Annotated in this window: 55 protein-coding genes, 1 tRNA gene and 1 pseudogene; 27 read left to right on the top strand and 30 right to left on the bottom strand. The window is 62.6% G+C overall.

Annotation, left to right across the window (positions count from 1 at the left end; translation table 11 throughout):
- The 4 genes from ACT3UQ_RS00005 to ACT3UQ_RS00020 form a co-directional block, all read right to left on the bottom strand.
- A partial coding sequence (locus ACT3UQ_RS00005) for an iron chaperone (RefSeq protein ID WP_444636291.1) occupies positions 1–370 on the bottom strand: 370 nt, incomplete at its 3' end.
- Between the two features lie 9 nt (positions 371–379).
- Positions 380–787, bottom strand: coding sequence for a VOC family protein (locus tag ACT3UQ_RS00010; protein ID WP_105553656.1), 408 nt, complete (start codon positions 785–787; stop codon positions 380–382).
- 47 nt (positions 788–834) lie between these two features.
- Entirely contained in the window at positions 835–1,224 is a 390-nt protein-coding gene (locus ACT3UQ_RS00015; RefSeq protein WP_105553655.1) for a helix-turn-helix domain-containing protein, read from the bottom strand.
- The gene (locus ACT3UQ_RS00020; RefSeq protein ID WP_181150533.1) at positions 1,225–2,424 is read right to left on the bottom strand and encodes an MFS transporter; all 1,200 of its coding nucleotides are present in this window, start codon (positions 2,422–2,424) and stop codon (positions 1,225–1,227) included.
- Between the two features lie 115 nt (positions 2,425–2,539).
- On the opposite strand from ACT3UQ_RS00020, the gene ACT3UQ_RS00025 reads away from it, so the two are divergent.
- Positions 2,540–3,046 (top strand): amino-acid N-acetyltransferase, encoded by a 507-nt coding sequence (locus ACT3UQ_RS00025; RefSeq protein ID WP_444636293.1) that lies wholly within the window; start codon positions 2,540–2,542, stop codon positions 3,044–3,046.
- Here ACT3UQ_RS00025 and ACT3UQ_RS00030 read toward each other — a convergent pair.
- Positions 3,043–3,843, bottom strand: a complete 801-nt coding sequence (locus ACT3UQ_RS00030) for a DUF1206 domain-containing protein (RefSeq protein WP_444636294.1) — start codon at positions 3,841–3,843, stop codon at positions 3,043–3,045. The genes ACT3UQ_RS00025 and ACT3UQ_RS00030 overlap by 4 nt on opposite strands.
- 53 nt (positions 3,844–3,896) lie before the next feature.
- The gene (locus tag ACT3UQ_RS00035; protein WP_105553652.1) at positions 3,897–4,805 is read right to left on the bottom strand and encodes an A/G-specific adenine glycosylase; all 909 of its coding nucleotides are present in this window, start codon (positions 4,803–4,805) and stop codon (positions 3,897–3,899) included.
- Between the two features lie 86 nt (positions 4,806–4,891).
- Between ACT3UQ_RS00035 and ACT3UQ_RS00040 the strand changes: the two genes are divergently transcribed.
- Positions 4,892–5,494 carry a hypothetical protein gene (locus ACT3UQ_RS00040; protein WP_444636295.1) on the top strand — a complete coding sequence of 201 codons (603 nt, stop codon included), beginning with the start codon at positions 4,892–4,894 and terminating at the stop codon, positions 5,492–5,494.
- On the opposite strand, the gene disA is transcribed toward ACT3UQ_RS00040, so the two are convergent.
- From disA to ACT3UQ_RS00055, 3 genes are read right to left on the bottom strand one after another with little or no spacing between them, the layout of a single operon-like run.
- Complete coding sequence (disA, locus tag ACT3UQ_RS00045; RefSeq protein ID WP_105553650.1) at positions 5,491–6,564, bottom strand: DNA integrity scanning diadenylate cyclase DisA; 1,074 nt, start codon at positions 6,562–6,564, stop codon at positions 5,491–5,493. The genes ACT3UQ_RS00040 and disA overlap by 4 nt on opposite strands.
- Before the next feature lie 33 nt (positions 6,565–6,597).
- Positions 6,598–7,992, bottom strand: a complete 1,395-nt coding sequence (radA, locus tag ACT3UQ_RS00050; protein ID WP_096285969.1) for a DNA repair protein RadA — start codon at positions 7,990–7,992, stop codon at positions 6,598–6,600.
- A gap of 30 nt (positions 7,993–8,022) precedes the next feature.
- Positions 8,023–9,153 carry an FUSC family protein gene (locus tag ACT3UQ_RS00055; protein ID WP_096285967.1) on the bottom strand — a complete coding sequence of 377 codons (1,131 nt, stop codon included), beginning with the start codon at positions 9,151–9,153 and terminating at the stop codon, positions 8,023–8,025.
- 216 nt (positions 9,154–9,369) lie between these two features.
- On the opposite strand from ACT3UQ_RS00055, the gene pstS reads away from it, so the two are divergent.
- The 8 genes from pstS to ACT3UQ_RS00095 all read left to right on the top strand — a co-directional run bounded on the left by pstS (position 9,370) and on the right by ACT3UQ_RS00095 (position 17,621).
- Complete coding sequence (gene pstS / locus ACT3UQ_RS00060) at positions 9,370–10,485, top strand: phosphate ABC transporter substrate-binding protein PstS (RefSeq protein ID WP_096285965.1); 1,116 nt, start codon at positions 9,370–9,372, stop codon at positions 10,483–10,485.
- A gap of 105 nt (positions 10,486–10,590) precedes the next feature.
- On the top strand, positions 10,591–11,526 hold the full coding sequence (pstC, locus tag ACT3UQ_RS00065; RefSeq protein ID WP_096285963.1) for a phosphate ABC transporter permease subunit PstC: 936 nt from the start codon (positions 10,591–10,593) through the stop codon (positions 11,524–11,526).
- Positions 11,526–12,659, top strand: coding sequence for a phosphate ABC transporter permease PstA (gene pstA, locus ACT3UQ_RS00070; protein ID WP_374954792.1), 1,134 nt, complete (start codon positions 11,526–11,528; stop codon positions 12,657–12,659). The genes pstC and pstA overlap by 1 nt, the downstream gene beginning before the upstream one ends.
- A 48-nt stretch (positions 12,660–12,707) precedes the next feature.
- Positions 12,708–13,487, top strand: coding sequence for a phosphate ABC transporter ATP-binding protein PstB (pstB, locus tag ACT3UQ_RS00075; RefSeq protein ID WP_096285961.1), 780 nt, complete (start codon positions 12,708–12,710; stop codon positions 13,485–13,487).
- Between the two features lie 211 nt (positions 13,488–13,698).
- On the top strand, positions 13,699–14,163 hold the full coding sequence (locus tag ACT3UQ_RS00080; RefSeq protein ID WP_444636296.1) for a hypothetical protein: 465 nt from the start codon (positions 13,699–13,701) through the stop codon (positions 14,161–14,163).
- Complete coding sequence (locus ACT3UQ_RS00085; protein ID WP_444636297.1) at positions 14,163–14,360, top strand: helix-turn-helix transcriptional regulator; 198 nt, start codon at positions 14,163–14,165, stop codon at positions 14,358–14,360. The genes ACT3UQ_RS00080 and ACT3UQ_RS00085 overlap by 1 nt, the downstream gene beginning before the upstream one ends.
- A gap of 88 nt (positions 14,361–14,448) precedes the next feature.
- A complete protein-coding gene (fdhD, locus tag ACT3UQ_RS00090) occupies positions 14,449–15,282 on the top strand; it encodes a formate dehydrogenase accessory sulfurtransferase FdhD (protein ID WP_444636298.1) in 834 nt (277 codons plus the stop codon).
- A 17-nt stretch (positions 15,283–15,299) separates the two neighbouring features.
- Complete coding sequence (locus ACT3UQ_RS00095; RefSeq protein WP_105553646.1) at positions 15,300–17,621, top strand: FdhF/YdeP family oxidoreductase; 2,322 nt, start codon at positions 15,300–15,302, stop codon at positions 17,619–17,621.
- Here ACT3UQ_RS00095 and ACT3UQ_RS00100 read toward each other — a convergent pair.
- The 4 genes from ACT3UQ_RS00100 to ACT3UQ_RS00115 all read right to left on the bottom strand — a co-directional run bounded on the left by ACT3UQ_RS00100 (position 17,618) and on the right by ACT3UQ_RS00115 (position 21,437).
- Positions 17,618–18,637 carry an inorganic phosphate transporter gene (locus ACT3UQ_RS00100; RefSeq protein ID WP_105553645.1) on the bottom strand — a complete coding sequence of 340 codons (1,020 nt, stop codon included), beginning with the start codon at positions 18,635–18,637 and terminating at the stop codon, positions 17,618–17,620. The two genes, ACT3UQ_RS00095 and ACT3UQ_RS00100, sit on opposite strands and share 4 nt — an antisense overlap.
- Positions 18,638–18,644: 7 nt before the next feature.
- Positions 18,645–19,259 carry a hypothetical protein gene (locus tag ACT3UQ_RS00105; RefSeq protein ID WP_105553644.1) on the bottom strand — a complete coding sequence of 205 codons (615 nt, stop codon included), beginning with the start codon at positions 19,257–19,259 and terminating at the stop codon, positions 18,645–18,647.
- A 242-nt stretch (positions 19,260–19,501) separates the two neighbouring features.
- Positions 19,502–20,710: an MFS transporter gene (locus tag ACT3UQ_RS00110; RefSeq protein ID WP_258133586.1), complete on the bottom strand. Its 1,209-nt coding sequence runs from the start codon at positions 20,708–20,710 to the stop codon at positions 19,502–19,504.
- 61 nt (positions 20,711–20,771) lie between these two features.
- A complete protein-coding gene (locus ACT3UQ_RS00115) occupies positions 20,772–21,437 on the bottom strand; it encodes a hypothetical protein (protein WP_105553643.1) in 666 nt (221 codons plus the stop codon).
- Positions 21,438–21,773: 336 nt separating this feature from the next.
- Here ACT3UQ_RS00115 and ACT3UQ_RS00120 point away from each other — a divergent pair.
- Positions 21,774–21,846: transfer RNA gene (locus tag ACT3UQ_RS00120), tRNA-Lys, on the top strand.
- A gap of 87 nt (positions 21,847–21,933) precedes the next feature.
- Here ACT3UQ_RS00120 and ACT3UQ_RS00125 read toward each other — a convergent pair.
- The 7 genes from ACT3UQ_RS00125 to ACT3UQ_RS00155 all read right to left on the bottom strand — a co-directional run bounded on the left by ACT3UQ_RS00125 (position 21,934) and on the right by ACT3UQ_RS00155 (position 27,495).
- Positions 21,934–22,431 (bottom strand): hypothetical protein, encoded by a 498-nt coding sequence (locus tag ACT3UQ_RS00125; protein WP_105553642.1) that lies wholly within the window; start codon positions 22,429–22,431, stop codon positions 21,934–21,936.
- 112 nt (positions 22,432–22,543) lie between these two features.
- Positions 22,544–23,134 (bottom strand): dienelactone hydrolase family protein, encoded by a 591-nt coding sequence (locus tag ACT3UQ_RS00130; protein ID WP_105649782.1) that lies wholly within the window; start codon positions 23,132–23,134, stop codon positions 22,544–22,546.
- Between the two features lie 73 nt (positions 23,135–23,207).
- Positions 23,208–23,459, bottom strand: a complete 252-nt coding sequence (locus tag ACT3UQ_RS00135; RefSeq protein WP_105569833.1) for a hypothetical protein — start codon at positions 23,457–23,459, stop codon at positions 23,208–23,210.
- 72 nt (positions 23,460–23,531) lie between these two features.
- Positions 23,532–25,139 carry an ABC-F family ATP-binding cassette domain-containing protein gene (locus tag ACT3UQ_RS00140; RefSeq protein ID WP_105649783.1) on the bottom strand — a complete coding sequence of 536 codons (1,608 nt, stop codon included), beginning with the start codon at positions 25,137–25,139 and terminating at the stop codon, positions 23,532–23,534.
- Between the two features lie 274 nt (positions 25,140–25,413).
- The gene (locus tag ACT3UQ_RS00145; protein ID WP_105553638.1) at positions 25,414–26,115 is read right to left on the bottom strand and encodes a demethylmenaquinone methyltransferase; all 702 of its coding nucleotides are present in this window, start codon (positions 26,113–26,115) and stop codon (positions 25,414–25,416) included.
- Between the two features lie 58 nt (positions 26,116–26,173).
- Positions 26,174–27,145 (bottom strand): SRPBCC family protein, encoded by a 972-nt coding sequence (locus ACT3UQ_RS00150; protein ID WP_105649784.1) that lies wholly within the window; start codon positions 27,143–27,145, stop codon positions 26,174–26,176.
- Positions 27,146–27,156: 11 nt separating this feature from the next.
- Positions 27,157–27,495, bottom strand: a complete 339-nt coding sequence (locus ACT3UQ_RS00155; RefSeq protein ID WP_105553636.1) for an ArsR/SmtB family transcription factor — start codon at positions 27,493–27,495, stop codon at positions 27,157–27,159.
- Positions 27,496–27,732: 237 nt separating this feature from the next.
- Here ACT3UQ_RS00155 and ACT3UQ_RS00160 point away from each other — a divergent pair, with 237 nt between their 5' ends.
- Positions 27,733–28,953 carry a GAF domain-containing protein gene (locus tag ACT3UQ_RS00160; protein WP_444636299.1) on the top strand — a complete coding sequence of 407 codons (1,221 nt, stop codon included), beginning with the start codon at positions 27,733–27,735 and terminating at the stop codon, positions 28,951–28,953.
- A gap of 9 nt (positions 28,954–28,962) precedes the next feature.
- Here the strand turns inward: ACT3UQ_RS00160 and ACT3UQ_RS00165 are convergent, their stop codons facing one another.
- Positions 28,963–29,808, bottom strand: a complete 846-nt coding sequence (locus ACT3UQ_RS00165) for a LysR family transcriptional regulator (RefSeq protein ID WP_444636300.1) — start codon at positions 29,806–29,808, stop codon at positions 28,963–28,965.
- 84 nt (positions 29,809–29,892) lie between these two features.
- Here ACT3UQ_RS00165 and ACT3UQ_RS00170 point away from each other — a divergent pair, with 84 nt between their 5' ends.
- From ACT3UQ_RS00170 to ACT3UQ_RS00190, 5 genes are all read left to right on the top strand, one after another.
- Positions 29,893–30,804 carry an EamA family transporter gene (locus tag ACT3UQ_RS00170; protein ID WP_444636301.1) on the top strand — a complete coding sequence of 304 codons (912 nt, stop codon included), beginning with the start codon at positions 29,893–29,895 and terminating at the stop codon, positions 30,802–30,804.
- A 126-nt stretch (positions 30,805–30,930) separates the two neighbouring features.
- Complete coding sequence (gene adh / locus ACT3UQ_RS00175) at positions 30,931–32,454, top strand: aldehyde dehydrogenase (protein WP_105553633.1); 1,524 nt, start codon at positions 30,931–30,933, stop codon at positions 32,452–32,454.
- Positions 32,455–32,604: 150 nt separating this feature from the next.
- Positions 32,605–33,633, top strand: a complete 1,029-nt coding sequence (adhP, locus tag ACT3UQ_RS00180) for an alcohol dehydrogenase AdhP (protein ID WP_444616686.1) — start codon at positions 32,605–32,607, stop codon at positions 33,631–33,633.
- A 108-nt stretch (positions 33,634–33,741) separates the two neighbouring features.
- Entirely contained in the window at positions 33,742–34,155 is a 414-nt protein-coding gene (locus ACT3UQ_RS00185) for a DUF779 domain-containing protein (RefSeq protein ID WP_444616688.1), read from the top strand.
- Positions 34,156–34,164: 9 nt separating this feature from the next.
- Entirely contained in the window at positions 34,165–34,626 is a 462-nt protein-coding gene (locus tag ACT3UQ_RS00190; protein WP_444616690.1) for a pyrimidine dimer DNA glycosylase/endonuclease V, read from the top strand.
- A gap of 110 nt (positions 34,627–34,736) precedes the next feature.
- Here the strand turns inward: ACT3UQ_RS00190 and ACT3UQ_RS00195 are convergent, their stop codons facing one another.
- Positions 34,737–35,189 (bottom strand): hypothetical protein, encoded by a 453-nt coding sequence (locus ACT3UQ_RS00195; protein ID WP_105553630.1) that lies wholly within the window; start codon positions 35,187–35,189, stop codon positions 34,737–34,739.
- Between the two features lie 264 nt (positions 35,190–35,453).
- The gene (locus tag ACT3UQ_RS00200) at positions 35,454–37,031 is read right to left on the bottom strand and encodes a BCCT family transporter (RefSeq protein WP_444636302.1); all 1,578 of its coding nucleotides are present in this window, start codon (positions 37,029–37,031) and stop codon (positions 35,454–35,456) included.
- A gap of 504 nt (positions 37,032–37,535) precedes the next feature.
- Between ACT3UQ_RS00200 and ACT3UQ_RS00205 the strand changes: the two genes are divergently transcribed.
- From ACT3UQ_RS00205 to ACT3UQ_RS00240, 8 genes and pseudogenes are all read left to right on the top strand, one after another.
- Positions 37,536–38,108: an LLM class flavin-dependent oxidoreductase gene (locus tag ACT3UQ_RS00205; RefSeq protein WP_444636303.1), complete on the top strand. Its 573-nt coding sequence runs from the start codon at positions 37,536–37,538 to the stop codon at positions 38,106–38,108.
- A gap of 466 nt (positions 38,109–38,574) precedes the next feature.
- Positions 38,575–38,877 (top strand): urease subunit gamma, encoded by a 303-nt coding sequence (locus tag ACT3UQ_RS00210; protein WP_444636304.1) that lies wholly within the window; start codon positions 38,575–38,577, stop codon positions 38,875–38,877.
- A gap of 14 nt (positions 38,878–38,891) precedes the next feature.
- A pseudogene (locus ACT3UQ_RS00215) lies at positions 38,892–39,194 on the top strand (urease subunit beta); the annotation flags it as partial.
- A gap of 248 nt (positions 39,195–39,442) precedes the next feature.
- The gene (gene ureC / locus ACT3UQ_RS00220; protein WP_105553627.1) at positions 39,443–41,155 is read left to right on the top strand and encodes an urease subunit alpha; all 1,713 of its coding nucleotides are present in this window, start codon (positions 39,443–39,445) and stop codon (positions 41,153–41,155) included.
- Between the two features lie 35 nt (positions 41,156–41,190).
- On the top strand, positions 41,191–41,664 hold the full coding sequence (gene ureE / locus ACT3UQ_RS00225; RefSeq protein ID WP_105553626.1) for an urease accessory protein UreE: 474 nt from the start codon (positions 41,191–41,193) through the stop codon (positions 41,662–41,664).
- Positions 41,645–42,340, top strand: coding sequence for an urease accessory protein UreF (locus ACT3UQ_RS00230; RefSeq protein WP_105553625.1), 696 nt, complete (start codon positions 41,645–41,647; stop codon positions 42,338–42,340). Before ureE ends, ACT3UQ_RS00230 begins: the two co-directional genes overlap by 20 nt.
- Positions 42,341–42,387: 47 nt before the next feature.
- Positions 42,388–42,999 (top strand): urease accessory protein UreG, encoded by a 612-nt coding sequence (gene ureG, locus ACT3UQ_RS00235; RefSeq protein ID WP_105553624.1) that lies wholly within the window; start codon positions 42,388–42,390, stop codon positions 42,997–42,999.
- Positions 42,999–43,886, top strand: coding sequence for an urease accessory protein UreD (locus tag ACT3UQ_RS00240; protein ID WP_258133583.1), 888 nt, complete (start codon positions 42,999–43,001; stop codon positions 43,884–43,886). The genes ureG and ACT3UQ_RS00240 overlap by 1 nt, the downstream gene beginning before the upstream one ends.
- Before the next feature lie 12 nt (positions 43,887–43,898).
- Here the strand turns inward: ACT3UQ_RS00240 and ACT3UQ_RS00245 are convergent, their stop codons facing one another.
- The 5 genes from ACT3UQ_RS00245 to ACT3UQ_RS00265 form a co-directional block, all read right to left on the bottom strand.
- Complete coding sequence (locus tag ACT3UQ_RS00245) at positions 43,899–44,882, bottom strand: diaminopimelate dehydrogenase (RefSeq protein ID WP_105553623.1); 984 nt, start codon at positions 44,880–44,882, stop codon at positions 43,899–43,901.
- 199 nt (positions 44,883–45,081) lie between these two features.
- Positions 45,082–45,798 carry an ATP-binding cassette domain-containing protein gene (locus ACT3UQ_RS00250; RefSeq protein WP_105649795.1) on the bottom strand — a complete coding sequence of 239 codons (717 nt, stop codon included), beginning with the start codon at positions 45,796–45,798 and terminating at the stop codon, positions 45,082–45,084.
- On the bottom strand, positions 45,795–47,348 hold the full coding sequence (locus ACT3UQ_RS00255) for an ABC transporter permease subunit (protein WP_444636305.1): 1,554 nt from the start codon (positions 47,346–47,348) through the stop codon (positions 45,795–45,797). The genes ACT3UQ_RS00250 and ACT3UQ_RS00255 overlap by 4 nt, the downstream gene beginning before the upstream one ends.
- Positions 47,341–48,363 carry an ABC transporter permease gene (locus ACT3UQ_RS00260; RefSeq protein ID WP_258133582.1) on the bottom strand — a complete coding sequence of 341 codons (1,023 nt, stop codon included), beginning with the start codon at positions 48,361–48,363 and terminating at the stop codon, positions 47,341–47,343. Before ACT3UQ_RS00260 ends, ACT3UQ_RS00255 begins: the two co-directional genes overlap by 8 nt.
- Positions 48,345–49,928: an ABC transporter substrate-binding protein gene (locus tag ACT3UQ_RS00265; RefSeq protein WP_444636307.1), complete on the bottom strand. Its 1,584-nt coding sequence runs from the start codon at positions 49,926–49,928 to the stop codon at positions 48,345–48,347. The genes ACT3UQ_RS00260 and ACT3UQ_RS00265 overlap by 19 nt, the downstream gene beginning before the upstream one ends.
- Positions 49,929–50,079: 151 nt before the next feature.
- Here ACT3UQ_RS00265 and ACT3UQ_RS00270 point away from each other — a divergent pair, with 151 nt between their 5' ends.
- Positions 50,080–50,439, top strand: coding sequence for an ArsR/SmtB family transcription factor (locus ACT3UQ_RS00270; RefSeq protein WP_105553619.1), 360 nt, complete (start codon positions 50,080–50,082; stop codon positions 50,437–50,439).
- Between the two features lie 52 nt (positions 50,440–50,491).
- On the opposite strand, the gene ACT3UQ_RS00275 is transcribed toward ACT3UQ_RS00270, so the two are convergent.
- Positions 50,492–51,157, bottom strand: coding sequence for a GntR family transcriptional regulator (locus ACT3UQ_RS00275; RefSeq protein WP_105553618.1), 666 nt, complete (start codon positions 51,155–51,157; stop codon positions 50,492–50,494).
- A 127-nt stretch (positions 51,158–51,284) separates the two neighbouring features.
- Here ACT3UQ_RS00275 and ACT3UQ_RS00280 point away from each other — a divergent pair, with 127 nt between their 5' ends.
- Entirely contained in the window at positions 51,285–54,119 is a 2,835-nt protein-coding gene (locus ACT3UQ_RS00280) for an FAD-binding and (Fe-S)-binding domain-containing protein (RefSeq protein ID WP_105569810.1), read from the top strand.
- Here ACT3UQ_RS00280 and ACT3UQ_RS00285 read toward each other — a convergent pair.
- Positions 54,116–55,312, bottom strand: coding sequence for an MFS transporter (locus ACT3UQ_RS00285; RefSeq protein ID WP_444636308.1), 1,197 nt, complete (start codon positions 55,310–55,312; stop codon positions 54,116–54,118). The genes ACT3UQ_RS00280 and ACT3UQ_RS00285 overlap by 4 nt on opposite strands.
- Between the last annotated feature and the right edge of the window lie 736 nt (positions 55,313–56,048).

Raw genomic sequence — 56,048 nt, forward strand, 5'->3', positions numbered from 1 at the left:
AGGTGGGCCACAGCGTTCCCTCATCGAGCATCGCCACATCGTTGAATCCGAAGGTCAGGTAGCGGGCCTCGAACTTCTTCGCATCCTGGATGAAGCACAGCACCTTGCCATCGAGCGCGTAGGCGGGCATGCCATACCAGAGCTTTGGCTCCAGTTGCGGCGCGGTGGCGGTGATGAGTTCGTGCAGGCGCTGGGCCAGTTCCTTGTCCGTACCCTCGAAGGAGTCGATCTTCGCTTCAAGATCCTTGCGCGCCTGCTCCTGCTTCTCGGCCTTGGTCATGCGCTTCTTCGGAGCCTTTACCTCGGCCGCGCGTTCCTTGATTGCGGCCTTCTCGGCGGCGCTGAATCCCGACTGGTCTGTATCCGGCATGCTTTTCTCCTAGGAAACCTGGTTGATGCGAACCATATTGCCCGAGGGATCGCGGAAGGCGCAATCGCGTGGCCCCCACGGCTGGTCCACGGGCTCTTGCAATACCTCCGCACCGCTGGCGCTCAGCGATTCGAAGAGCGAATCCACGTCGGGAACCGAAAGCACCAAACCGCCCAGCGCACCCTTGGCGATAAGCTCCCCGAGGGCAGCGGCGTCTTCTGCGGAGCGCCCCGCGCCCGGAGCGGAAAGCACCAAGTTCAGCCCGGGCTGACCCGATACTGCGAGGGATACCCATCGGAACCCACCGTGAGCCACATCGGAGGCGACCGCTAAACCGAGCGCGTCACGGTAGAAAACCAGCGCCTCATCAACGTCGAGAACCGTCACGGGAACATACTGCACACTAATATTTGTCATGATTTCAGCCTAGCGGCGGGATTTCTGCCCGGCTTCTTCAAAACTGCTCAGAATCGCGGCGGACGCAGCAGGATCTTGGCGATGCAGGCGGGAATCTCTTCCGTCGCCGAATGCTCGCGCTCGCGGTAGGCCGAAGGGGACTGCCCGACCACCTCGGTGAACCGGCTGCTGAAAGAACCCAGCGAGCTCCAGCCGACCTGCATGCAGGCATCCGTCACCGACACCCCGGCGCGCAGCAGGTGCATGGCCCGCTCGATACGCCGGGTCAGCAGGTAGGAATACGGTGTTTCGCCATAGGCGCGCTTGAACTCGCGGGAGAAATGAGCGGGGGACATCAGCGCACGAGCGGCCATGGCCGGCACGTCCAGGGGGTCGGCATACCTGCGGTCCATCAGGTCGCGGGCCCGGCGCAGGTGGGCGAGTGTCTGCAAATCCATTTAGGCACGCTTTCGGAAGACCAGATACAGCCCCAAGAGCACGCAGCACAGGTAAATTCCGATGACCGCAACCCACCCGGCGGTGAAGCCGCCAGGGGAGGAGATCAGCGCGCCCATCAGCAACGGGCCAAAGGTGAATCCGGCGAATTGGCCGGCCGAGACGATGCCGGTGGCACTGCCCAGGGAAGCCGCGGGAACTGCGCGCAGCAATGCCGCCATCAGCACCACCGAGACGCCCAGCGCCGCCGCACCGTGCAGGATCACCGCCAGCCACAGCAACCAGGCCGAGTGCTGAACCTGCGCTTGCCAAAATGTCAGTCCTCCGGTGGTAGCCAGCAGCGCCAGGGTGAGCAGCAGTTTCGGCGCGGAGACCCCGCGTCCCATCAGCGCGCCCCAGCCGATGCGGGCGCTGACCCCGAAGGCGCCGGCCACCGCGGCGGTCAGTCCGCCCAGCAGCAGTGAAAAGTCCAACTCGCGCACCGCGAAGAGCGGAAGGTACACGTTCGTCGCCTGCACCCCCAAGCCGTTGACGAAGCCGAAGACGGTCAGCGTGACGACGATGAAACGGGTGGACGGGCCGGTAGCGGCTGCCGAGTTCTCCCGCTTGACGCTCGGGGCGGCCGGCAGCATGGCGGTGGCGTTGAGCAGCTTCACCGCGAGCACACCGAGCACCCCTGCCAGCACCGCGCCGGCCAGCGAGGCGCCGCGCCAACCCACCCAGGCTGCCAACAGCGGGAACCCCAAGCTGCCTACCAGCTGGCTGACCTGCACCCCGGATTGCTTGACCCCGGTCCAGGTGATGCGCTGGGCACCGGGCACGCGTTGGACCAGCACCCGGTTGGTGACCCCATTCGGGAATGACTGGGCGAATCCGGCGAGCATCGCGGCGATCAGCAATACCGCGTATCCGCCGGGAAGCGCAACGAGCGCCAGCGCGGCCGCGGCCAGGCCGAAGATGATGATGAACAGGGTGGTGTCTTTTTGCCGGTCCGCGAAGGAGCTGAAGGCGGCGTTGCCGACAGCCGCGCAGCCGAAGCATACGGTAGCCAGCAAACCGAACTGCGCCTCGCTGATGTGCAGGTCGCGGATGACAAGGTCACTGGTCGCGCTCAACCCGTAGGTGAACAGCGGTGCAATGCCCACCGCTGCGAGGAGTACCAGCAGCAGGCCGGCTCCGGGTTTGGCCATATGCCGTTGCATGATGCTCCCTGATTTGTGCTTGTCCGTCCTTAGTGTTGCATATTGCCTAGCTGATGTGTCACAAAAAAGACGTGAACGCTTGGGTGGCGTTGATCGCGCGAATAGTATTTGGCAGGTGAATACTTTTACCGTCCGTTCAGCCCGTACCAGCGATGTCGCCAAAATCAGGGATCTTGTCCGGCCCTTGGCGGTGGACCGGATTCTGCTGGATAAGGAGTCGGTGACCTATTACGAGTCAATCCAGGAGTTCGTGATCGCCGAAGACGCAGGCGGGGAGGTAGCCGGCTGCGGCGGCCTGCACGTGATCTGGGAGGATATCGCCGAGATCCGCACCCTCGCCACCGACGCCCGGTACCGCGGGCAGGGGGTGGGGCATGCGCTCATCGAGGAATTGCTGCGCCGGGCCAAGGCCGTCGGAGTTTCCCGGGTCTTCTGCCTGACCTTCGAGGTGGCCTTCTTCGAACGCCACGGGTTCACCGTCATGGAGGACCAGTCGGCGGTAGACCATGAGGTGTATCAGGAACTCTTGCACTCACGGGATGAAGGCGTCGCGGAATTCCTGGATCTGGCCCGCGTGAAGCCCAATACGCTGGGCAACACTCGAATGATCTTGGCCTTCTAGTCCATCGAGTCGAAGCGCGCGCGGAAGAACAAGTAGATGGCGTAGGCCAGCAATCCGACGCCGATAGCCGCGAGTACCGGTGGCCCGAAGCTTTGCTCGCCGATCGCCTTCAACGCCCCGTCCACCCCGGTGGCCTCGTCGGGGTCCTGCTGGATCGTTGAGCTGATGAACAGCAAGCCGAGGGCCGCGAGCACCAGGGCCTTGGCCACATAACCGATGGTTCCGCTGAGCTTGATGGCGGGGGAGAACTTTGTTCCGCCCGAGGCCGAGAGGTCGGCTAGGAACCTTCGGGTCACACCCTTGTAGGCGTAGTAGCCCGCCATGGCGATCAGCGCCAAGCCCAAGAGGATCAGCGCGATCCGCCCGAGCGGATGGCCCATCAGTTCGGCGCTGAAGCTGCTTGCCGTCTGCCCGGAGTCGCTCCTGCCGCCGAGCGCGTAGCGGCCGAAGGTGGCGCCGACCACGATGAAAACCAGGCCCGTGGCCACATATTTGAGCCGGTCAAAAAGCTTCTCCTGCTCGAAAAAAGCCTGCCCGAGATGCCAGAATCCCAGCAGCGCGGCCCCGGCGGCGCAGACCCACAGCAGCACCTCGCCGAAGGGTTGCGCGGCAAGCGCCTGCAGTGCACCGCTCTGGTCGGCTTCCGCCGAACCGCCGGTTGCCAGGAGGACCGCGAGCAGGCCCAAGACCCCATGCAGCAGGCCGTTCGCGGCGTAGCCCAAGCGCGCGGCACGCTCAAACCAGGGGTGATCGGCCGCCATGCGGGCGGCGTGAACTGCGTCGGCTGAACCTTTCATAGGCACAGCATAAGTTGGCAGGAGGCCGAATGCGAGACACGGCGCGCACCGGGTCAGCTTGGCAGGCGCACCCCGGCTGCATCGTCAATCGCCAGCCCGTCGCGCAGCAGCCCGGCCAACGCGCGTTCACGCTGCTCGAGCGGTGCCTCGAGTTTCCCTAGCGCAACGAACTTTGCGTGCTCCTGGCGCGCGAGGTCGGCGAGGAAAGTCTCGCGCCGCACTGGTTCTTCGTGTTCGCGCAGGACCGCCATGATCGCCCCGCGCACCTGCCGGTCGGTGCCCTTCCAGGCTTGCCCCTTGGGCACATAGTGCGGGGCCGGCTGCCCTGCCTTGATCCACGCGCAGTGCTCGAAAACCGGGCAAGCCTCGCATTGCGGGGAGCGGGCGGTGCAGATCAGCGCGCCGAGTTCCATCACCGAGATGTTCCAGCGGTTCGCGGTTTCGGTGTCTTCGGGCTGCACCTGGCGGGCGCGGGCGAACTCGCTGGCCCGCGGGTTCGGTTCGGGCAAGGCCATCGCGCCGAAGAGCCGGGCGTGCACCCGGCGGATGTTCGTGTCCACCACCACGGTGCGCTGCCCGTAGGCGAAGCAGGCGATCGCCGCGGCGGTGTACTCGCCCACGCCCGGCAGGGCACGCAACCGCTCTTCGGTTTCGGGGACGACGCCGTTGTATTCGGTGGTAATTTCGATGGCCGCCGCATGCAAGCGCATGGCGCGGCGCGGGTAGCCTAGGCGCCCCCACGCTTTGAGCGCCTCGGAGAGCGGTTCGGCGGCAAGGTCTTGGGGCCGCGGCCAGCGGCGCATCCACTCTTCCCAGACGGGCTGCACCCGTACCACGGGGGTTTGCTGCAGCATGAATTCACTGACCATAACGGCCCATCCGGTGACCCCGGGGCGTCGCCAAGGAAGGTCGCGGGCGTTGGCGGAGTACCAGTCATTGATCTGGCGGTGGATTTCTTGCACGTACTCCACTCTAAGCGAGCGGATTCACGGTGCGGAATCGGCCTGCATTACCGCGCTGTGGGCCAGCGATGAACTAGCCTTAAGCTATGAGCAATGCATCGGGGGCAAAATCGGCGGCGAGCGTATATCGCCGTCGGCGCATTGCCGTGGTCGCGATCGCACTGGCTATTGTCGGTTTGCTGGTGTGGGGCACCGTTGCGCTGGCCGGAATCCTCGGTGCCAGCCCGGCAGGAGCTGGCGATCCGCAAGCCGCGCCGACCAACTCGGCAAGCCCCAGCGAATCAGCCGAACCGAGCTCGGACGGAAAATGCACGGTGGAAGAGATCGAAATCACCGCGCAGACGGATGCCGGTTCCTACGCCACCGACAAGCAGCCTGTGCTCATCCTCGGGATCGAGAATACCTCCAAGCGTGAGTGCGAGCTGAACGTGGGCACCACGCAGCAGGAATTTTTGATTACCAGCGGCAACGATCGGATCTTCTCCACGGTCGATTGCCTCACCGACGGCGAAGACGTACAGCTCATGATGAAGCCGGGGCAGAAAGAATCTGCGCGCTTCTCCTGGGCCCGGCAGCGTTCGGCCCCGGGCTGCAAGTCGGTCAACGTGCAGCCCCGACCTGGAACCTACAAGTTCACCGCGGCCTTGGGCGAAAACAACTCGGAGCCCGTCACCTTCCAACTGGACTAAATGTAGCGGTCCAGCAGCGAGGATTCGGCCATGCGGGCCAGCCCCTCGCGGATCGAGCGTGCACGCTGTTCGCCAACCCCTTCGATTTCCATCAAGGACGTGGTCGAAGCGGCCATGAGATGCTGCAGGTTGTCGAAGGCGGCCACCAAGCGCTCGCCGATAGCCTTGGGTACCGTGCGGATTTGCGAGAGCAGCCGGTAGCCCTTCGGGGTGAGCTGGTCATCTTGGCTCACCGTCGCGTGCGGGAACAGGATCTTGGTCAGCGCCTCCAGCTCGATCAACTGCGAATCGGAAATCTCATGCAGCTTTTCAAGCGCCGCATCGATATCCAGCTCCGCGCCCTCGGCGTTGGAGTAATCACGCAGGATCAGTTGGTTGTCGGTCTGGATCCCGGCGAGCAGCTCGGCATGCTGAGCTGCCAGCAAGCGGCCATCCACACCGAGTTCGAGCACGTGGCGGGAGATCTCTTCGCTGGTGCGCCGCAGCATCTCGGTGCGCTGCAACACCGCAAGCACCTCGCGCACCGTGGCAACGTCCTCGATTTCGGCTGCCGACAGGGCGCTGGTCACCTGATCCAGGCGGTGCCGATAGCGTTCCAGGGTGGCCACCGCCTGATTGCCACGAGCCAGCAGCCGCCCGCTGGTTTCCAGCACGTAGCGCTCGCCGGCGGCATAGAGGGTGATGGTGTGCATCGACTGGGACACCGAAATCACCGGGAAACCTGTCTGCATCGCCACCCGCTCGGCCGTACGGTGCCTGGTGCCCGACTCCTGGGTTTCGATCACCGCGTCCGGCATCAGCTGCACGCCGGCTTGCAGCAGCTGCTTGCCGGTTGCGTCAAGAATGATCGCCCCGTCCATTTTCGCCAGTTCGCGGATCCGGGTCGGGGCGTATTCGGTATTGATGCGGAAACCGCCGGAGCAGATGGACTCGACCACCCGGTCGTGGCCGAGGACTATCAGCGCTCCGGTGCGTCCGCGCTGGATGCGTTCGAGACCTTCGGCAAGTTCGGTTCCCGGGGCGATGCGGGCCAGGGTGGAGAGCAATGCGGGGGTGGGGTGCAGTTTCACCGTGCGTCCTTTCAGCGGGCAGCAACCCCCATTTTATCGCGTGGAGTTCTGCCTTTGGGTAAAGGCGACATCCAGGGCCTCGGCGATCGACTCGACCTGGAAGACGCGGATGCCTGCCGGAATGTTTTTCAGCGGCTCGGGGGTGGCCGGAGCCATGGCGAAGGAGAACCCCAAGCGGGCCGCCTCGGTGATGCGGCGGGAGATCTCCGGAACCTGGCGGACCTCACCGGCCAGGCCCACCTCGCCGAAGGCGACGAAGTCCTGCGGGAGCGGGAATTCGTTCATCGAGGAAGCGATCGCCAGGGCGCAGGAGAGATCGGCAGCCGGTTCGGAGATTTTCACTCCGCCGACGGTGGCGATATAGGAATCCATGGAGGACAGATCCATGCGGGCACGCGCTTGGAGGACCGCGAGCACCATCTGCGCACGGGCCGGATCCAGGCCGCTGGTCGCGCGGCGCGGGGCCGGTGCGGTAGAGCGCGAAAGCAGCGTCTGCACCTCGGCGACCAGCGGGCGCCGGCCCTCCAAGGTCACCGTGATGCAGGTGCCGGGCACCGGATTGCGGGTTCGCGTGACGAAGAGTTTCGACGGGTCGGTCAGCGATTGGATGCCATCTTCATTCAAGTCGAAGCAGCCCACCTCGTCGGTGGCGCCGTAGCGGTTTTTCAGCGCGCGCAGGATGCGCAGCCGGGAATGCTTCTCCCCGTCGAATTGACAGACCACGTCCACCAGGTGCTCGAGCAGGCGGGGGCCGGCTACCGAGCCTTCCTTGGTCACATGCCCGACCATGATGGTGGTCATCGCGCGGGTCTTTGCCGCGTTGATGATGGAGGCGGCAACCTCACGCACCTGCGAAACGCCGCCGGCGGAACCATCGATCTCGGCCGAGGAGAAGGTCTGTACCGAGTCCAAAACCAGCAGCTGCGGGTCGATCTCGCGGATCTGCCCGAGGGCCAAGGACAGGTCCGTTTCGGCCGCCAGGTAGAGATTGTCCGCGATGGCGTTGATGCGCTCGGCGCGGGATTTCACCTGCGCCGCGGATTCTTCGCCGGTTAGATAGAGCACGCGAAGCCCGGTCTGGGCGGCCTTCGCCGCGACGTCGAGGAGCAGCGTGGATTTGCCCACTCCGGGCTCGCCGGCGAGCAGGATCGCCGCGGCGGGCACCAAGCCGCCGCCAAGCACCCGGTCCAGTTCGGAGACGCCGCTGCTGCGGAAAGCCGCCGCGGAACCGTCTATTTCCGAGATGGGCTGGGCAAGGTTCGCGACCTTCGCCGCCGGGGCGGTGCGAGCGGTTACCGCACCGACTTCCTCCACCGAACCCCAGGCCTGGCATTCGCCGCAACGGCCGACCCATTTGATCGTCGTCCAGCCGCATTCGGCGCATTTATAGCTTGCTGAAGACTTGCTGCGTGTCGAGGTCTTGGCCATGTACCAATGCTATCGAGGCCGGCGGACAATTCAGCTCAGGCGGGGCAGCGGCCCGACAGCTTCTTGGTGATCGCGGCCGGCGGCCTGCAGGAGGTCGACGACCAGCGGACGCAGGAGCAGCACCAGCCCTTCGCCTTGGAGCCCCTCGACGCCCAGCTCCCGCGGGTCAAGCTGGGCTGCCACGGCTTCGAGCTGGTGGCGTGCGGCCTTCTCGAATTTTCGCTGCCCCGCCACGGTGGGTTCGCGCACCGAATGGGCCATGGTGTTGACCGCCTCGGACACATCGCGCAGCAGCGGTGCCACATTCTGCGCCCCCTCGGCGGTCAGCGCGCCGTTGCTGAGCACCGAGGCTAGGCGGCGGGCGAAGACGCGGCTATTGCGCGCGGCACGGTCGTAGTGCTCCAGCCGCAAGGCGAGCCGGGCAAGTTCGTGCCGGTGCCTGCGTGCCGTGGGGGACAGGGTGGCGATTTCCTTGGCCACGCGGAAGGCCGACGGTAGCTTTTCGACGTGGCGTTGCGTGGCGCGCGCCTTGATCAGGGCGTGGAAGGCCGAGCGGTGATCGTCGTCCCGCACCGCCCAGGAGCATTCGATCATCGCCTCGGAAAGTTCCTTGAGCAGATCCGACAGGGCGCCGATCGGGGTGCGCCGCGGATCGCTGGGCCATAGCACGATGATCAGCAGCGCCAGCACGGAACCGGTCATGGCGTCGAACGATCTGGCGAAGGGCCCGTCCGCGCTGATCGGCAGCAATACCACCAGGGCGGATTGCATGCCCAGCTGGGTGGAGAAGATCGCTCCCGAATCCAGGTAGCGGGCAACGACCAAGGACAGCGACATGACCGCCGCGGCCTGCCAGATGCCCTGCCCCCACCAGTGCATGAGCCCATCGCCCAGCGCCACGCCGAGCGTGCAGCCCAGGGCCACCTCGGCGGTGCGCCGGGTGGTGGTGGCGGCCCCGAAGCCCAGCGAGATCAGCGCGCTGGTGGCGGCGAAGATGGGATCCGTGTGCCCCCAGATCGCCGAGGCTATCCAGAACGCGCCGATTGCCCCCAGGGTCATGCGCAGGATGCGCGGCAGGGAATTGCGCGCGCGCACCAGCCCGGAACGGTTGCGTTGGGCCAGGAACTTGCTCACGCGTTGCGGAATTCGTGCTTGTGGCATGTGACTAGTGTTCCATGAGCCGCCGTGACGTGGAGCACTGGCAACGAGGTTATTGCGGCAGTGAGCGAGCTCACGGTGCGTTCGAAAGGTTGTTAACCTTTTGTTCACCTTCGCCGGGTCAGCTGGTTACCTCGGGCGTTTAACGTCGTATACGAAGCGTGGCAGATGTCCGCTGCTGGTCCTACTTAGATCATCGACAAATGGGGAGTTATACTCGTGAAGCTCAATCGTTTTGGCAGCGCAGCTGCAGTCCTTTCCGTCGCCGCGCTCGCGCTGACCGCCTGCGGATCCGACAACCCGACCGCAGCCGCTGGCTCCGAAGGTGCAGACAGCTCGGCGGCAGCCGGCGTCACCGGCACGCTGACCGGCATCGGCGCCTCCAGCCAGAACTCGGCCATGGAAGCCTGGATCACCGGCTTCAAGGCCGAGAACGCGGAAGCCAACGTGCAGTACTCGCCGGATGGCTCCGGCGCGGGCCGCGAAGCATTCCTCGCAGGCGGCGCGCAGTTCGCCGGCTCGGATGCCTACCTGAAGGCCGATGAAGCAGACAAGGCCAAGGAAGTTTGCGGTCCCGAGGGCGCATTCAACATCCCTGCCTACGTCTCCCCGATCGCGATTGCCTTCAACCTCGAGGGCGTCGAAGAGATCAACATGGATTCGGCAACCATCGCCAAGGTGTTCAAGAAGGAAATCACCAAGTGGAATGATGAGGCTATCGCCAGCCAGAACCCAGAAGTTGAACTTCCGGACACCGCCATCACCGTGGTCCACCGCAACGACGAATCCGGCACCACCGAGAACTTCGTCGAGTACCTCTCCGCCGCTGCCGGCGATGTCTGGGACTACGACGTTTCCGGTGACTGGCCAAGCGACATCCAGTCGGAGAACGCCAAGGGCACCTCCGGCGTGGTTTCGACCACCACCTCCACCGATGGTGCCATCACCTACGCCGATTTCTCCGCGGTAGGCAACCTGTCCACCGTAAACGTGAAGGTCGGCGAGGAATACACCAAGATCTCGGCCGAGGCGGCAGCCAAGGCGCTGGAGACCGCGACCCCAGTCGAAGGCGCAGCCGAGATCGATCTGGCGCTGGACCTGGAACGCGACACCACCGAAGCCGGCACCTACCCAATCGTGCTGCTTTCGTACCACATCTTCTGCACCACCTACGAAGATCAGGCTACAGTTGACCTGGTAAAGGCCTTTGGCAACTACGTGATCTCGGAAGACGGCCAGAAGACCGCTCAGGACTCGGCGGGCAACGCACCAATCTCGGCGGCAATCGCCGAGAAGGCCGCGAAGTCGTTGGACGCAATCACCGTCGCCAAGTAGTAACAACGCAGCACCGCGTGGGCGGATCGAAGTGATTCGCCCACGCAACCCCCTCCACCCCACGACCTCGCAGTCGTAACCCCCTCCCTTGTAAAGGCTCCTGCCATGACTACCAATGCTTTGAAAAGCAAGTCATCGACCTCGGGTCAAGCGGGCGACAAGATCTTCTCCGGAACGGCATTAGCCGCCGGGGTGCTGATCCTAGTCACGCTGTTCGCCGTTGCGATCTTCTTGCTCATTCAGGCCCTGCCGACGTTTGTCGCCGATCCGGCCGACATTTCCGGCGGGGAAGGCTTCTTCGCCTACATCTGGCCGATTGTTATCGGCACCGTGATCGCCTCGGCGATCGCAATTCTCATCGCCACTCCCGTCGGTATCGGAGTGGCCCTGTTCATCTCGCACTTCGCCCCGCGTAAGGTCGCCGGCCCGCTGGGCTACGTCATCGACCTGCTGGCCGCGATCCCTTCGGTGATCTACGGCGCCTGGGGTTATATGGTGCTCGCCCCGGCACTTGTTCCGGCCTTCGAATGGCTGGCAGCGAATCTGGGCTTCATCCCGATTTTCGCCGGTCCTGCCTCGCAGACCGGTAAGACCATGCTCACCGCAGGCATCGTGCTGGCGGTCATGGTATTGCCGATCATCACCTCGCTGAGCCGCGAAATCTTCTTGCAGACCCCGAAGCTCCACGAGGAGGCGGCCCTGGCTTTGGGCGCCACCCGCTGGGAAATGATCACCACCGCGGTGATCCCCTTCGCCCGTCCGGGAATCATCTCCGCGGTCATGCTGGGCCTGGGGCGCGCGCTGGGTGAAACCATGGCGGTAGCCCTGGTGCTCTCCACCGGCAACCTGATCCCATCGCTGATCAAGACCGGCAACCAGACGATCGCGGCAGAAATCGCGTTGAACTTCCCCGAGGCTTTCGGGTTGCGTCTGGCCGAGTTGATCGCCGCCGGCCTGGTCCTGTTCATGATCACCCTGATCGTGAACATGATCGCCCGTGGCATCATCGCCCGGCACAAGGAATTCTCGGGAGCTAACTGATGAGTGTCATGACTGCCAACACCCAAGCGGCCCAGCCGACCCCGCCGAGCCGCAAGCGCAATTCGCTTTCCAAGGGAAAGCTGCCCCGCTGGGCTGTGCCCGCCACCGCGGCCGGCGCGATCATTGTCGGCGCCGCGTTCTCCACGCTGACCGGCTTCAGCGTGGCAACCTTCGCGATCTACTCGGCGGTGCTCTTCGTGATCGCCGGTACCGTGCTCACCTCGGTGGTCGAGGGCAGGCGCCAGGGCCGCAACGCCATGTGGACCTACCTGATCTACGGGGCCTTCCTGCTGGCGCTGATCCCGCTGGCCTCGGTGCTCTACACGGTTCTGGAAAAGGGATTGCCGGGGATGAACTCGCACTTCCTGTTCAGCTCCATGAACGGGGTCACCGGTGCGGTGGACAACCAGAGCGTAGCGGACGGCGCACCGGTCATCGGCGGCGCCTACCACGCACTGCTGGGCACGCTGATGATCACCTTGTGGGCTACCTTGATCTCGGTGCCGGTGGGCATGCTCACCGCGGTATACCTCGTCGAATACGGGAAGAACGGAGTGCTGGCCAAGGCCATTACCTTCTTCGTTGACGTGATGACCGGCATTCCGTCCATCGTGGCCGGCCTGTTCGCCGCCGCGTTCTTCGGACTGCTCCTGGGCCCCAACGCCCGCATGGGCATCGTCGCGGCGGTAGCGCTCAGCGTGCTGATGATCCCCACGGTGGTACGCTCCACCGAGGAAATGCTTAAGATCGTTCCGAACGAGTTGCGCGAGGCGTCCTACGCGCTGGGTGTGCGCCGCTGGCGCACCATCTTGAAGGTAGTCATCCCGACCGCGATCTCCGGTATCGCCTCCGGCGTCACCCTGGCTATTGCCCGCGTGATTGGCGAGACCGCACCGATCCTGGTGACCGCAGGCATTGCCAGCAGCATCAATACGAACGTCTTCGCAAACTGGATGTCCACGCTGCCGACCTTCATCTACTACCAGATCCTGACTCCGACCAGCCCGACGAATATCGACCCTTCGGTGCAGCGCGCCTGGGCCGCTGCCCTGCTGCTGATCCTGATGGTGATGGCGCTGAACCTCGGTGCCCGATTGATCGCCTCGCTGTTCGCCCCGAAGAAGGGCCGTTGAGCCGCTAGGCTCCGGCACTCACCCCACTAGATTTTCAAGGAATACATCATGGCAAAACGTATCGACGTCAAAGATCTGAACGTCTACTACTCCAAGTTCCTCGCTGTTGAAGATATCTCGATCAACATCGAGCCAAAGTCCGTCACCGCGTTCATCGGCCCCTCGGGCTGCGGCAAGTCGACCTTCCTGCGCACGCTGAACCGCATGCATGAAGTCATCCCCGGCGGCCGCGTCGAGGGCGAGGTGCTGCTCGACGGCGACGACCTCTACGGCCCAGGCGTTGACCCGGTGACCGTGCGCAGCCAGATCGGCATGGTCTTCCAGCGTCCGAATCCGTTCCCCACCATGTCCATCAAGGACAATGTGCTGGCCGGAGTGAAGCTGAACGGCAAGAAGATCTCCCGCTCGGATGCGGACTCGCTGGTGGAGAAGTCCTTGCGCGGCGCGAACCTGTGGAACGAAGTCAAGGATCGTTTGGACAAGCCAGGCTCCGGGCTCTCCGGTGGCCAGCAGCAGCGACTGTGCATCGCGCGCACCATCGCGGTGAAGCCCGACGTGATCTTGATGGATGAGCCTTGCTCGGCGCTGGACCCGATCTCCACGCTGGCCATCGAGGACCTGATCAACGAGCTGAAGAGCGAATTCACCGTGGTGATCGTGACCCACAATATGCAGCAGGCCGCGCGCGTTTCGGATCGGACCGCGTTCTTCAACATCGCGGGCACCGGCAAGCCGGGCAAGCTCATCGAGTACAACGAAACCGCTGCCATCTTCTCCAACCCGGAGCAGAAGGCCACCGAGGATTACGTCTCCGGACGCTTCGGCTAAAGATTTCGTCTCCTGCCCCTATTGCGACGGGGCGGCAGACGGACCGGAAGGGGGGTCTTCCGGGGATCCTGGAGGGGATCACCGCCAGCGGCGCCATGCGAAAGCAAGGCGCCGCTGGTTTTTAAGCAATGATGTAAAGGTCGCTTGACTGTAAAGTAAGCTTGTCTGTAAAGTGAGATTTACGTGCTAAGGGATTGAACCAGGAGTTGAGATGAACACAAAAACCGTGGCCCAGTCCAAGTGGGGGCGATCGCGCTTCGGCGGCGGCTCGGCGGCGCTGATCATCACCAGCCTGCTGGTGGGGCTCGTGCTCTCCGCCGGCGGGGGACTGCTCTTCGCCAGGCTGAACTTCCCGGAAAATTTCGTATTGGCGGCCCTGGTCATGATGGCCGGCCTGCTGCCGGTACTTTCGGTAGCCTGCTGGGCGCTGCTGCTGGACCGAGATACCTTGCGCGGGGCCACTAAAAATCCCGAGATATCGGTGGAATCCCAGTGGTACGACAAGGCTGCAGTCGGGGTCTTCCAAGACCTTCTGCTCGTCTGCGGCCTGGGTGGCGCGGTGTTTTCCTTCCTGCAGTTCCAGGCGTCGATCGGACTGGTGCTAGCCGGCGTCGTGATGGTGGCCATGGTTGACTTCGCGGTGCGCTACTGGCTGATCAAGCGAGCTGAAGGGTAGTGGAAAACACCTTGCCCGCACGCCGCTTGGAGCGTGGTTTCTCCCAGCAGGCGCTCGCCGACGAGCTCGGAGTCTCCAGGCAAACGATCATTTCGCTGGAGAAGGGCCGCTATGACCCCTCTCTGCCGCTGGCGTTTAAACTCGCCGAAGTTTTCGGCTGCCGGATCGAAGACCTCTTCCGGCCGGAAGCCAAGTAATAAATGAAGTCACGATGGTGCGCCGGAAGCAGATTTTAGGTTACGTTTGTATGTGACTCAGGGCACTTGCAAGAAAAGAGATACCGCAATGGGACGCAAGATCCTGCGACGGCGCATTATCCGCGCCACGCTGGGCGGTAGCAGCTTCGTCCGCGAGGAAAAGCTTGCCGGTGAAGAGCCATTGGAGATCCGCTTCGGATCCACCGCATTCACCACTTCGATGCGCACGCCAGGGGACGACTTCGACTTGGTCGCCGGCGTCCTGCACGCCGAGGGAATTATTGCGCGCTCCGAGCAGCTGACCGCCATGCGCTACTGCATGGGCACCGATGATGAGGGCAACCAAACCTATAACGTCATCGAGGCCCAATTGGGTTTCGGCGCCCAGCCGCCTGACCCGTCCGCGGCCCGCAACGTGGTGACCAGCTCGGCCTGCGGCATCTGCGGAACCAACTCCATCGACGAGGTCCGCAAGAAATCCAGCTATGAGCTCGATCCCGAAGCCGGGCGGCTGGAGCTCGCGGTGCTGTTGGCAATGCCGGACACCCTGCGCGACTCCCAGAAGCTCTTCAGCTCCACCGGCGGGGTCCACGCCGCGGGGCTTTTCAGCACCACCGGTGAGCTGCTCATCCTGCGCGAAGACGTGGGGCGGCACAACGCGGTGGACAAGGTCATCGGCGCGGCGCTGCGTGATAACCGCCTGCCGCTGAGCCATACAATTCTGCAGGTTTCCGGACGCGCGTCATTCGAATTGGTTCAGAAAGCCGCCATGGCGGGAATCCCGGTGCTCAGCGCCGTCAGCGCACCTTCTTCGCTAGCCGTAGAGCTGGCAGATGAATGTGGCGTAACGCTGGCCGGATTCTCCCGTGGGAACAGCATCAACTTATACACTCATGCCCAACGCATTTTAGGCACTCAGTAGCTCAGTGGAGGAATACCATGCATCTCCCAGCCCCCAAAGATGACATCAATGAAGATGATCTCAAGGTCGGTGACCCCAAGCGCAGCGCCGCCGGCCTCAAGGCCGTCGCCGTTTCCTTGCAACGCGGCTTCGCCGAAGCAGGGGTAAGCCGCACCCTGCTTTCCATGGCGCGCATCAACCAGCGCGGTGGATTCGACTGCCCGGGCTGCGCCTGGCCCGAATCGATTACCGGGGCACGCAAGCCGGCAGAATTCTGCGAGAACGGTGCCAAGGCCATCGCCGAGGAGGCCAGCGCCCGCACCGTCACCCCGGAGTGGTGGGAGCAGCACCCGATCAGCGTATTGCGCGAAAAAACAGAATACTGGCTTGGCTCGCAGGGGCGCATCAGCGCACCGATGATCATCCGTGCCGGAGATACCCACTACAAGCCGATTAGCTGGGCCGAAGCCTTCAGCACCATCGGTGAGCACGTCAACGCCAGCACCCCGGAGAAATGCGTCTTCTACACCTCGGGGCGCACGGCAAACGAGACGGCGTTCATGTACCAGCTGCTCGCCCGTTCGCTGGGCACCAACAACCTGCCCGACTGCTCGAACATGTGCCATGAGTCCTCGGGCTCGGCCATGAATCCGACCATCGGCATCGGCAAGGGCACCGTCTCGCTGGAAGACTTCGACCACGCCGAACTGATCTTCGTGGTCGGCCAGAACCCGGGAACCAACCACCCGCGGATGCTCTCGGCGCTCGCCGACGCACGCAAGCGCGGTGCCAAGATCGTTGCGGTGAATCCGCTGCCCGAGGCCGGATTCTTTGGATTCAAAGACCCGCAGACCGTGGGCGGCATGCTCGGCAAGCCGAGCGAAATCAGCACGCACTTCCTGCAGATCAAGGTCGGTGGAGACCTGGCGCTCTTCCAGGCCTTCGGGCATCTCTTGCTTGCCGAGGAGGAGAAGAATCCGGGATCCGTGGTGGACCAGAAGTTCGTCGCCGAAGTGACCGACGGGTTCGAAGCCTACAAGAGCGCCCGCGCAGAACTGGATTGGGAAGCCACCGAAGAGGCCACCGGCCTGACCCGTGCGCAGATCACCGAGATCGCCGAACTGCTCATTGCTTCCAAGGCCTCCATCTTCTGCTGGGCGCTGGGCTTGACCCAGCAGCCGCACTCGGTGCCGACGCTGAAGGAAATCATCAACCTGCTGCTGCTGCAAGGCAACTTCGGCAAGCCGGGCGCCGGAGCATGCCCGGTACGCGGCCACTCGAATGTGCAGGGCGACCGCACCATGGGGATCTGGGAGAAGCCCACAGAAGAGCTCCTGGAGGCGCTGGATGCCGAATTCGGCATCGACTCCCCACGCGCCCATGGCTACGACTCCACGGAGGCGTTGGACGCCTTTGAGCAGGACGAGGTGGACGTGTTCGTCTCCATGGGCGGCAACTTCGCCCTGGCGAACTCGGAAACCGAGTTGCTCGAAGCGGGCATGCAGCGTGCCAAGCTCACGGTGCACATCTCCACCAAGCCAAACCGATCCCACGTGGTGCACGGGCAGACCTCGCTGATCCTGCCGACGCTGGGGCGCACGGACAAGGACGATAAGCACCCAAAGGGTGCGCAGTTCCTCTCCGTGGAAGACTCGATGTCGGTGATCCATTCGACCCAGGGCCGGCTCACCCCGGTCTCCGAGCACCTGCTGTCCGAACCGGTGATCGTGGCTCGCATGGCCCAAGCCATCCTGGGAGATGACCACGTCGTGAACTGGCGGGCCATGGCCGAGGACTATGACGTGATCCGTGATCATATCGCTCGGGTGCTGCCCGGGTTCGAGGACTTCAACCGACGGGTGCGCGAACGGAACGGGTTCGTGCTGCCCAACGCGCCACGCGATTCGCGCTCCTTCGCCACCGACATCGGCAAGGGGCGGTTCACGGTCTCGCCTTTCGAGGCGCTCAAGGCGCCGGAAGGCCACCTGATCTTGCAGACCATGCGCAGCCATGATCAGTACAACACCACGTTCTACGGACTGGATGACCGGTACCGTGGCATCAAGGACGGGCGTCGAGTAATCCTCATTCACCCGGAGGACCTGACCGAGATGGGGTTCAAGGACCGCGAATTGGTCGATGTGATCTCAACCTTCGCCGGCACCGAACGCCGGGCGAACAGGTTCCGTCTGGTGTCCTACCCGACGGCAAAGGGGTGTGCCGCAGCATACTTCCCGGAGGCCAACGCGTTGGTGCACCGCGGACTAGTCGCCCGCGAGTCCAACACTCCTGGCTTCAAGGCGATGAGCGTACGCTTCGTGCCGCATACCGAGCAGCCCGGCCCGACCTTGGATAGCTAGCCCACCGGGTCCATGGCAAGGGCCAGGATCGCCCCGGCAAGTATGCAGATTGCCGGGGTGGCGATCCAGTGCCCGTAGACCTTCACGACCCGGTACCAGACGACCGACTCGAAGGCCTGGTTCGCGCCGGCGCCGACAATTGAGCTGGTGACCGCCTGGGTGGTGGACAGCGGCAGGTGCAGCAGCATCGAGCCGACGTAGAGCATGGTTGCGGCAACGCCTTGGGCGACCATGCCACGCAGCGGATCAAAATTCACCAGCCGGCGCGAGAGCGTATAGGTGATCCGCCAGCCGCCGAGGAGCACCCCGAAAGACAGCGCCGAAGCGGCGATCAGCTGAATGGCCAAGGCCACCGGCCCCGGATCCATATGTCCGCCGGTGATGAGCACCAGGGTGATCGTTGCCGCGGTACGCTGTCCGTCCTGCAGCCCGAGGCCCAGCGCCACGGCGCAAGCCGCGATAGCCTGGCCCGCTCGAGAGCGGGTATTGACGTCTCTGGAAGTATCGTGGCGCATCAGCCAGGTTGCGGGGACCACCAGCAAGAAGGACGCGGCGTACGCGATGAGCGGGGTGACCAGCAGGGGGAGCAGCACGGAGCGGGTAAAAAGTTCCACCGCGCCGCCCAGCGACTCGTTGCCCAGCCAGGAGTTCGCCGCACCGGCACCGACCAACGCGGAGATTAACGCGTGCGTAGAGGAGACCGGTATGCCACGCCACCAGCAAAACAGCAGCCAGGCCCCGGCGGCCAAGAGCGCGGCGATCAACAACTTCATCCCGACGGTGTCTTCGGGCAGCTGCATATTCAGCCGGCTGATCAGCACCGTACTGAAGGTGGTGGTCGCCATGGTGCCGATGAAAGCGAACAAGGCGGCGGCACCGACGGCGATGCCCGGGCTCAGCGCGCGGGTGCGTACGGCCGCTGCGACGGCGGTCGAGGAGTCCCTGAATCCGTTGAGCACCGCATAACCCAGAGTTAATACGATGGCGATGGTGGTGAATAAGGGGAGCAAATCCATGGGTTTTCTAGGATTCCTTGACCAGTACGCGGCCGAGGTGATCGGAGAACTGGCGCAGGGTGTTCGCGGCGAGCAGCAAGTGATCGGCTACACGCTGATGCTTGTGAATTGTGGAGGCTTTGGAAAAGTTGGAGATTTCATCAATCCAAACCAGGTGAGTACGTGCCGCACGCTTTGAGTACTGCATCATCTGCAGCCAGTTGTCTTCCAGATCATCAAGCTTATTCAAGCTTCGTACGGAATTCGAGGCGAGCTCGGCTAGCTGAGAGATCAGTTCCAGCTGCTCGGCCGCTCGGTCCGAGAGCGGTGTGGAACCCAAGGTATTGATCAGTTCGCCAATGCCGCGGAGCTGCTCCATGGTTTCGTGCAGCAGCCGCGAAAACATGTACATGTCTTCGCGCGGTAGCGGACTGATGTAACTGGTACGCAGGTGGGTGAGCAACGCGTGCAAGAGATCCGAGGCTTGGGCTTCCGCCGTGGCAAGCTCCTTGAGCTGCTCGGAACGCCCATCGGGATTGCCGATCATTTCGGAAACGCTGGCCACCGAATTGCGGATGGTGCTTGCCAAGTCGCTCAGCAATTCAATGCCGCGCGATGCTGAAGGAAAGATTTGGAACTTCACGTTGTTCGGCGCACCATTCGTCTCAGGTCACAGTTTTGGTACTAACGCTGAACAGTTTACGTCGCAAAGGTTAACTTCGAAACGTAAGTGATGCCGGACCGGGAACGCCTCTCGGCGGAAGGCCGCTCGAAGCGGCAGAATATTGGAGCCCGGGGTTACCAGCGGCCCGGCACCGTCTACTAGTTTTCTCGCACTAAGCGCTTGCTGTCAACCATAGAGAGAACCGGGTGCGCATTCTCACGTTAGTTACGCAGTGATTTCTCAATGCCGCTGAGGCACAGCAGGCCACAGCAGAACCAAATGGCCCCGGCCGGTCCCGCCCCGACCGCCACGGTGCTGGCGGCAACGGGCAGGAGCACCTGGCCCAAGCGATTGCCCATCAGGCGTACCGCGAGTGCTGCCCCGCGGTCCTGAGACGGCACGGAGGTGGACACCATGGTCATGGTCACCGGCTGCCCCATGCCGAGGAAGAATCCGCCGATAAGCAATGCCAATCCGGCGAGCCAGAGTGTATCGATGAACAGGGGTGCAATGGCGATGGTTATGCCCGCCGTATACAGGCTGGTGAGCAGCATTGACTTGCGGCTGAAGTGGCGTGAAATCCACGGAAGGAAGAGCCGCGAAACTACCGAGGCGCTACCTCGGATTGCCAGCAAGACACCCACGGCGGCCGGCGTCACGCCATGCTTTTCTGCGACCAAGGGGAGGAACGCGGTGAGGATGTCCAAGATTGACAGCAGCGTCAGCGAGGCGAGCATATGCGAGGGCATGCCTTTGACCCTGAGAATCGAAACCATCGAAGCCTGTGGCTTAGGCGAGGAGCTAGCCGCAACCTTCTTGATTCTCGGTTGCAGATTAGGCAGGAGCAACGGAATGGCAAGCAACGCGCAGGCGCCGCCGATCCACAACGATAAATTAATGTCGGCAATGCGTTCGGGGGAGTCGGCCACCGTGGAAGTGCCGAGGATGATTCCAGCGATCAGCGGTCCAAGGAACTGGCCGGCCGAGTACGCGGCGGTGAACCAGCCGAAGCCCTTATCCAGCTGGTCATCGGGAAAATAGCGGGCGATCGAGGACTGCCCGCCAATGGTGAACATCAAATGCCCCATGCCCAGTATCGCGCTGGCAACTGCCACCATGATGTATCCCTGAGCCGTGGCAATGCCCAATGAGCCCAAGCCCATCAAGCCGGCTCCGGCGAGCATGAGAAAACGAATCTTGGGGATCCGTGAACTGAATCGCCCCAGCCACACCGCGGTGACCATTGGCAACAGGGCGTAGGCTGCGGTGGCGAGCCCAACCGTGACTGGACCGGCATCCAGGGAAATGAGCTTGTACGTGGTGACCGGGCGAACGAGGTTCAGTGTGGTCTGCGAAAGAAGGGCGGTAGCGACGAGGATCAGTAGCCATCGCAGGGTTCCAGAAGCTGCATTATTGGCTTCCGCGCCCACTCTGCCTACCTTTTGTCGATATCAGTATCTCAAATCAATCCTAAGGGCTTATCGCCTGCGATCAGTCCAACGCGCCTAGCCGCCAGAGTCGGGCACAGGCTTCCAAGTCCTCTGCGGTGTTCGCCATCGATTTGGCTCGCGCAGTCAGTTTTGAACCGCGGGTTTCATGCGCAAGATCTGCTGCATCTGCATGCTCGGTCATTCCCAACGCGAGAACCCGGCAATAGGCGGCGGTGCGTTCCAGCGCGTGGGCGAAGTCCCCATCGAAGGCTCCGGAAAGTATGGAGGTTGCCATGTTTTTAAGTTCTTCCGCCGTCGGCGGTTCGGCAACACCGGCCACCAGGCGTTCCACCTCGGCACGGTGGGATCCTGCACGGAAACGTGCAGACATGGTTTCAGCGTTGTTCATGGTTGCCGCGCGGATGGCATAGAGGCGCCACAAGGCTCCCGGCAGGGACCTTGCAGGGGCTTCGGACCAGAGTTCGGCAAGAACCTCCAGGCCTTCTGTTTCGGCGACTTGAATTAGCCTTTGCGAAACCTCAGGGTCCTCGTTCGCGATACCGCGGCGAATGAAGGCCTGCGCCGATAGATGGGCTGCTTCCGAGATGCGCGCCGGGTCGGCGCCGCCTTCATAGGGGTCGAAATCTATGGGAGCGAAGGGCCGTGGCTTGTGATGTCTGAACCCTGAGACTTGGCCAACTTTGGATCCTGCGCGTGCACCTTTCATGGCTTCGAGACTACTCCTTTTTGGTGGACGGTGCCCCATCGGCCTTGGTGTGAAACGACGCATACGAATAGACCGACTATTCGCGGAAGGCGCAGGAAATTTCTGCGAGAGAGGGTGCTCGCGGCGAGGCGGATTGCCCGCGAGAACTAAGCTGAATTGCATACTTCGCTGGCATTAATGAGAGCCTGCAACTATCTGCAACTATCTGCAACTATCTGCAATGGCGCGTTCCAGAACGGCCGCTCAATGGCCATGGACCCCTTGCAACGCGAGGAAAATTGACTCGATTAAGGATGAATCGCTACTTCGGGTATTATGGATTTTGGCTTCGGCCGTGCGCCTTTAGCTCAGTTGGTAGAGCACTGGACTTTTAATCCATTGGTCGCGGGTTCGACCCCCGCAGGGCGCACAACATAGGAATCGGGTCCCACTTGCTAAGGCGAGCGGGACCCGATTCTTTTTCATGATGACGCCAGCCCTGGGTTGGCAGGAGTCTTTACCAGCTCTCTATCTGCGGGAATTCTCGAATGAGGCGGAAGGGATTGTCGTAGAAGGCGATTCCGTGGGCACGCCTTCCGCCGCGCATGGCGGGAAAGATTTCGTAATAGTCATATTCCGAAACGACGAGCACCGTGGGTTGGTCAATAGATGATTCGTCCCAATCATTCGGAATGGTTGGCGTGTAGATCCACACCTCGCTTTCCAAGTCGCTGAGATTATTAGTGACAGATTTCCAGCCTCGCCGGCTGGCGAGGATCTCACCTGGTTCGGCATGAAGGATTCGAGAGAGCGCCTCTTCCGTATCCGGGGCGATCCTCTGCATCTGGCTTAATGCTGCACGGACCTCGTCGTAACCATCAGCTTCACACAGATCATTGACGGCAACGGTGAAGCGATTTTGGCGATGCGTTGCGCGTTCCTTGACTTCACAGCGTTCGCGTTGACGGCGCCGCTCGCGGTGCGTGTGCTGTTGGCGTTTCTTGCTGACGGCCATGGGATGCTCCTGGAAGCTGAGTGGAAAGTTGCCGGTCCGCTTAGCCTAGGAGCAGCTTCAGAAGTCTTGGGTTACTTCAGAAGATCTGTGGATATCTGGGGTCTAGTTGTCATCAGACCCATGGTGCCAAGAATCCGAGGACACGTTCCATGACCAAGGACCGTGCCTTCGGATCGCAGGAACTAAGCGAGCTATCGGTGAAGAGGTGTTGATTTCCCGCATAGGTGTAGAGCTCAGCGATGCCGTTACCGGGACCCGCAACGAAATCTTGTGCCGCACCCAGATCGCCTTCCAATGCGAAGAATGGGTCTGCATCCTTGCCGTGGATCTGGGCCTTCACCGACTCCGGCCATGGCCCGAAACCCCAATCGGCATCCAGATCTACGAAGGATTCCAGGAGAACGGCAGCCAAGGCTCCGGGGCGTTGCTGGGCGTATCGCTGCGCCATTGAGGCTCCCCATGAGGTGCCGACATACACCAATTTTGGAGGTAGCGAATCCAGCAGCGCGGAGACCTGTTGGTTGATCTCTGCTTCACTAATTGAGTTCGCTAATTGCAGCCCGGCCTCCACGGATTCTGGCTGGGCGCCGCCATAGAGATCGAGGGTATGTACCTTGTGGCCAGCAGTTTCCAGTTCTTCGGCCATGGCTCGTACACCAGGGGTGAGGCCTTGGACGTGGTGAAATAAGACGATCTCGGCCATCGGGGCTCCCAGCAGAGACGGGTGATTACCCCACCGAGCCTATGACCCTAGATGCTTCGGGTCAATGAGTCACTTAGCGTTCGTCAACCAGATTCTCGATGCGTTGCGGTAGGTGCTCGATAGCCGAATCCCAGCCAGGCATCTGACTGTTGATCTCTACGCTGTAGCCCTCGGTCAGCATGAACTCGGCACAAGTGAGGGTCTCATGGCCGGAGCCGGTTTCGTAAATGAATGCTCGTCGGATGTCGTTCCAGAGCAGAGTTGCAGACTGATCGATGACCAGGCCGGTGGTGACTACTTCGACGGTGCGCTGGGGGTAGGACATTTTCAACTTGCTTTCGGGGTCCTCGGCGGTGTGCTTTGATCAAGTGTAAACCGGCAACACGCCGCAGAGGGGCTACCGAACCGGCGTGGGATAGGACTTAGTCATGGTTCCTTCCGCAGACAGCTCCAACTGGTAGTCCAAATTCAGCTTGTCCAAGAAATGCTGGTCGTGGCTGACCACCAATAAGGCGCCGCGGTAGAGAGCCAGCGCCTCGCAGAGTTGGCGCACGCTCTCGAGATCCAGATTATTTGTCGGCTCATCGAGAATGAGCAGTTGCACGGGAGGTTCGGACAGCAGCAGCGAGGCCAGATAAACGCGAAAACGTTCTCCGCCGGAAAGCGCGGACAGCGGACGGTCAACGCTCGCTCCGCGGAGCAACAGGCGTGCGAGCATATTCCGCACCTGCCCGGGCGCGGCCGATGGGGCGACCTCGCCTATGTTTTCGACGGCGCTACGATCTTCGTCAAGTCCAACTAGCAATTGCGGGAGATAGCCAACCCGCTCCAGATAGAGCCTTCCAGACGGTCCGGCGCCAGCGTCATCCCCGAAGAGCAGCTGCCGCAACAACGTGGTCTTACCTGACCCGTTGGGGCCGATGAGCGCCACGCGTTCGGGGCCTTGGATAATGTGTTTACCTGCGGCCGAACTCAGCTGGGCAACCTGTTTGCTGGCAGGCAGTTTCGGATCCGGTAATTCCAGATTGATGTGCTCTACCTGTCGGACTCGTTCTTCGGCCCGATCGAGTTTGGTCTGCGCGCTGTCAACCTTGCCGTCGAGGTTTGAACGCATCTTGCCAGCGTTGGCTTCGGACTTCTGGCGTAGATGATTGGCCAGAATCTTGGGGATGCCGCCTCCCAGCTGCTCGGCCCGCCCCTTGCGTTTGGCGCGGGCGAGTTTGGTTTCGGCTTCGACGCGTTGGCGTTTTTCCACCTTTAGGGAAGCACTAGCCGTTTTTGCTGCCTGTTCGGCGGCATGCTGCTCGGTCTCCAACTGCTCGCGGTAGGCGCTGTAGGGTCCGCCGAAAACTCTGAGTTTTCCTGCGTACAGCTCCACTGTATGATCCATGAGCTCAAGCATCTCGATGTCGTGGCTGACCACGATCAACGTACCCTTCCAGGAGCGCACGAGCCCGTACAGCAATTCTCGGGTTGGTGCGTCGAGGTTGTTCGTTGGTTCGTCAAGCAGCGTGATGGGCAATGCGGCTAGCCGCAGGCCGAGCACCGCAAGCAGCATCGCTTCGCCGCCCGATAGGGTGCCGACCTGGCGATCCAGATCCAGTGTTCCGAGTCCCAAGGGGCTCAGTTCAGCCTCCAGCCGGGCCTCCAAGTCCCAATTATCTCCCACCGCATCAAAATCTTCGGGATCTACGCTTCCGGCTTCGATGGCTTTCAGCGCGCGATAGGTTCTATCGATCCCAAGCAGTTCGGTCACGGTGGTGTCCCGATGCAAGGTAAGTGTCTGCGGCAGGTAGGCGAGCTCTTCCGCGGCCTCCACCCTGCCCTCGCTAGGGCTTAGTTGCCCGGCGATGAGCTTCAAAAGAGTTGATTTGCCGCTGCCGTTCGCGCCGGTAAGCCCCGTGCGTCCTGAAGGAAAAGTGCCTTCCAGGTTAGTCAGGGCGCGCTCGCCGGTAGGCCAACTGAAGCTGAGGTTGTGCAGTGTGATCGGCGGAGTCAAAGGCATAAGTGGCTCTCCCACGGATGTGAAGAGGCTGCCGAGCTTAGGGATCTCGAAGCTGGCTCAACTATTTAAAGGAGCCATAAAAAAGGGATACCGAAGCCGGTAGCCAAAATGAACGGATTGCACCGGAAATAGGGTGCTTGGTCATTGGCTGGCTTAGTAGGTATCCATGCAATCGAGTGTAACAGCAGGTGATGGGGCGGGAAAAGGTGTGCTCGAGCACTTTCGGCCCGTATCCATTTGCGGATACGGGCCGAAAGCCGGCTAGTGCGTTGGTCTACTTCCAGGCGCGGTGCACGGCGACCACGCCGCCGGTCAAGTTGCGGAATTCGACGTTCTTCCAGCCAACATTGATGAACTTCTGGCCCAAGTCCTGCTGGTTTGGCCAGGCGGCGATCGACTCGGCCAGGTAGGCATAGGCCGAAGGGTTCGAGGAGACCAGGTAGCCCAGCGCGGGAATTACGCGCGGCAGGAACTGCTGGTAGGCCACCTTGATCGGAGTGACGGTGGGGGTGGAGAACTCGGCCACCACGATGCGCCCGCCGGGCTTGGTTACGCGGTGCATCTCGGACAGGGCCTTCTCGGTGTCCGAGATATTGCGCAGACCGTAGGAGATGGTCACCGCGTCGAAGGAGTTGTCCTCGAATGGCAGGTCGGTGCCGTCGCCGTAGACGAACTCAAGCTCCGGGTAGCGCTTGCGCCCCTCGGCCAGCATGCCCTCGGACATGTCGCAGGCGGTCACCGTGGCTCCGGCCTTGGCCAGCGGCATCGACGAGGTGCCGGTGCCGGCGGCCAGGTCCAGGATGCGCTCGCCGGATTTGGGCGCGATCGCCTCGGTGGTGATCTTGCGCCAGTAATTCACGATGCCGCCGGTCATCAGGGTATTGAGTAGATCGTAGCGAGGGGCTACATTATCGAACATCTCCTGGACCTGGTTGGCCTGCTTATCCAGGCCCGCGCGCACATTGTGGGAAGTCATGCTTCCAAGTGTTTCATATTCGAGGATGCCCGAGCGCCGGATGTGGGGCGAATCGCGTTCAGAGCAGAGATTCTAGCCGCGCGTAGCTTGCCTCCATCCCGTCGGTCATTCCGGTAGCCAGCACCATGTCACGCGTCTGGGCATCGGGATAGGTGATCACAATCGACAGCAGTGTCCCCTCGCTGCTTTCGGCGAATGTCGACTCGTTGATAGTCGGCGGATAGTCGGTGTCGATCATTTGTTCGGTGGTCCGCTCGTACGACTTGGGAAGTAGTTCGAGCAGCTCGCCGGTGAATCCAAAGCCCTGTCCCTCGGTGCCGGTCTCCGGCTCCCACCGGTAGCGGTAGGTTCCGCCAACGGACTCGGGCAGCACGCATTCGGTCATCTTCCAGCCGTCGGGACCAAGCAGCCAGCGCTTCATAAGCGCCGCGTCATGGTGTGCCTGCCAAACCTGATCGCGGGTTCCGCGAATGATGCGGCTAACGCGAATTTGGGTATCCGAAAGAATCTGGGCTTCGGTGGTGAACGTTCGGGCATAGTTGCGCAGATCTATCAGCACCTGTTCGATCTGGCTCATGGCCGAACGGGTCCCGTCGATCATGCCCATGTCGACTACTTGTTCCAGGTCTGCCGCGGAATCGAAATTCGCCGTAATGGTCAGCTTGGTGCCGTCTGGCTGCGGATCAAAGCTGAAGACCATACGGGTGGTCGGCAGCTCGGCGTTGGGCGTGCCGTCGGCATTTGCAAAACCGTCGGTGACTTCGAAGAACTTCTGGTCGACGATTTCATTCCATTCCCAGTAGCCGTGGAACTCCTCTCCTTCGGGCGAGGTCATGTGGTAGTGGGTGCGGCCGCCTGGTGCGGCATCGTGACGGGTGAAAGTTGCCGGGTATTCGACCGGTCCCCAGAACTTCTCGATCTGGCGCGGATCGAGGTAGGCATCCCAGAGCCGGGATACCTTGACCGGGAATTCGGCGTGGACCGTGAGGGTGAGGGATTCTGCGTCTTTGACAACTGATGTGACGGGCATGAGATTACTCCTTAGGGAGTCTCGTCGGCGAGGAAGTCATCGAGCCGGCTTATGCGCTGGCGCCAGATGTCCTCGAGGGATGAGAGTAGTTCCTGCGCGTGCCGGATGGTGTCCGGCTGCCCGCGAACTATGCGCTCGCGGCCACGTGCGATCTTGCTGACCAGACCGGCGGCTTCCAGCGCGGCCACGTGCTTTTGCACGGCGGCAAAAGACATGTCGTAGCTGGCAGCCAGTTCGGAGATGCTGACCTCGGCGTGCAGGGTTCGCCTCACGATGTCTCTTCGTGTGGCATCTGCCAAGGCGCGGAAAACCTTGTTTGACTGCTCTTCGCTCAACTCATATACAACCATTTGGTTGTACGATACTCGGATGCTCGGGGAAGGTAAAGAGCGGCGGGCAAAAAAGTGGAAATTCAACCAAAATTCAGGGTACTTATCGACTATGGATAACGTTATTTCTAGATGATTTGTCGCCTTGATTTTACGTCCCTCGATGCAATAAGCGGCAGGCTCTACTAAAGCTTTCGGAGTTCGCCTAAACTGGGTGGAATTGCAAAAGCGATCCATTCATCCGGGTAGGGGAGGCATATGAGCGGGCCCGCCATAAATTGGACTGACGCGTCGCGCCAGGCCTTGCAAGCCCGCGAACTCCTAGGCGCCCCCGACACTGGCTTGGGTGATCTTCCGTTGCGGCACGATGTGCGCGAATCCTGGAAGAGGTCATTGGCCCACGCCTCGGCCGTCGAACAGCCCGCCGTGCTGAGCAACGAGCGGTTGCGCCTGGAACGCGAGCGGAGCGAACTGCAGCGCATCTGGCCGGTGTTTGAAAAGCTGCTCGTGCCCGCGGCTACGGACGCCAATCTGCTGGTCGCCTTGGCCGATGCTGGTGGGACCTTGCTGTGGGTTGCCGGCAGCAATGGTGCACTGAGCCAGGCCGAAGGGGTCGGTTTCATGGCGGGTGCCGACTGGGCCGAGAGGTCTGTGGGGACTTCCGCCCCCGGAATGGCGCTGGCCACCGGGTCCGGGTCGCAGGTATCGGGCGCTGAGCACCTGTATGAGCGGGCGCAGCAGTACAGCTGCTCGGCGGTCCCGATTCGGAACCCGCGCACCGGACAGGTAATTGGCGCGATCGACCTGACCGGCGGCCCGGATGCGATCGCCACGCATTCGATGCCGTTGCTGCAAGCGGCCGTCATGGCCGCCGAAACCCAGCTGCTCCTGCCGGGAGTCGGGGTCGTGGCGGACCCCGACTATCTGGATCTGGGCCGCTGCGATGGGGTGTATCTGGGATCGTTGCCCATTTCACTGCGGCATGCCGAAATTCTGACGCTGCTGGCTCAGCACCGTGATGGCATGAATACCGCCCGGCTGGTGGAGGAGCTTTTCGAGCGGCCCGATGCGGCGGCCGAAGGCACGGTGCGCGCCGAAATGGTCAGGTTGCGCAAGGTCCTGGCCGGACTTCCCGGACGGACGCTGACCTCCCGGCCCTACCGGCTGCAGTGGGCTCTGCAAACGACCTTGGGCCGCCTGTGGGATGCGCTGGAGCTAGGGGACCTGGAAGCGGCGTTGCAATTGTATTCGCCCGGACTATTGGTTCGCTCGCAGGCCCCGGGGGTCCTGATGCTGCGTCATCGGACCGAGGCGGCGTTGCGGGAAATGGCGCTGGACCGGGGTCGGCCGCAGCAGCTGTTGAATCTTGGCCGGCAATTGGCCGATGCCGACCTTTTGCGTGCGGCCTTGCGCGAATTGCCAGCCGATTCGCCGGCGCGTTCGCTGATTGTTGCAGAGGTCCAAGAGCTGGAGGCGTAGGCGCTTCCATTATCCGTGCTGCCGTCCCTGGCGAATCTTCTCCAGCACCAGCGCGAGGGCCGGCCAGGCGCCACGCCCGGTGCGGGTCCGGGCGAAGGCGCGCAGTCGCAGGTCGGGGTTCTGCAGCGGCAGAATCGTGATCCCATCCCGCCCTGGCCGGTTTTCCGGTAGCAGTCCCACGCCTAGCCCGGCCAGGATCAGGTCTTCGACCAGATCCAGGCTGTCGGCCTGGTGGCGCATGGCCGGGGTGAATCCGGCCATCGAGGACAGTAGCCGCAGGACCGACTCGTCGGCGACGTTGCGCGAATTCCCGATCCAGTCGCGGTCGCGGAAAGCTGCCAGCACCGCGGGGGCATCAGGGGCCCCGCCGCCGGTGGCCAGCCGCACGGCGTCGGCGGTGGGCACTCCCAGCCCCCAGGGAGTGCTCCACAGCTGAAGCGTGTCCACCCCGGGTCCGGCATCGTCCGGGGCCAGATTGTAGTCGTAGGTCAGGGCCAGGTCGATCTCGTCCACCGCCAGCCGGGCCAGGGCCTCGGCGGGCTCGTGCTCCAGCACCACGATCCTCACCGCGGGGTGCTCTAGCGCCAGCTCCTCGAAAATGGGCATCAGCGTGGTGCGGATCGCTGCGTCGACCGCGCCAAGGATGCTCTGCGCGTGCTCCGCCAGCCGGCGGCCGGCGGGGGTGAGCCGGACGCCGCGCCCGTCGGGTTCCAGCAACCTGGCGCCGGTCTCCTTGGACAGCTGCGCGATCTGCTGGGAGACGGTCGAGGTGGTGGTTCCGAGCACATCGGCGACGGCCCGCATCGAGCCCATGCGGGCCAGCTCGTACAGGTATTGCAGGCGGCGGGTATCCATAGGTTCCATTGTGCAGGATTCATTAACAATATGTTGATGATTCTCGCGTGGACATGGATGACTTTTCTCGGCTCTACTGGAGCCATGAACTCAACTGCCGCGAACACTTCCAACTCCGCCGGGGCCGGCTCGCTGATGGCCTTTGCCGCGATGGGCTGCGTGCAGCTAGGCCTTGCCGCATCGATTGGACTTGCCGGAACTCTGGGCTCCGAGGGCGTCGCCTGGCTGCGCCTAGCCTGGGCCGCCGTCATCCTGGTGGCCATTGCCCGTCCCTGGCGCCTGCGCTACTCCCGGGCAACACTGGGGATTTGCGCCCTGCTGGGGTTGGCCACCGCGGGTATGACGCTGGCGTTCATGAGGGCGGTGGAGACGATCCCGCTGGGTACCGCAAGCGCGCTGGAGTTCATGGGTCCGCTGTCTGTCGCCATCATCCAGGGCCGGGGCCGCGGACGCTGGTGGGCGCTAGTCGCGGCCGCCGGGGTGCTCGGGCTGACCGAACCGTGGCAGGGGTCCGCGGATCTGGCGGGCGTGCTTTTCGCGCTGGTCGGCGCAGCTTGCTGGGCCCTCTACGTCCTGCTCACGCAGCGCGCCGGGGATGCGGTGGACGGCATTGGCGCCCTGGCCATCTCGATGCCCATCGCGGCCATTGCCGCCACGGTGGTGGTGGGCCCGGAGGTGATCGGCCGGATGGACCTGCCGGTGCTGGCCATCGGGCTTGGGCTCGGGCTGCTGCTGCCGGTCATCCCTTTCAGCCTCGAGCTGCTGGCACTGCGCCGACTGACTGCCTCGGCGTTCGGGACCCTGATGTGCCTTGAACCTGCCATCGCCATGGTCGTCGGGTTGCTCTTCTTGCAGCAGATCCCGAGCCCGGCGGCCATTGCGGGCATCGTGCTGGTCATCTTGGCCGGCGTCGGCGCCACGCGCACCGGGCGGCGCGATCCGACTGCAGGCCCGCCAGCGGTGGTGGACTCCCCGTCTCCGGTCATGCCGCACTGAACTTCCTCAGCGGCGGCGCGGGCATGCAACCTAACCGCAACCTTTGAGTGACTAGAGTCACATTCATGGCCGGGTGGCGGAAACATTCCGCCACCGCACGGATGATGACGAAGGAGTCGTGAAGCAATGAGCGTCTACGCAAACCCGAACACCGATGGGGCACTAGTCAATTTCAAATCGCGCTACGAGAACTATATTGGTGGTGAGTGGGTTGCCCCGGTCAAGGGCATGTATTTCGAAAACGTCACCCCCATTACCGGAAAGTCCTTCTGCGAAGTGGCCCGTTCAACCGCCGAGGACATCGAACTAGCACTGGACGCCGCCCATGCGGCCGCACCAGCCTGGGGAAAGAGCAGCCCGGCGGCCCGCGCGGTCATTCTGAATAAGATTGCGGATCGCATCGAGGACAACCTCGAGATGCTTGCCGTCGCCGAGACCTGGGATAACGGCAAGGCGGTGCGTGAAACCCTGAATGCAGACCTCCCGCTGGCGGTAGACCACTTCCGCTACTTCGCCGGTGCGATCCGCGCCCAAGAGGGTTCGCTGTCGCAGCTGGATGAGGACACCACCGCCTATCACTTCCATGAACCGCTGGGTGTGGTCGGTCAGATCATCCCGTGGAACTTCCCAATTCTGATGGCGGTCTGGAAGCTGGCTCCAGCGCTAGCCGCCGGCAACGCGGTAGTCCTCAAGCCCGCCGAACAAACCCCCGCCTCGATTCTGGTGCTCGCCGAACTCATCGGTGACCTGCTGCCTGCCGGTGTGCTGAACATCGTCAACGGTTTCGGCGTAGAGTGCGGCAAGCCGTTGGCGAGCAACAAGCGCATTCGCAAGATCGCGTTCACCGGCGAAACCACCACCGGCCGACTGATCATGCAGTATGCCTCCGAGAACCTGATCCCGGTCACTTTGGAGCTCGGCGGAAAGTCCCCGAACATCTTCTTCGAGGACGTCGCGGCCAAGGATGATGCGTTCTACGACAAGGCGCAAGAAGGGTTCACGCTTTTCGCGTTGAACCAGGGCGAGGTCTGCACCTCCCCATCGCGAGCACTCGTCCAGGAAAGCATCTACGGCGAGTTCATGGAAAAGGTCATCGCCCGCACCGAAGCCATCAAGCAGGGCAACCCGCTGGACACCGAGGTCATGATGGGGGCGCAGGCCTCCAACGACCAGCTGGAGAAGATCCTCTCCTACCTGGATATTGGCAAGGCCGAAGGCGCGAAGCTGCTGACCGGTGGTGCCCGGGCGGAACTCGGCGGTGACCTGGAAGGCGGCTACTACGTGCAGCCGACCATCTTCGAGGGCCAGAACAAGATGCGCATCTTCCAGGAAGAGATCTTCGGGCCGGTCGTAGCGGTGACGAAATTCAGCGACTACGACGACGCGCTGAGCATCGCCAACGACACCCTCTACGGTCTGGGCTCCGGCGTCTGGAGCCGCAACGGCAACACCGCCTACCGTGCAGGCCGCGATATCCAAGCGGGACGTGTCTGGGTAAACCAGTACCACGCCTACCCGGCGCACTCGGCCTTCGGTGGCTACAAATCCTCCGGTATCGGTCGAGAGAACCACCTGATGATGCTGGATCACTACCAGCAGACCAAGAACCTGCTCGTCTCCTACTCGGAGAACAAGCTCGGCTTCTTCTAAGCCGGCAAACCGCCGCCGGCTACGCTAGAAAATTCAAGAGACCCCGAAGGCGTGGGGTCACCTAGGTGCTCGCCCGGGGCACGATTGGACTCATTCCCGGACATGCACGTGTGCTCCCACGCCTCCAAAGCAATGCAAAGGAAAAATTACATGACTACGATGAAAGCCGCAACCGTTGAAGGCTTCGGAGAAGAGCTCCTGATCAAGGACGCGCCGATTCCCGAGCCCGGCCCAGGGCAGGCCCTGGTGAAGCTGATTGCCTCCGGTGTTTGCCACACTGACCTGCACGCGGCGGAAGGCGATTGGCCGGTCAAGCCGAAGCTTCCGCTGATCCCCGGCCACGAAGGTGTGGGAACAGTTGAAAAGATCGGCGAAGGCGTCATCGAGGTAGCGGTTGGAGACCTGGTTGGAAATGCCTGGCTGGCCAGCGCTTGCGGTAGCTGCGAGTTCTGCCGTACCGGCTGGGAGACCCTGTGCGAGTCCCAAGCCAACGGAGGCTACTCGCTGGACGGTTCCTTTGGCCAGTACATGCTAGTCGACGCTAAATTCGCCGCGCAGATTCCGGAAGGATCCGACCCGCATGAGATCGCTCCGGTGCTATGCGCTGGAGTGACCGTGTACAAAGGGCTGAAGATGACCGGGGTGCGCCCGGGCCAATGGGTCGCAATTTCCGGTATCGGAGGCTTGGGCCACATCGCCGTGCAGTACGCGGTTGCCATGGGAATGCGTGTGGTTGCCATTGATGTGGCAGACGAGAAACTCGCGCTGGCGACCAAGCATGGCGCGGAAATCACGGTCAACGCGTTCGCGCAGGAACCTGCCGACGTCATCCAGGAAAAGATCGGTGGAACTCACGGTGTGCTGGTTACCGCAGTGCACCCGGCAGCCTTTGGGCAGGCTATCGGCATGACCAGGCGCGGTGGAACGATCGTATTCAACGGTTTGCCTGCCGGTGATTTCCCCGCACCAATCTTCGACATTGTGCTCAAAGGCTTGACCATCCGTGGATCAATTGTTGGCACCCGCCAGGACATGATCGAGGCTCTGGAATTCTATGCGGATGGCAAAATCAAACCGACATTCCACACCCGGAAACTCGATGAAATCAATGCGGTCTTTGACGAGATGCGTCACGCCAAAATCGATGGACGAGTGGTCATAGACTACCTGGAGAAATAGTAGGACACTGGCCCTAACGGGTTTGCCGCAAGGACCGTTGCCCGGGTTCAACGAACCATCGTTGCATCCGGGCAGCGGTAATTAACCGCTATCGCAAAGGAGTACTCCATGAGCACCGTCACCGAATCCCGGGCTGCGATCGTTGGGGAAGAATTTTCCCGCGTCGCCTTTACGGACGAGACCCTGGAATTGCTGCGCAAACTCTGGAATATCCATGGACCATTGATGTTCCACCAATCTGGTGGTTGCTGCGACGGTTCATCGCCTATGTGCTATCCGGCAGGCGATTTCAAAACCGGCAATGCGGACATCCTGCTCGGGGTGCTGGAGCTAAAGGACGCGACGGGAGAAGAATTGGGGCAGATCGACTTTTGGATGTCCAAGGAACAATTCGAATACTGGAAGCACACCAAGCTCACCGTGGATGTGGTCGACGGGCGGGGATCGGGCTTTTCCGTGGAGGCTCCGGAAGGCAAACGTTTCCTCATCCGCAGCGAAATCATCGAGTTCCCCACGGCGTAGGATCATTGAATGCGCCTCTGGTCCCTACATCCCGAACTGCTCGATGCCAAGGGTCTTGTCGCATGCTGGCGTGAAACACTGCTGGCCCAGAAAACTCTCGCCGGGCAGACCGCCGGCTATGTAAATCACCCGCAATTGGTCCGCTTCCGGGCGTCGGGCGCCCCGTTGCGGATGGTGGGGGCATACCTGCAGGGGCTTCACGATGAATCGTTGAAGCGCGGGTACCGGTTTGACCAGACGAAAATTCTGCACTCCGTGCCAGCAGGGAGCCGCGGTCAACTGGCTGTCACCAGCGGCCAATTGAATTTCGAGTACTGCCACCTGCTGCGCAAGCTGGAGATTCGTGCCCCAGAAAGCGCCAGCGCACTGATGGCGCGGGAGGTCGGCGGGCTGCCGCCTCATCCGCTATTTCGTGTGGTGCCCGGTCCGGTCGAAGCGTGGGAAAAAGACGTTCACGCCGCAGACGAGTAGACCGTTCAAGATTCGGTGCCCGGCCTCGATAGGCAATTGCGTGAATACTGAATCTTCAGGGCCTGCTTGGTGCAGGGCACGATCCAACGGACCGTTACTGTGCGGTACCGCTAGATCTTGGGCAAGGCTTGCAGCCAAACCGAGATGCGCTCCAACTGCGCTGAGTCAAGCAGTAGCACGATCTCTAACCCGTCGTTTGCCGGCCGAAGCAGGACTGCGGAACCGGCGGGGAGCCCGGCTTGGGCCGATAGCGCTTTATCGGCTATGGAGCCTTTGGCGACGCCTGAGACCATGCAGAGGAAAAGTTCGGTATCGCTGCCATTCCAGGATTCAGCAATTGAATTTTTCCTATCGAAAAACCGTTGCAGATCATCTCGGTGGAACCACCCGGCGCCCAATTCGAATCTAATTTCCGCAACAGTAGCCAAGGAGCGGGACTTGAATCCTGCAGGCGCACTCGTAGCGCGCAGGACGAATCCCGGCCCTTCCAGCTGCGGGACTAGGGCTAAGCCAGGCTGAATTTTCTCCGGATCAACGGATTTCTTACGTCCAAACCAAGCCAAGCGGAATTCCTTTACCTCAGGTGCCGGGCCAGGTAGCCGACCTTTGAACCCAACCTTTGAACCCAACCTTTGAACCCAACCTTAGTTCAGTCCTTCGGCAGGTCCGCAAAAACACTTGAATCTGATTAGTGGCAGCATAAAGCAAGGCCGCCACAGCAGCGTCGCGCATTTCTGCGTGAGCCACTGTGGCGTAGATGCCTAAGGATTGGGCCGTTGGGCTGCGGCGCGAGTATTAGTTCGTGCGCAACTCGGCGACTATCGATCCTATGATTTAACCAAAACCGGGAGACCTGAATCTCTGCGCAGTTCCATCGTGAGCGATATTCCCAGTAGCGCCACGATGATCGTAAATGGCAGCGCCGAAAGCATTGCTGCCTGTTGGAGGGCGGAGAGCCCGCCAACTAGCAACAGCAGCACTGCGCTCAGGCCGGTGAGGATGCCCCAGATGCCCAGAACCGGACGCGTTGGGTTCAAATGCCCATTGCTGGACATCATGCTCAAAACAAATGTGTTTGCGTCTGCGCCGGAGACGAAGAACAGCACGACCAAGATTATGGTCACCACGGAGGTGAGCTCTACCAGTGGAAGCTCGGCGAGCATCGCGAAGAACGCGGAGTTGAGATTCTCCGAGGTTTGCGCCGCGATCGGAGCACCATCCATCTCGAACTTGATTGCGCTTGCGCCGAAGATGGTGAACCATGCAAAGAACACCAAACTTGGAATGCCCAGAACGCCTGCGACGAACTGACGAATGGTGCGGCCCTTGGATATCTTGGCAAGGAATACTCCGACAAATGCGCCCCAGCTAAGCCACCAGGCCATCATGAAGTACGTCCACCACTGCATCCACTGAAGGTCATCAGGCGTAGTCGGAGTGATTAGTGAAACCTGGAAGAAATCATTGAAGTACTGGCCTACGGAGCGGAAGAAAATATTTCCGATAAAGCTGGTGGGGCCGAAGATCAAGACGAATAGTGCCAGCAGTACCGACAATGACATCGTGATCTGGCTGATGTACTTGATGCCGCGATTGACCCCGGAAAGTGCAGACAAGGTGAACAGGACGGTGATGACCGCGATAATGACAATTTGCACGCCGACACCTGTGGCAAGACCGAATACTCGGTTCAGGCCCTCTTCGATTTGCGCAGCGCCCAGACCCAATGAAGTCGTGGTGCCGAACAGCGTCGCCAGAATGGCAAACACGTCAATCAGCTTGCCGAACCAGCCGTCCACGAGGCGTCCGAGAACCGGTCGCAACATCGGTGAGACGAGCCCCGGGCGGCCCTTCCGGTGCGTGGAGTAGCCGATTGCCAAGCCGAAGACGCCGAAGACCGCCCAAGCATGCGGGCCCCAGTCAAAGAAGCTGAACTGCAGTGCGCGAACTGCCGCGTTCAGGGTGCCAGGGTCTTCCAGACCGTGTGGCGGGGCCATGAAGTGCGAGATCGGTTCTGCTACGCCGTAGCTGATCAGACCGATGCCCATCACGGCGGACAAGATCATTGCCAGCCAAGCCCAGGTGGAGTATTCGGGGCGTGAATCCTCGCTGCCCAGCCGGATGCCGCCGTAGCGGCTCGTTCCTAGGAAGATCATGAGTCCGATGCATCCTAGGGTCACCACCAGGTAGCTCCAACCGACGGTGCGCGTGACCCAGTCCATGCTGGAGGTCATCAGCGCGCCAAGGCTTTCCGGTGAAAGGCTAGCCCAAAGCAGGATCCCCACCAGCAGAATCATGGCGGTATAGAAAACGCTGCCTACACGCGGTTTCTCGCCGAGGGCGTTGTCTAGGTTCTTGGCCGAGGAGACATTGCTGGACTCCTCCGCCAGAGTTTTTTCGACCATGTTTTTCTCCGCTTCGATGTTCTGACATCGCATGACACGGTGCCTAGGAGGTCGGCTGATTGACGGGTGCTAGAGCGTCTCTAGATTTGCGCCGTCGTAGAATCGACCGGCCTAGTAGGCCATCGGTTCGATGTTGGAAACTTCTGCGTGACGAACGCGGCGCACGAAAATGGTGAGAGTTCTGATCTGGAAGAGTTCGCGATTTTCCGCCACAATCATTGCGATTGGGGAGTTGTTCAACGGGCTTCAGCCAGAATCTTCTTGCCAAACGATATCAGCGAAGTTGTCAGCCGAATTAGAAAAGAAGGACGAAACAGGTGTCTATCTGCTCACGTGAAGGGGCACAGTTGGCTAAGTGAACAGAGGCGAACAACGCAGAGCAGGTAGAAGAAATCTGATGTACTCACACCATAGCCAGCGGGGCTCAAAGGGATTGAAGAGTAATCAGAGATGGCCAAAGCCTTAGGTTTTCCGCTTTCAGCTCTAGTTCCCAGGAATAAGCCGGTGCAGCGCGACCTGCCTGTATGGGTTGCCGCGCGCAGCCCGGAATCCCATGACTTTGCCGTGGCCAACGGCTGCAACGTGATGGTCACTCCGCTGATGAAGGGCGACGAAGAAGTCCAGTCCCTGGTGGAGAAGTACGAAACCGCGATTGCCGACCACCCGGAAATTGCACAGCGTCCGGAGATCATGGTCCTGCGCCACACCTATGTTCACGCCGAAGACGAGCCGGAGGGCTGGCGTGCGGCCGCCGAAGGCGTGCAGAAGTTCTACCGCACCTTCGACGCATGGTTTGGAAACAAGCAGGAACCGGTAGATGGGTTCATGGAGCCAAGCCCCATCGAAAAATTCGCCGGGCGAGAAGAATTCTCTCCCGAATCCCTGCACAAGTCCGCAATGATCGGCACCCCTGCCGAAGTAGTCGAGCGCTTGCGCCGCTATGAGGAGCTGGGAGTCACCGAGTTCAGCTTCTGGAACGACAACACGCTCAGCCATGCCGAAAAGAAGCGCTCGCTCGAGTTGTTCATCGAGCAGGTAATGCCGCACTTTGCGCAGGTTGAGGCGTTGCAAAAGTAGCAAGTGATCCGCGCCCGAGCCGGGAATCGACATCAACAGTCGAATCCCGGCTTTTGGCGTGCCGCAGGCGAATGCATCCATCCAAAAAGAATGCGGCACCACCCCGCGCCTCGGTTGCCCATACCACCAGCAAATCTGGACTGCAGGTGAATAACCATGCTTATTCACCTTCCCGCGGCCAGAATTATTTATACCCGCGCCCGGTACCCCAAAGGACGGCAAAAATCTGGCGCTGAAATGGTGTTGATTTTTCACTCTAATTGAAACTTGACATGGCGGTTAGTGGTGATTGTGACAAACGTTGGTGCAATCTAGGCGGGGCGACATCTTTCCCGAATTCCGGTGCTCCGAGCGCTTCGAGTTGGCTCTGCTATCGTTGCCTTAAATGCAGGTCGCAAACCTGGCCTAGAACAAATCCGACGGCATGAAATTAACGTCAATTTGTTAATTATTTGGAAGGGAACTGATGCATTTAACTCCCCGCGAGCAAGAGAAACTAATGATCGTCGTCGCGGCCGATCTGGCCCGCCGCCGGCAAGAACGCGGTTTGAAGCTCAACCACCCCGAAGCGGTGGCCATCATTACCTACGAACTTATCGAGGGAGCGCGCGACGGACGCACCGTTGCCGATCTGATGAGCTACGGTACAACGATCCTGACCCGCGAAGATGTCATGGACGGAATCTCAGAGATGATCCACGACGTCCAGATCGAGGCAACGTTCCCCGACGGGACCAAGCTGGTCACCGTCCACAATCCGATTCGTTAAGTACAGGAGTAGAGATGAAACCGGGAGAGTACATACTTGCCGATGGCCCAATCGTCTGTAATGCGAGTCAACAGACCCGAATCCTGAACCTGGTCAACCGCGGGGACCGGCCGGTCCAGGTCGGCTCGCACTTCCACTTTGCAGAAGCCAACCCGCGGCTGGATTTTGACCGAGTCGCAGCCCGCGGATTCCGCCTGGACATCCCTGCGGGAACCGCCGTGCGCTTTGAACCAGGGGATGCACGCACCGTGCACCTGGTGGAATACGCCGGCGCACGCGAAGTCCACGGCTTCCAGGACCGGGTGAACGGACCGCTGGGACGCACCGTCCCGGTTGTCGAAACCGACGCTATTGGCGGTTCCGCGGGTATCGACCCGATCGTCGAGGCCGATCTGGTCGAGGATTACGATATCGATCTGCCCAACAAGAGCGAAGAAACAATTGGTTTCCACACCACCTTCGGCGTGGACCCGGTGGACGAGAGCTTGCCGCCCAAGCCGCATAAGGTCCGGCAGGCCGAGAAATCGCAGACGCCAGGCCCGGACGAAGAGCAGGAGAGCTAAAGATGAGCTTCGAACTCAGCCGCAAGCAATATGCGGAAATGTACGGGCCTACCACCGGCGACGCCATCCGCCTGGCAGACACCGAACTTATCCTTGAAATTGAAAAGGACTACACCACCTACGGCGAGGAAGTCGTCTTCGGCGGCGGCAAGGTCATCCGCGACGGCATGGGTCAAAACGGACGGTTGACCCGTGACCAGGATGTGCCCGATACGGTGATCACCAACGTCGTTGTGCTGGACTACACCGGCATCTACAAGGCGGATGTGGCCCTGCGCGATGGGCATATCTTCAAGATCGGCAAGGCCGGCAACCCGGATATTTCCGATGGCGTGGACATCGTCATCGGCGCGGCCACCGACATCATCGCCGGCGAGCACAAGATCCTCACCGCCGGGGCCATCGATACCCATATCCACTTCGTCTCCCCGGACCAGGTTCCGGTGGCCTTATCCGCCGGCACCACCACGCTCATCGGTGGCGGAGCGGGCCCCTCGGACGCTTCCAAGGCCACCACGGTTACCCCCGGACCTTGGCATATCTCCCGGATGCTGCAGGCGGTGGAGAACCTGCCGATCAACATCGGTTTGCTCGGCAAGGGCCACGCCAGCGACCGTGCGCCGCTCGCCGAACAGGTACGCGCCGGGGTGATCGGGTTGAAGATCCACGAGGACTGGGGCGCCACCACCTCATCCATCGACAACTCGCTGAAGGTTGCCGACGAATTCGACGTGCAGGTGGCCATCCATGCCGATACGCTCAACGAATGCGGCTTCGTGGAAGACACCATCGCGGCCATCGCCGGACGGGTGATCCACACCTTCCACACCGAAGGCGCCGGCGGCGGCCACGCCCCGGACATCATCCGCATGGCGGGGCTGCCCAACGTGCTTCCGGCATCCACCAACCCGACGCTTCCCTACACCAACAACACGGTGGACGAGCACCTGGACATGCTGATGGTCGCGCACCACCTGAATGCCGATATTCCCGAGGATGTGGCCTTCGCCGACTCGCGGATCCGCCCGGAGACCATCGCCGCCGAAGACGTGCTGCACGATATGGGCGTTTTCTCGATTACCTCCTCGGATTCCCAGGCCATGGGCCGGGTGGGAGAGGTCGTCTTGCGCACCTGGCAGGTAGCCGACGCGATGAAACGCCAGCGCGGCAAGCTGGAGGGCGACGGCGTGGTGGGGGACAACTTCCGGCTCAAGCGCTACGTCGCGAAGTACACGATCAACCCGGCCATTGCCCACGGCATTGCAGATTCCATCGGCAGCGTCGAGGAAGGCAAATTCGCCGACCTGGTCCTCTGGGATCCGGCATTTTTCGGGGTCAAGCCGGAGATGATCATCAAGGGCGGACAGATCATCCAGTCGGTGATGGGAGATGCGAACGGGTCCATCCCCACCCCGCAGCCGCGCACCATGCGGATGAACTTCGGTGCCTTGGGCACCGCGGTGCAGGCATCATCGATCACCTTCCTGTCCAAGGCGGCCATCGACGAGGGCGTGCCCGAGCGGTTGCGCCTGCGCAAGGTGATCCGCGCCTGCCAAGGAATCCGCGAGCTGTCCAAGTCGGATCTGAAATATAACAGCGGGACCCCGGAGATCCTGGTTGACCCGCAGACCTACCAGGTCACCGTGGACGGTGAGCTGGCCACCTGCGAACCTTCAGAGGTTCTGCCGATGGCTCAGCGCTATTTCCTGTTCTAGGCCGTTTGCGGCCCGGCAAATTCTAGAGGAGAACTATGATCATTGAACAACTTGTGGGCAATGTCCACGAGCTGCCGGCCGAGCGGTACGCCGGCCGGCACCACGAAAAGGTGGTGCTGCCCAGCTCCGCGCTGGTCAAGAGGATTCAACGCGTCACCAGCGACCACAACCGGGAACTGGGGATCCGGCTGGCCCCCGGCCCGGACCTGCGGGACGGGGACATCCTGTACCTTTCGGATACCGAAATGATCACCGTGTCGGTGTTGCCCACCGACGTGCTGGTGATCGCCCCGCGCAGCATCCTGGAAATGGGGCAGGTCGCCCACGCGCTGGGCAACCGCCACCTGCAGGCGCAGTTCTTCGGCGAAGAATCCGAATACGCGGCGCAGGTGATGGTGGTCCAGTACGACCACACCGTGTCCGACTTCCTGGAGCACCAGCAAACCCCGTACAACCGGCAAGAACGCGTGATGCCGGTACCGTTCCGCCATGCCGAACACACCCACTAGCGCATCGCACCTGCTGACCCTGATGCAGCTTTCCGACTCGGCATTGCCCACCGGGGCATTCAGCCACTCCTTCGGGATGGAAAGCTATCTGGCGGACGGAGGGGTGCATGACGAGGAGAGCTTCGCCAAGTGGGTGGAGCTGTTCCTCACCCAATCGCTGAGCTACACCGACGGGCTGGTGGTGCGCCTGGCCCACGAGGCGATGAGCCCGGAGCGGATCATGGAGTTGGACGCGATGATCCACGCCGCGGCATTGCCGCGGCAGCTGCGCGAAGCCGCCGTCAAAATGGGCAAGCGGATGCTCGCGGTGGCCAGCGTCGTCTCTCCGAGCGAGGAACTCGAAGGCTATGTGCAGGCGGTTGAATCCGGGCGCTGCGCCGGGCATCCGGGGATCGCCTTCGCGCTCGGTGCCCGCGCGGCCGGAGCCCCGGTGGCGGACACCGTGAACAGCTATCTGTTCTCCACCGTCACGAGCCTGACGCAGAACGCCATCCGCGCGATCCCGCTGGGCCAGAATGCGGGCCAACGGGTACTGCGCGCCATGCACGAACCGGTGACGCGCTCCGTGGCGAAGATCTTCAGCCTTGATGACGGAGACCTGGGCGCCGCGATCCCTGGCCTGGAGATCGCGCAAATGCGACATGAGCACCTGCGCGCCCGCATGTTCATGTCTTAGTACACCGGCCGCCGATTGGCGGCCCCAATAATTTGAGGAGCACAACAATGGAACCAATCCGCATTGGCGTCGGAGGCCCGGTCGGGGCCGGCAAAACCCAGCTCATCGAGCGCATCACCCGCGCGCTGGATGGCGAGATCTCCATGGCCGCCATCACCAACGACATCTACACCATCGAGGACGCCAAGATCCTGGCCGCCAACGGGGTGCTGCCGCTGGATCGGATCGTCGGGATCGAGACCGGAGGCTGCCCGCACACCGCCATCCGCGAGGATACCTCGATGAACTCTGCGGCCATCGAGGAGCTGAAGGCCAAGCACCCCGATCTGCAGATCATCTTCGTGGAATCCGGGGGAGATAACCTCTCGGCCACATTCTCTCCGGAGCTGGTGGATTTCTCCATCTACATCATCGACGTGGCCCAGGGCGAGAAGATCCCGCGCAAGGCCGGGCAGGGCATGATCAAATCCGACCTGTTCATCATCAACAAGACCGATCTGGCCCCATACGTCGGAGCCGATTTGTCGGTGATGGAGTCGGACTCCAAGCAGTTCCGCGCGGACAAGCCATTTTGCTTCACGAACCTGAAAACCGATGAAGGCCTGGAGCAGGTTATTGGCTGGTTGCGCCGCGACGTGCTGATGACGGATCTGGGCTAGTGGCCGCTCCCACCGCGCGCCGCGCGTCGGCGCTGGCTCCCACTCCGTTCACCGGCCGGCTGGTCGGGGAGCTGCGGCTGCGCATCGGCCGGCGTTCGGGCAAGGACATCGCCACCGCGCAGTACCATCAGGGTGCCTTGCGGGTGCTGCGTCCGCACTACCTGGATGACAGCGCGCAGGTCTGCTACACCATCGTGAACCCCGGCGGCGGGTACCTGGGGGCCGATCGCTACGGCATCGAGGTGGAGGTGGAAGCCGGCAGCAGCCTGCTGCTGACCACGCAGTCGGCCACCAAGGTCTACCGCACCCCGCAGGGCGAGGCCAGCCAGGAGATGCTGGTGCGCTTGGGATCCGGTGCGGTACTTGAATACCTGCCCGACCAGCTGATCGCCTACCGGGATGCCAGCTACCGCCAGGAACTGGTGGTGGATATGGCGGCCGATGCCTCGTTGGTGCAGTTCGAGATCCTCACCCCGGGGTGGAGCCCGGACGGCACGCTCTTCCGCTATGACCAGTTGCGGCTTCGCACGCAGGTGCGGGTGGAGGGGAAGCTGGCGGTGCTGGACAACCTCTGGGTGCAGCCGGGGGAACAGTCGCTCGACTCGCAGCTCTACCTCCAGCAAGCTACCCACGTGGGCATGCTGTTGGCGGTGGATGCGCGCATCGACGCGGCGCTGGTGGAGCAACTGCGCGAGGTCGCCTACCGGATTGCCGGGCAGCAGCGCCAAGCGGTGCACGTGGGCGTCTCGCAGACGCCCACCGCCGGGGTGGCCGTGCGCACGCTTGGCACCTCGACCGAGTCCGCCACCGCGGTGATGCTGGGCATCGTCAACGAGCTGCGTGCGCGCTTGCGCGGCCAGGGGCCGGTGAACCTGCGCAAGTACTAGCGCAGGTTGGGTTTAGAGCATGTCCGCGCGCAGCTGTGCCGCGGAGCGTGGCGAAAGCAGCCCCGGGGCCACATCGAAGACGGTCTGCGCGCCGGTGGTCCCGGCGCGGTTCATGCGGTGCACCGCGCGGGCATAGGCCACCAGCACGCTGGAGGTGAACTCCGGGTTGGAGCCGAGCGCCAGCGAGTACTCGATAACCTGCTTCTGCGCGTCGCTGGTAGTGCCCGAACGGATCACGAATCCGCCGTGCGGCATGTCCGAGTGCTCGGCCGCCAGCTGCTGCGCGTCGATGAAGTGCACGGTGGTGTCATACTGGTCGAAATAGTGCTCCATGCTCACGATTGCCTGGCGCACGGTGTTCTCATCTGCGCCGTCTTCAAGGACCACGAAGCATTCGCGCTGGTGCTTCTCGCGGGTGCTCAGGCTCGGGCGCAGCCCGGCGCGCACCTGCTCGATCGCCTCGGGGCTGGGGATGGTGTACTGCACGCCGGCGGCGACTCCGGGCACGCGGCGCACCGCGTCGGAATGTCCCTGGCTCAGCCCGCGGCCCCAGAAGGTGTAGGTTTCCCCGTCCGGCAGCAGGGCTTCGCCATAGACCCGGTTGATGGAGAACATGCCCGGATCCCAACCGGCGGAGATGAGCGCGGTCTTGCCCGCGGCCTTCGCCGGGGCGTCCACGGACTCGTAGTACTCCGGGATGCGCGCGTGGGTGTCGAAGCTGTCCACGGTGTTGAATAGCGCCGCCAGCCGCGGGCCCTGTTCGGGCAAGTCGGATTTGGAACCGCCGCAGAGGATCAGCACGTCGATATCGTCGACGTGCTCGGCCAAGACGTCGACCGAGTAGCGCGCGGCTGGCTGGGCCAGTTCGAGGCTCTGCGGGTCGCGGCGGCTGTAGACACCGACCAGTTCCATATCCTGGTTCTTGGAAATTGCGGCCTGCACGCCGCGGCCGAGGTTGCCATAGCCGGCTATGCCAATACGGATTTTCGAAGACATTAGAATCACAGTCCCTTGATCTGGCTTGAGAGCCGCGGTCATTGGCCGGCAGGAGGTGGCTCACTGGCCGGAGAAGAAGTGGCGAAAGGCGCCGGTGGCCAAGCGCCACCACTTGGGATTATTCCAAAGAAGCAAGCGGAACCCTAAACACCGGGCTCGCAGGCTAAATAGTGGGTCAAAGAGACCGATTGGCGCCGCTTCACACGAGGTCTGGTGCTCCCGGTGCTTTCCGGGCAGTGGCTAAAGGTGGCATAAATGAGCCGGGGAAGTCCAGTACCCGGTCGCAAATCGCGTGCAGGCCGACGGCGTCGTGCGAGGCCAGCAGCACCGCCGAACCTGCCGCCGCCTGCGCCGTGAGCAGCCGCAAGATCGTTGCCTTGGTCTGCTCATCGAGTTGCGCGGTCGGTTCGTCGCACACCAGGACCCAAGGGTCCAGGCTCAGCGCGCGCGCCAGCAGCACCCGCTGGAGCTGGCCATCGGAAACCTCCGCCGCGCGGCGTTGCAGCAATCCCGGGTCGAGCTCGACGCGCAGGCATAGCCGGTGCAATTGGTCGCGGTAGCGTTCGGGGCGGACCTTGATCGCGCCGTCGGCGAAGGCCAGCGGGGCCGCCAACAGGGCACCTAGACGTTGTCGGGGATCGGTGGCCGCGCGCGGGGACTGGGGCACGATGCCAATTTTGGTGCGGATTTCCAGCGGCACCGGGCGGCGCTGGTCCACCGGTTGCCCGGCGACCATTACCCGCCCGCTGGCGGGGGACTTCAGCAACGCCGCAATGTTGAGCATGGTGCTTTTCCCGGCCCCGGAGTCCCCTCGGATACCCACTACTTCGCCCCGCTCGATTCGCAGATTTACCCCGCGAAGCAGGTGCGGCGCACTCGGATATCCAGAGCAGACGTCGACTAATTCCAGGCTCATTGGATCTTCTCCTGCCGCGTTTCTATGCTGCGCGCCACGCGGCCGTCTTGCACCACGCTCACCTCGTCCGCCAGCTCGGCGGCAAGTTCCAGATCATGGGTGACCATGACAACGGTGCGGCCCGCACGGGCCAGATCCTGCAGCACCTCGCCAAGCTGCTGCCGGCTTTGCGGGTCCAAGGCCGAGGTCGGTTCGTCGAGGAGAATCAGCTGCGCGTCGCCGAGCAATGCCAAACCAAGCAGCACGCGTTGGGCCTGGCCGCCGGAGAGCTCATGCGGAAAGCGCATGCGCAATTGCGCATCCAGCCCGACCCGTTCCAAGGTCTGGCCCACCGCCTTGGCGGAGCTGCCGCGGCGCTGCCGGCGCAATTCGCGTCGCATCGTGGCGCCCACGGTGCGCACCGGATTGAGCGCGGTGGCCGCGGACCCCGGAACGAAGGCCAACCTCCCGCCGGTGGCATGAGGCGTGGTTCCCAACTGCAGCCGTGCCCCATGCAGAAACAGGGAACCGGTGGCCTGCAGCGCAGGCGGAAGCACCCCTGCCATGGCGCGCAGAAGCATGGTTTTGCCGACGCCGGAAGGCCCGAGGATGACGTTGACGCGTCCGGTTTTTGCCTGGTAGTTCAGCTCGTGCAGGATCTCGGTGCGCACCCCGGCCTTGGACTCGGACCAGAGCCGCAGGTCCCGGACCTCAATGGCGGGCTGGTTCGCTGCGGTGGGTGCGGATCCCCCGGAAGCGTTCTGCGGTGCCGGCCGCCGAGTCCGGGATCGCGAAACCGATTCGTGGGCCAGTGCGGAGAGCGCCGCGCTGAGCAGCACCAGCAAGCCCGCGGGGATCACCAGCAGCCACCAGGCTCCGGAGAGCACCCCGCCGCGGGCGTCTTCCAGGATGAGCCCCAAGGACGCCGCCTGCGGGGGCAGTCCCACGCCCAGGAAGGACAATGCCGATTCATGCCAGATGGCATGGGGCAGCTGCAGCACCAAGGCGATGGCAGCCTGGGGAGCTACCGCGGGGATCAGGTGATTTACCCAGATCGCCAGGGGCCGCGCGCCAGCCGCCCGGGACAGCGCCACATACTGTGATTCGCGTTCGCTGATTAAACGCGAACGGACAATGCGCGCGACCTGCGTCCAGTGCGTCAGCGCGATCGCGGCGACGATAGCCCACCACCGCCCGGGCCACATGGACAACACCACCACGCTCAGCAGCAGGTGCGGCACCGCGTTCAAGGTGTCCACCAGACGCATGGCGATCCGGTCGACGATTCCCCCTGCGTAGGCGGCCAGCACGCCGACTCCCACACCGATGAGCGTGGATGCGGCAGCGGAGGCCGCTGCCAGCAGCAGTGAGAGCCGCAGCGCCTGCGCCGAACGCACCCACAGGTCCCGTCCCAGCTGATCGGTGCCGAACAGGTGATCGAGGCCTGGCGGATGAAAGACGGCGCTGAGGTCTGCGCGGTGAACCGCCTGCGGGTTCAGCCACGGCACGCACACCGCATAGAGCACCAGCGCGCCAACTATGAGTCCGGCGGAAAGCTGTCGTCTAGACATCGCGCACCCGCGGATCCGCCAGGACGTAACCGGCGTCGGCCAACGCGTTGCCGGCAAAAACCATCAGGCAGGAACAAGCGGTGACGGCCGCGAGCAGGGCAAAATCTCCCGCCACCGCTGCATCGATGACGGCCGAGGCGATGCCCGGCCAGGCGAATACGCTCTCCACGAGGAGCGCCCCGGTGACTAGCTCGCCCAACCTGCTGCCCACCACGGTCAAAAAAGGCAGGGCCGCAACCGGCAATACCTCGTGGCGCAGGATCTGCGCTTCGGATACCCCGCGCCCACGCGCGGCGAGTATCGCATCCGATTCGAGGACCTCGAACATTGAGCTGCGCAGGTTCAGCAGCAGCCAGGGCAGGAGGCTCACGGCCAGGACCATCGCCGGAAGGATCAGATGCACCAGCATGGTGCCGGCGGTCGGGGCCGCTCCGGCCGAGGAGACCCCGCCGGCGGGCATGCCCAATCCCAACGCAAAGATTGCGATGGCGATCAAGGCCAGGACGAAGGGTGGCAGCGCCTGGGCAGACTGCGCGAAGAGCACCACCGCCCGGTCCAGGACGCCCGCTCGGTGCCGTGCGGCCAGCCAGGCCAGCAGCAGAGAAGCCACGACCGCGAGCAGCAAACCGGTCAGGGTTAGCAGCGCGGTATAGGGCAACCGTTCAAGCAGTACCTCGCGCACCGGTTGCGCATAGAGCCGGGAGAATCCCCAGTCGCCGTGCACGGCGTCTACTGCCCAGCGCCACCACATGAGGAACCAAGGGGTGTCCAGCCCCAGCTGTTCGTTCAGCGCTTCGCGCTGGGTGGCATCGGTGCGTACGTAGCGCGAGCCGAGATAGTTGGCTAACGGGTTGAAAGGAGCAACAGAGGCCAGCCAGAACACCAGGGCGGTGATGCCCGCGGTGACCGGCAGGGCCAGGAGCAACCGGCGCACGAGGATGCCTGAGGCGGTGCGCACCCGTAGCCGTTGGCCACCTGGCTGCCCGCGGCGCCGTGTCATTGCTTGCGGGTCCATTCATGGATTTTTGCCCAAGGGCCCCAGGTGGTTCCGTGGTCGTGGGGTTCCAGGAGCAGCGAGGAGGTATGCCAGTGTTCGCTGACGTCGCTGCGCTGCACGTAGGTGTGGTCCAGGAAGGCGAGCAGGAGCATGGAAGGCTGCTGAACGTAGCGCTGCTGAACCTTCCGGTAGGCCGCGGACCGCGCGTCCGGGTCCAGATTGGTGCGTCCGATATGCAGCTGTTCGTCCATCTCCGAGTCGGCATACCGGCTGGGGTTGTCATAGTAGGCCCCGGCTTCCGGGTAGGAGGAATGGAGCATTTTATAGAGTTGGGTATCAACGTCGTAGGGGTCGTCGCCACCGCCGAGCATGATGGCATCTTGGGTGCTGCGTGGCTCGGCCTCGTCAAAGGTCGCTGCCCGAACATCCACCGTGATGCCGAATTCGGCTAGTTGCGCTGCCACCGCCAGGGAGAGGTCGCGGCGCAAGGAATCTCCCGGGTTGTACAGCACGGTGAATGCCGCCTCGGCCCCGTCCTTGCTGCGAACCCCGTGCTCCGACTCGACCCAACCGGACTTGTCGAGCATGGCGGCGGCGCGTTCCGGGTCATGCGCGAAGGTCGCCTTCGCCGCATAATTCCGGCCGTATTCGGGGGAAACGAAGGTATATGCCGGCCGGCCGCTGCCATCGAGCACGGCGTCGATCAGCTGCTCGCGGTCGACCGCGAGGTTCAGCGCCAGCCGTACTTCGGGCTCTGAGGTGAACGGATGCTCCGCGGGCAGGGAGATGCCGCGCCAGTCCGCCGAGGTAGCGGTGAGCACCTCGTAGCCTGCGCGGCCGGCAAAGCTGTGGGCCAGCCGCGGAGGCAGCACCGTGCCGGTGAATCCTCCCGTGGCCAATCGTTGGCTCCGGGCGTTGTCATCGGGCGCCGCCTCGTAGATCACCGGGGAGGCCTGGACCGGACCGGTGCGGTAATTCGGATTGGCGGTGAGCACCAGCTGCGCAGAGGAGAAATTCTCCACGACATACGGCCCGGTGCCAACCGGCGTGCGGCTGAGTGCCGATTCGGCGACCGGTTTTGCCGGGTCGACGAGTTCTGCCGGGGCGATGCCGATCAGCAGCGAGGTCTTGAAGGACACCTGCGCTTCCTTGAGCTTAAAGCGCACGGTATGTTCGTTGGGTGCGGAGACGGACTCCAGATTCTCCAAGCTGCCGGCAAGGGGCGAGGCGGTTCGCGGATCGAGGATCGCCTGGTAGCTGGCCACGACATCTTGGGCGTCGAAGGTGGTGCCGTCGCTGAACTTGATGTCTTGGCTTAGCGAGATATCCCAAACCAGAGAGTCGGCGGAAATTTTTGGTTCTTTGGCCGCCAAGAGGGGCACGAGATTCGGAAGCTGATCCTGTTCGCCTTCGAGGGTGAACAGCGACTCGTTGATTTTCCCTAGGCCGTAGCTGTCGAAGCCGGCCAGCGGATTCAGGGTTTCTGGCAGCGCCGCGGTGAGCAGGGAGATGGGTTGCTCATCAGCAGCCTGTCCGCTGGCAGGCTGGCAGCCGGCGGTGAATAAGATCAGCGGAAGCGTCAAGAAGGCGATAACGCGGCTGCGGCTGTTTGGCGTACGCAGGGAGGATCCTTTCGCTACTCTAGGGTTGGGGGGATATGTTCACAGGATACATGTGTCCAGCCGAACAGGTGTCACGCCGCGGGGACCGAAATTCGGGGGAGGAAGCGAATAGATGGAAAGCAAGCGCAGCCAGATCGCTGCCGATGCGGTCAACGATGCCCAACGACGCATTTCCCAGTGGGCAGAGGTGTTTTCCCTCTGCGCCGATCCGACCCGAATAAAAATACTCTTCGCCATTCATGCAGCCCCGGATTCCTCGGTGAGTCAGCTCGCTGCGGCGGCGGGGCTCAGCGCGAATACTGTCACCCAGGCCTTGGCGACACTGCAGCGGGCGCAGGTAGTTCAATCCACGCCTGACGGGCGTTTCCGGCGCTGGCGGCTAGTTCACGCAGGAGTTCACCAACTCCTGCACCAGATGGATGCGCCGCATTCCGAATTGCACCCCGAGCACCTGCCGCCACAAGCCGAATAAGCACTCGCATCGGCGTCCTCCGGCGGCGTTCGCCGGAAAGGCGGCCAGGCACTTACTTGGCGGTCTGCTGGATATGGTCCAGATGCGCCTCGAGCTTGTTGCTGGCGCGGCTGAGGTGATCGGCCAAGGTGCTGGCGGCCCCCTGCGCGTCATGGGCCTCGATCTGCTTCAGGAGCTTTTGATGCTCCGCGGCTATATCTTTGGTGCTTAGCAGCGTGGCATCCTGCACGTGCGTCATGCACAACCGAATCTCGTCACTGAGCTGGGCATAGCTTGCGCTGGTGCGTTGTGAGCCCAAGGCATTGACCAGCGCAGAATGGAATCTGACATCGGGTTCCACGATCTGCACCGGTGAGGCATTGGATAGCGCGGTGATTTGCGCGTTGGCCTCATATGCTGCCGGTGGAACATGCCCGGTAGTTGCAAGCAATCGCACCGCTTCGGCTTCGATGATTGCGCGCGTCCGGTAGATGTCTCGGGCGTCGGCCGAATTCAGCACGGTGACCCGGGCGCTCTGATGCGCGTTGCGGGTCAAGAGCCCGCTGGCCACCAGGTTTTCGAGTGCCGCCTTCGCGGTGGGTCTCGCCACGGTGTAATGCGCGGCGACGTCCACCTCGCTCAGCGCAGTGCCGGGGGTCAGTTCGCCAGCGAAAATTCTGCTCCGCAGATCATTGATGATCGCCTGGACTACCGAGACGACACCGAGCCTTGCGGGCATGGAATTCCTTTCAAGAAACTTGCTGACCCCTCGAGTATCCCACGAAAGGCACTAACATAGCATGTGTACTTGTTAGACAATTTTCTTATTCGGTAGGCTGGGCCTACCAACCGCACAGGAGCGCATCATGGCATTGAGCACGCCGGCACTCGGCGAAACCAAGGTTTCGCCGAGCATCCTTGACTTGGTCGCCGAGCCCGACCGCGTCAAAACCACGTCAATCGACCGGGTGGCATACGCCTCCGACGCTTCGCACTACCTCTACACCCCGCAGGCGGTGATCATCGCCAAGGACGCAGTCGAGGTTTCGCAGCTTCTTGCGGCCAGCATGCGCGCCGGCCAGCCGGTAACGCTTCGCTCCGGCGGCACCTCGCTCGCCGGCCAGGCGAGCGGTGACGGGTTGATGCTCGACGTGCGTCGAAACTTCCGCGGCATCACGGTGCTTGATCAGGGCAAGCGCGTGCGTGTGCAGCCCGGCGCGACGGTGCGTCAGGTCAATGCGCGGCTCTCGGCATACGGCTTCAAGCTTGGGCCAGACCCGGCCAGCGAGGCGGCCTGCACCATTGGCGGCGTGATCGCCAACAACTCGTCGGGCATGGCATGCGGTACCGAGTTCAACACCTACCGCACGCTGGAATCGATGACCTTTGTGCTTCCCAGCGGCACCATGATCGACACCGCTGCCCCGGATGCCGATGCCAAACTGGCCGCTGCCGAGCCGGAACTTGTCGCCACCCTCGAGCGCTTGCGGGACCGCGTGCGCGGAAATAAGGATTCCGTGGCGCTGATCGAAAAGCACTTTGCCCTGAAGAACACCATGGGCTACGGCATCAATTCCTTCTTGGACCACCAGACGCCGGCGGATCTGCTCGCGCACCTGATTATCGGTTCCGAGGGCACCTTGGCTTTTGTCGCCGAGGCGGTCTTCCGGACCGTGCCGATTCGCAAGCTCGCGATCGCCACCCTGGCGGTCTTTGATTCCTTGGATCTGGCAACTCGCGCGCTACCGGATTTGCTGGACTCGGGCGCGGCGACTCTGGAGCTCATGGACTCCACCTCGCTGCGCGTGGGCCAGAGCCTGCCCGGGGTGCCCGAGGCAATTATGGGCTTCGAAGTCAACGCCCAAGCAGCCCTGCTCGTGGAGTACCATGCGGACTCGGACGAGGAGCTTGCCGGGCTGCAAGGTGATGGGCAGCGCCTGCTGGACGCGGCGTCGCTTCGCGCCCCGGCCGTGCTTTCGGCCGACGCGGTGAACCGCCAGGCCGCGTGGAAGTTCCGCAAGGGACTCTATGCGTCGGTGGCTGGCGCACGCGTTTCGGGAACTACCGCGTTGCTCGAAGACGTTGCGGTGCCCGTTGCCTCGTTGGCCGAAACCTGCGGAAGCCTGCAGGAGCTCTTCGACGAGTACGAGTATGAAGATTCGGTGATCTTCGGCCACGCCAAGGATGGAAATATCCACTTCATGCTCACCGACCGCTTCGAGGGCGAGAGCGCGTTGAACCGCTACAACGCCTTTAACGACAAGATGGTCGACCTGGTGCTCTCCAAGGGCGGCAACCTGAAGGCCGAGCACGGCACCGGGCGCGCCATGGCACCCTTCGTCCGACGCCAGTACGGCGATGAGCTCTACGAAGTCATGGTTCAGCTCAAGGCTGCCTGCGACCCACGGCTGATGCTCAACCCGGGGGTCATCATCGATGAAGACCACGCAGCCCACATCCGCAACATCAAGCTGAACGAGACCATCGAGGTTGAAGCCGACCGCTGCGTTGAGTGCGGTTACTGCGAGCCCGTCTGCCCATCCAAGGACCTGACGCTGACCCCACGCCAGCGCATCGCAGTGCGCCGCGCGATCGCCAAGGCCGAGGCCGAAGGCAACCAGGAGCTCGCCGCAGAGCTCGAGCGCGACTTCGCATACTCCGCGGTGGAGACCTGCGCGGTGGACGGCATGTGCGTCACCGCCTGCCCGGTGCAGATCAATACCGGCCTGCTGGTCAAGCGTCTGCGCCGCGAGGATGCGAACCCGGCGATGGCGGCCGGGTTCAAGGCCGCGGCCAAGGGCTGGGGCGCGGCAACTCGCGTCGGCTCGGTGGCGTTGAGCGTTGCAGACAAGTTCCCGGCGTCGCTGGTCCGTGGCGCCACCGACGTGGCCCGCAAGGTCGTGGGCAACGACACCATGCCGCGCTATGACGCAGATCTGCCGGCCGGCGGCAAGGCGCGCAAGCCGCTGACGGGAAATCTTGGTGCCGCGGGTACCGAGCCAAGCGCCATCTACCTGCCTGCCTGCGTGAACTCGATGTTCGGCCCTGGCGGCGAAGGGCAGGGGGTGGCTCCGGCCTTCGAACAGCTGCTGCAGCAGGCAGGCATTTCGGTGCTGGTTCCGGAAGGCATCGAATCGATGTGCTGCGGTACCCCATGGAGCTCGAAGGGCTACGAGGACGGGCATGCGGTGATGGCCCAACGCGTGCTCGATCAAGTCCACGCCGCCCAGCCGGCGTTTAGGCTACCGGTAATTTCCGATGCAACCAGCTGCACCGAGGGCTTCGCGCATACCTTGGAAGAGCACGGCTTTGAGGTAGTCGACCTGCTGGCCTTCACCTCGCGGCACCTGCTGGACAAGCTCCCGCAAGCCAAGCGGGTCGATTCGCTGACCCTGCACCCCACCTGTTCGTCAACGCAGATGGGCCTGAACGGTGATCTGCAGCAGGTCGCCGAAGCGGTCGCGGAAACCGTGCACGTTCCGGTGAATTGGGGTTGCTGCGCCTTTGCCGGAGACCGCGGCATGCTGCACCCGGAGCTAACCGCCTCGGCCACCGCACGCGAAGCCGCCGAGGTGCGCGAGCTGGACGCCAGCGCCCACGCCTCGTGCAACCGCACCTGCGAGCTGGGCATGAGCCGGGCTACCGGCAAGGACTACCGCCATGTAATTGAACTGCTGGCGCAAGGCACCGGGACCGCTTAGCCGCGCGCGACGAGGCGGACCGCGGACAAGGTGCCGATGGCGAAGACCAGGGTTGCGGCCAGCACCAGAGCCAGCGGTGCGTCCCAGCCCCCGGTGGTGGTATTGAGCCACCCGGCCAACGGCGGAGCGATGGTAGCCGCTACATATCCTCCGCCCTGGATTCGAGCGGAGGCGGAGGCCGCCTGCGCATTTGTGCTGGTGATCCGCGGGATAAGCGAGAAGATCGCGGTGAACCCTCCACCCTGGGCGACTCCGCCGATCACCGAGAATGCAATGTAGGCCTCTGGTGCGGCCAGCAATCCCAAGGGCAGTGCAATCCAGCAGATGGCTACGACGAGCGCCGGAACCCAGGGGCCGGTGCGGGCGGCCAGCAGCGGAACGCCCAAGGCGCCCACCACCGCGGCGATCTGGAACAGCGAAGCGCTAGCGGCCGAGGAAGCAAGGGAAAGCCCCGCGGTTTCGGCCAGCAGCAACGGAAGCCAGGTGGTGGTCGCGTAGTAGGCGGCGGATTGGCCGCAGAAACCGAAGACCAGCAGGGCGGTCACCTTGCGGTTCCGGGATCTCGCGGCAACCAGCATCGCGGCGTCGGCTTCGGTCGTGGGTCGTTTGGGAGCAGGGTCGTCCGGCAACTCGGCGGACGTGGCGCCCGCGCGGCGCATCCGGAGAAGCAGCAGCCAGAAAACCAGCCCCAAGGCGGTGACAACCGTCCATCCGGCGATCGCGATGCGCCAGCCGAAAGCGGCCGCGAGCGGGGCGGTCCCGAGCAAGGTCACCATGGAACCGACATTCATGGCCGCGGAATACACGCCCGTCGCCACCGGGGCCCGCCGCCACGGCACGTCGCGGCGAATGATGACCGGAACTACGATGTTTCCCAAGGTTATCGCCGCGCCGATCAGCACCGTGCCAGCCAGCAGGAGCGGGGCAGAGCCCAGCGAGCGGATTATCGTCCCGACCAGCACGCCGACCAAGCACAAGATGACGGTGGCCTCGGCGCAGAAACTGCGTATGGTGCCGGTTGCCAGAGGCGTCGCGATGGCGAAAAGTAAAACCGGCAGACCCGTGAGCAATCCGGCTCCGGCGGCGCTGAGCCCGGTGTCGGATTGGATGTCGGCCATGACCGCGGTGGGTGAGATGATCGGCGCACGCAGGCTCAGCGCCAAAATGGCGATTCCGGCGATGACCCAGAGCAAGGCCCAATTCTTCTTGGCTGGGTTGCGATGCGTGGCGATCTCCTTAAGTACACGAGTCGGGGCTCACCTCAAACCCTAGAGCAGAAACGCTAGTGGGTCGGTTATTCCTAAATATGACGCAACAACACGAGGCCCCTTCTGCCCGCAGAGATCGCCCTCTGCCATCCGTGGTAACACAAGAGTTCGGCGCCAGCGGCAAATAGGTCGAGCGCCTTCGCAGATTTCGAAGGCGCTCGAGTATTCGACCCTCGCGGGAGGAAACAGAAAGCTTCTGTGGCTACCCAGCATTTGCCCCCAAAATAATGCAGATGCTGGGGCGCTGGCCACCTATGCGAGAATGGGCTGGAGACGACGTTAATCGATCTACCAGAACTAACGACACCGCAACAACTTGAAACTTCTAGCTACAACGATTTTAGCCAGCTAGCCGCTGCATCGGCAAGCGAAATGGTGGCGTTCGTACGAATCTGAGCAAGGTGAACAAGTGTGAAAAACCTGTATGATCAGGTCAAATAACACATTCTTGTTTTGGAATATATATAGAGGCATATCGGCCCGGGCTCACTCAGGGTGAAATGTCTTCCACGAAATGATCAAAGCTGACGGCCGGCTCCTACAATTAATTCACTAGGCGGAACAAATTACCGTGCGAAAACGAGGACCGTCGATGCGCCGGATTTCAAGGGGAAGCCCTGAAATCTGCGTTCGCCCTTGGCTGGCGTCGCAGGCGACTTGC

This window comes from Glutamicibacter sp. AOP12-B1-11, assembly GCF_052379245.1.
GTDB lineage: Bacteria > Actinomycetota > Actinomycetes > Actinomycetales > Micrococcaceae > Glutamicibacter.

Bases quoted from the DNA above. Each gene is read 5' to 3' on its own strand.
- ACT3UQ_RS00010 (WP_105553656.1), bottom strand. From the start codon at position 787: ATGACAAATATTAGTGTGCAGTATGTTCCCGTGACGGTTCTCGACGTT.
- ACT3UQ_RS00015 (WP_105553655.1), bottom strand. From the start codon at position 1,224: ATGGATTTGCAGACACTCGCCCACCTGCGCCGGGCCCGCGACCTGATG.
- ACT3UQ_RS00020 (WP_181150533.1), bottom strand. From the start codon at position 2,424: ATGCAACGGCATATGGCCAAACCCGGAGCCGGCCTGCTGCTGGTACTC.
- ACT3UQ_RS00030 (WP_444636294.1), bottom strand. From the start codon at position 3,843: ATGAAAGGTTCAGCCGACGCAGTTCACGCCGCCCGCATGGCGGCCGAT.
- ACT3UQ_RS00040 (WP_444636295.1), top strand. From the start codon at position 4,892: ATGAGCAATGCATCGGGGGCAAAATCGGCGGCGAGCGTATATCGCCGT.
- radA (WP_096285969.1), bottom strand. From the start codon at position 7,992: ATGGCCAAGACCTCGACACGCAGCAAGTCTTCAGCAAGCTATAAATGC.
- ACT3UQ_RS00055 (WP_096285967.1), bottom strand. From the start codon at position 9,153: ATGCCACAAGCACGAATTCCGCAACGCGTGAGCAAGTTCCTGGCCCAA.
- pstC (WP_096285963.1), top strand. From the start codon at position 10,591: ATGACTACCAATGCTTTGAAAAGCAAGTCATCGACCTCGGGTCAAGCG.
- pstA (WP_374954792.1), top strand. From the start codon at position 11,526: ATGAGTGTCATGACTGCCAACACCCAAGCGGCCCAGCCGACCCCGCCG.
- pstB (WP_096285961.1), top strand. From the start codon at position 12,708: ATGGCAAAACGTATCGACGTCAAAGATCTGAACGTCTACTACTCCAAG.
- ACT3UQ_RS00080 (WP_444636296.1), top strand. From the start codon at position 13,699: ATGAACACAAAAACCGTGGCCCAGTCCAAGTGGGGGCGATCGCGCTTC.
- fdhD (WP_444636298.1), top strand. From the start codon at position 14,449: ATGGGACGCAAGATCCTGCGACGGCGCATTATCCGCGCCACGCTGGGC.
- ACT3UQ_RS00095 (WP_105553646.1), top strand. From the start codon at position 15,300: ATGCATCTCCCAGCCCCCAAAGATGACATCAATGAAGATGATCTCAAG.
- ACT3UQ_RS00100 (WP_105553645.1), bottom strand. From the start codon at position 18,637: ATGGATTTGCTCCCCTTATTCACCACCATCGCCATCGTATTAACTCTG.
- ACT3UQ_RS00115 (WP_105553643.1), bottom strand. From the start codon at position 21,437: ATGAAAGGTGCACGCGCAGGATCCAAAGTTGGCCAAGTCTCAGGGTTC.
- ACT3UQ_RS00125 (WP_105553642.1), bottom strand. From the start codon at position 22,431: ATGGCCGTCAGCAAGAAACGCCAACAGCACACGCACCGCGAGCGGCGC.
- ACT3UQ_RS00130 (WP_105649782.1), bottom strand. From the start codon at position 23,134: ATGGCCGAGATCGTCTTATTTCACCACGTCCAAGGCCTCACCCCTGGT.
- ACT3UQ_RS00135 (WP_105569833.1), bottom strand. From the start codon at position 23,459: ATGTCCTACCCCCAGCGCACCGTCGAAGTAGTCACCACCGGCCTGGTC.
- ACT3UQ_RS00140 (WP_105649783.1), bottom strand. From the start codon at position 25,139: ATGCCTTTGACTCCGCCGATCACACTGCACAACCTCAGCTTCAGTTGG.
- ACT3UQ_RS00145 (WP_105553638.1), bottom strand. From the start codon at position 26,115: ATGACTTCCCACAATGTGCGCGCGGGCCTGGATAAGCAGGCCAACCAG.
- ACT3UQ_RS00150 (WP_105649784.1), bottom strand. From the start codon at position 27,145: ATGCCCGTCACATCAGTTGTCAAAGACGCAGAATCCCTCACCCTCACG.
- ACT3UQ_RS00155 (WP_105553636.1), bottom strand. From the start codon at position 27,495: ATGGTTGTATATGAGTTGAGCGAAGAGCAGTCAAACAAGGTTTTCCGC.
- ACT3UQ_RS00160 (WP_444636299.1), top strand. From the start codon at position 27,733: ATGAGCGGGCCCGCCATAAATTGGACTGACGCGTCGCGCCAGGCCTTG.
- ACT3UQ_RS00165 (WP_444636300.1), bottom strand. From the start codon at position 29,808: ATGGATACCCGCCGCCTGCAATACCTGTACGAGCTGGCCCGCATGGGC.
- ACT3UQ_RS00170 (WP_444636301.1), top strand. From the start codon at position 29,893: ATGAACTCAACTGCCGCGAACACTTCCAACTCCGCCGGGGCCGGCTCG.
- adh (WP_105553633.1), top strand. From the start codon at position 30,931: ATGAGCGTCTACGCAAACCCGAACACCGATGGGGCACTAGTCAATTTC.
- adhP (WP_444616686.1), top strand. From the start codon at position 32,605: ATGACTACGATGAAAGCCGCAACCGTTGAAGGCTTCGGAGAAGAGCTC.
- ACT3UQ_RS00185 (WP_444616688.1), top strand. From the start codon at position 33,742: ATGAGCACCGTCACCGAATCCCGGGCTGCGATCGTTGGGGAAGAATTT.
- ACT3UQ_RS00190 (WP_444616690.1), top strand. From the start codon at position 34,165: ATGCGCCTCTGGTCCCTACATCCCGAACTGCTCGATGCCAAGGGTCTT.
- ACT3UQ_RS00200 (WP_444636302.1), bottom strand. From the start codon at position 37,031: ATGGTCGAAAAAACTCTGGCGGAGGAGTCCAGCAATGTCTCCTCGGCC.
- ACT3UQ_RS00210 (WP_444636304.1), top strand. From the start codon at position 38,575: ATGCATTTAACTCCCCGCGAGCAAGAGAAACTAATGATCGTCGTCGCG.
- ureC (WP_105553627.1), top strand. From the start codon at position 39,443: ATGAGCTTCGAACTCAGCCGCAAGCAATATGCGGAAATGTACGGGCCT.
- ureE (WP_105553626.1), top strand. From the start codon at position 41,191: ATGATCATTGAACAACTTGTGGGCAATGTCCACGAGCTGCCGGCCGAG.
- ACT3UQ_RS00230 (WP_105553625.1), top strand. From the start codon at position 41,645: ATGCCGAACACACCCACTAGCGCATCGCACCTGCTGACCCTGATGCAG.
- ureG (WP_105553624.1), top strand. From the start codon at position 42,388: ATGGAACCAATCCGCATTGGCGTCGGAGGCCCGGTCGGGGCCGGCAAA.
- ACT3UQ_RS00245 (WP_105553623.1), bottom strand. From the start codon at position 44,882: ATGTCTTCGAAAATCCGTATTGGCATAGCCGGCTATGGCAACCTCGGC.
- ACT3UQ_RS00250 (WP_105649795.1), bottom strand. From the start codon at position 45,798: ATGAGCCTGGAATTAGTCGACGTCTGCTCTGGATATCCGAGTGCGCCG.
- ACT3UQ_RS00255 (WP_444636305.1), bottom strand. From the start codon at position 47,348: ATGTCTAGACGACAGCTTTCCGCCGGACTCATAGTTGGCGCGCTGGTG.
- ACT3UQ_RS00260 (WP_258133582.1), bottom strand. From the start codon at position 48,363: ATGGACCCGCAAGCAATGACACGGCGCCGCGGGCAGCCAGGTGGCCAA.
- ACT3UQ_RS00270 (WP_105553619.1), top strand. From the start codon at position 50,080: ATGGAAAGCAAGCGCAGCCAGATCGCTGCCGATGCGGTCAACGATGCC.
- ACT3UQ_RS00275 (WP_105553618.1), bottom strand. From the start codon at position 51,157: ATGCCCGCAAGGCTCGGTGTCGTCTCGGTAGTCCAGGCGATCATCAAT.
- ACT3UQ_RS00280 (WP_105569810.1), top strand. From the start codon at position 51,285: ATGGCATTGAGCACGCCGGCACTCGGCGAAACCAAGGTTTCGCCGAGC.